General features: G+C 61.4%; 60 protein-coding genes, 1 pseudogene and 1 riboswitch (2 of these 62 only partly in view). Of the genes and pseudogenes, 32 read left to right on the top strand and 29 right to left on the bottom strand.

The window, feature by feature from the left end:
• Nucleotides 1-614, bottom strand: partial view of an aldo/keto reductase family oxidoreductase gene (locus AC1DM5_RS23035; RefSeq protein ID WP_477823255.1) — the 5' portion only. The gene continues 256 nt to the left of window position 1, outside the view; 614 of the gene's 870 nt are visible here — the first part of the coding sequence; the start codon lies at nt 612-614; its stop codon lies off the left edge, out of view.
• A 133-nt stretch (nt 615-747) separates the two neighbouring features.
• On the opposite strand from AC1DM5_RS23035, the gene AC1DM5_RS23030 reads away from it, so the two are divergent.
• A complete protein-coding gene (locus AC1DM5_RS23030; protein WP_477823256.1) occupies nt 748-1,665 on the top strand; it encodes a LysR family transcriptional regulator in 918 nt (305 codons plus the stop codon).
• 87 nt (nt 1,666-1,752) lie between these two features.
• On the top strand, nt 1,753-2,424 hold the full coding sequence (locus AC1DM5_RS23025; RefSeq protein ID WP_477975681.1) for a VOC family protein: 672 nt from the start codon (nt 1,753-1,755) through the stop codon (nt 2,422-2,424).
• Between the two features lie 50 nt (nt 2,425-2,474).
• On the opposite strand, the gene AC1DM5_RS23020 is transcribed toward AC1DM5_RS23025, so the two are convergent.
• Entirely contained in the window at nt 2,475-2,906 is a 432-nt protein-coding gene (locus AC1DM5_RS23020; RefSeq protein ID WP_477823258.1) for a hypothetical protein, read from the bottom strand.
• Nucleotides 2,903-4,516 (bottom strand): hypothetical protein, encoded by a 1,614-nt coding sequence (locus AC1DM5_RS23015; protein WP_477823259.1) that lies wholly within the window; start codon nt 4,514-4,516, stop codon nt 2,903-2,905. Before AC1DM5_RS23015 ends, AC1DM5_RS23020 begins: the two co-directional genes overlap by 4 nt.
• A 168-nt stretch (nt 4,517-4,684) precedes the next feature.
• On the opposite strand from AC1DM5_RS23015, the pseudogene AC1DM5_RS23010 reads away from it, so the two are divergent.
• A pseudogene (locus AC1DM5_RS23010) lies at nt 4,685-4,912 on the top strand (alpha/beta-hydrolase family protein); the annotation flags it as partial.
• A gap of 59 nt (nt 4,913-4,971) precedes the next feature.
• On the opposite strand, the gene AC1DM5_RS23005 reads toward AC1DM5_RS23010, so the two are convergent.
• The 5 genes from AC1DM5_RS23005 to AC1DM5_RS22985 are packed head-to-tail and all read right to left on the bottom strand — an operon-like array spanning nt 4,972 to nt 11,213.
• Nucleotides 4,972-7,515, bottom strand: a complete 2,544-nt coding sequence (locus tag AC1DM5_RS23005) for a hypothetical protein (RefSeq protein WP_477975679.1) — start codon at nt 7,513-7,515, stop codon at nt 4,972-4,974.
• 8 nt (nt 7,516-7,523) lie between these two features.
• Nucleotides 7,524-8,036, bottom strand: a complete 513-nt coding sequence (locus AC1DM5_RS23000) for a virion core protein, T7 gp14 family (protein ID WP_477823261.1) — start codon at nt 8,034-8,036, stop codon at nt 7,524-7,526.
• Nucleotides 8,029-8,505, bottom strand: coding sequence for a hypothetical protein (locus AC1DM5_RS22995; protein ID WP_477823262.1), 477 nt, complete (start codon nt 8,503-8,505; stop codon nt 8,029-8,031). Before AC1DM5_RS22995 ends, AC1DM5_RS23000 begins: the two co-directional genes overlap by 8 nt.
• Nucleotides 8,486-10,585: a phage tail protein gene (locus tag AC1DM5_RS22990; protein ID WP_477823263.1), complete on the bottom strand. Its 2,100-nt coding sequence runs from the start codon at nt 10,583-10,585 to the stop codon at nt 8,486-8,488. The genes AC1DM5_RS22995 and AC1DM5_RS22990 overlap by 20 nt, the downstream gene beginning before the upstream one ends.
• On the bottom strand, nt 10,578-11,213 hold the full coding sequence (locus AC1DM5_RS22985) for a phage connector family protein (RefSeq protein ID WP_477823264.1): 636 nt from the start codon (nt 11,211-11,213) through the stop codon (nt 10,578-10,580). The genes AC1DM5_RS22990 and AC1DM5_RS22985 overlap by 8 nt, the downstream gene beginning before the upstream one ends.
• A 357-nt stretch (nt 11,214-11,570) precedes the next feature.
• On the opposite strand from AC1DM5_RS22985, the gene AC1DM5_RS22980 reads away from it, so the two are divergent.
• A complete protein-coding gene (locus AC1DM5_RS22980) occupies nt 11,571-12,458 on the top strand; it encodes a LysR substrate-binding domain-containing protein (RefSeq protein ID WP_477975677.1) in 888 nt (295 codons plus the stop codon).
• Nucleotides 12,459-12,606: 148 nt separating this feature from the next.
• On the top strand, nt 12,607-13,344 hold the full coding sequence (locus AC1DM5_RS22975; RefSeq protein WP_477823069.1) for an SDR family oxidoreductase: 738 nt from the start codon (nt 12,607-12,609) through the stop codon (nt 13,342-13,344).
• Between the two features lie 208 nt (nt 13,345-13,552).
• On the opposite strand, the gene AC1DM5_RS22970 is transcribed toward AC1DM5_RS22975, so the two are convergent.
• The 3 genes from AC1DM5_RS22970 to AC1DM5_RS22960 form a co-directional block, all read right to left on the bottom strand.
• Nucleotides 13,553-14,116, bottom strand: coding sequence for a hypothetical protein (locus AC1DM5_RS22970; RefSeq protein WP_477823070.1), 564 nt, complete (start codon nt 14,114-14,116; stop codon nt 13,553-13,555).
• Between the two features lie 153 nt (nt 14,117-14,269).
• A complete protein-coding gene (locus AC1DM5_RS22965) occupies nt 14,270-15,067 on the bottom strand; it encodes a class I SAM-dependent methyltransferase (RefSeq protein WP_477823071.1) in 798 nt (265 codons plus the stop codon).
• Between the two features lie 395 nt (nt 15,068-15,462).
• Entirely contained in the window at nt 15,463-16,407 is a 945-nt protein-coding gene (locus AC1DM5_RS22960) for an AEC family transporter (protein ID WP_477823072.1), read from the bottom strand.
• Between the two features lie 115 nt (nt 16,408-16,522).
• On the opposite strand from AC1DM5_RS22960, the gene AC1DM5_RS22955 reads away from it, so the two are divergent.
• Complete coding sequence (locus tag AC1DM5_RS22955) at nt 16,523-17,395, top strand: LysR family transcriptional regulator (RefSeq protein WP_477823073.1); 873 nt, start codon at nt 16,523-16,525, stop codon at nt 17,393-17,395.
• 125 nt (nt 17,396-17,520) lie between these two features.
• Here the strand turns inward: AC1DM5_RS22955 and AC1DM5_RS22950 are convergent, their stop codons facing one another.
• Nucleotides 17,521-18,072 (bottom strand): hypothetical protein, encoded by a 552-nt coding sequence (locus AC1DM5_RS22950; protein WP_477823074.1) that lies wholly within the window; start codon nt 18,070-18,072, stop codon nt 17,521-17,523.
• Between the two features lie 57 nt (nt 18,073-18,129).
• On the bottom strand, nt 18,130-20,763 hold the full coding sequence (locus tag AC1DM5_RS22945) for an ATP-binding protein (protein WP_477823075.1): 2,634 nt from the start codon (nt 20,761-20,763) through the stop codon (nt 18,130-18,132).
• A gap of 153 nt (nt 20,764-20,916) precedes the next feature.
• Here AC1DM5_RS22945 and AC1DM5_RS22940 point away from each other — a divergent pair, with 153 nt between their 5' ends.
• Together AC1DM5_RS22940 and crcB are read left to right on the top strand one after the other, a co-directional pair.
• On the top strand, nt 20,917-21,204 hold the full coding sequence (locus AC1DM5_RS22940; protein ID WP_310386499.1) for a DUF4242 domain-containing protein: 288 nt from the start codon (nt 20,917-20,919) through the stop codon (nt 21,202-21,204).
• A 491-nt stretch (nt 21,205-21,695) separates the two neighbouring features.
• Nucleotides 21,696-21,757, top strand: a riboswitch (Fluoride riboswitch).
• Nucleotides 21,758-21,834: 77 nt separating this feature from the next.
• Entirely contained in the window at nt 21,835-22,266 is a 432-nt protein-coding gene (gene crcB, locus AC1DM5_RS22935) for a fluoride efflux transporter CrcB (RefSeq protein ID WP_477823076.1), read from the top strand.
• Between the two features lie 8 nt (nt 22,267-22,274).
• On the opposite strand, the gene AC1DM5_RS22930 is transcribed toward crcB, so the two are convergent.
• The 3 genes from AC1DM5_RS22930 to AC1DM5_RS22920 all read right to left on the bottom strand — a co-directional run bounded on the left by AC1DM5_RS22930 (nt 22,275) and on the right by AC1DM5_RS22920 (nt 25,969).
• The gene (locus AC1DM5_RS22930) at nt 22,275-23,672 is read right to left on the bottom strand and encodes a DUF1254 domain-containing protein (protein ID WP_477823077.1); all 1,398 of its coding nucleotides are present in this window, start codon (nt 23,670-23,672) and stop codon (nt 22,275-22,277) included.
• Between the two features lie 181 nt (nt 23,673-23,853).
• The gene (locus AC1DM5_RS22925) at nt 23,854-24,936 is read right to left on the bottom strand and encodes a MerR family transcriptional regulator (protein WP_477823078.1); all 1,083 of its coding nucleotides are present in this window, start codon (nt 24,934-24,936) and stop codon (nt 23,854-23,856) included.
• Between the two features lie 316 nt (nt 24,937-25,252).
• A complete protein-coding gene (locus tag AC1DM5_RS22920) occupies nt 25,253-25,969 on the bottom strand; it encodes a hypothetical protein (protein WP_477823079.1) in 717 nt (238 codons plus the stop codon).
• Nucleotides 25,970-26,232: 263 nt separating this feature from the next.
• Between AC1DM5_RS22920 and AC1DM5_RS22915 the strand changes: the two genes are divergently transcribed.
• Together AC1DM5_RS22915 and AC1DM5_RS22910 are read left to right on the top strand one after the other, a co-directional pair.
• Entirely contained in the window at nt 26,233-26,991 is a 759-nt protein-coding gene (locus AC1DM5_RS22915) for an SDR family oxidoreductase (RefSeq protein WP_477823080.1), read from the top strand.
• A 154-nt stretch (nt 26,992-27,145) separates the two neighbouring features.
• On the top strand, nt 27,146-27,472 hold the full coding sequence (locus AC1DM5_RS22910) for a hypothetical protein (protein ID WP_477823081.1): 327 nt from the start codon (nt 27,146-27,148) through the stop codon (nt 27,470-27,472).
• A 113-nt stretch (nt 27,473-27,585) separates the two neighbouring features.
• Here the strand turns inward: AC1DM5_RS22910 and AC1DM5_RS22905 are convergent, their stop codons facing one another.
• Complete coding sequence (locus AC1DM5_RS22905) at nt 27,586-28,830, bottom strand: MFS transporter (protein ID WP_477823082.1); 1,245 nt, start codon at nt 28,828-28,830, stop codon at nt 27,586-27,588.
• Between the two features lie 69 nt (nt 28,831-28,899).
• On the opposite strand from AC1DM5_RS22905, the gene AC1DM5_RS22900 reads away from it, so the two are divergent.
• Entirely contained in the window at nt 28,900-29,343 is a 444-nt protein-coding gene (locus AC1DM5_RS22900) for a helix-turn-helix domain-containing protein (RefSeq protein ID WP_477823083.1), read from the top strand.
• Between the two features lie 23 nt (nt 29,344-29,366).
• Here AC1DM5_RS22900 and AC1DM5_RS22895 read toward each other — a convergent pair whose 3' ends face one another.
• Complete coding sequence (locus AC1DM5_RS22895; RefSeq protein WP_477823084.1) at nt 29,367-29,699, bottom strand: HNH endonuclease family protein; 333 nt, start codon at nt 29,697-29,699, stop codon at nt 29,367-29,369.
• 297 nt (nt 29,700-29,996) lie between these two features.
• On the opposite strand from AC1DM5_RS22895, the gene AC1DM5_RS22890 reads away from it, so the two are divergent.
• The 3 genes from AC1DM5_RS22890 (at nt 29,997) to AC1DM5_RS22880 (ending at nt 31,710) form a co-directional block, all read left to right on the top strand.
• Nucleotides 29,997-30,440, top strand: a complete 444-nt coding sequence (locus AC1DM5_RS22890; RefSeq protein ID WP_477823085.1) for an SRPBCC family protein — start codon at nt 29,997-29,999, stop codon at nt 30,438-30,440.
• A 213-nt stretch (nt 30,441-30,653) separates the two neighbouring features.
• Nucleotides 30,654-31,175, top strand: coding sequence for a cytochrome P460 family protein (locus AC1DM5_RS22885; protein WP_477823086.1), 522 nt, complete (start codon nt 30,654-30,656; stop codon nt 31,173-31,175).
• Between the two features lie 88 nt (nt 31,176-31,263).
• Nucleotides 31,264-31,710: a DUF4952 domain-containing protein gene (locus AC1DM5_RS22880; protein WP_477823087.1), complete on the top strand. Its 447-nt coding sequence runs from the start codon at nt 31,264-31,266 to the stop codon at nt 31,708-31,710.
• A 50-nt stretch (nt 31,711-31,760) separates the two neighbouring features.
• Here AC1DM5_RS22880 and AC1DM5_RS22875 read toward each other — a convergent pair whose 3' ends face one another.
• Nucleotides 31,761-32,267: a hypothetical protein gene (locus tag AC1DM5_RS22875; RefSeq protein WP_477823088.1), complete on the bottom strand. Its 507-nt coding sequence runs from the start codon at nt 32,265-32,267 to the stop codon at nt 31,761-31,763.
• Between the two features lie 232 nt (nt 32,268-32,499).
• On the opposite strand from AC1DM5_RS22875, the gene AC1DM5_RS22870 reads away from it, so the two are divergent.
• Nucleotides 32,500-33,906: a DUF5939 domain-containing protein gene (locus AC1DM5_RS22870; protein ID WP_477823089.1), complete on the top strand. Its 1,407-nt coding sequence runs from the start codon at nt 32,500-32,502 to the stop codon at nt 33,904-33,906.
• Between the two features lie 122 nt (nt 33,907-34,028).
• Complete coding sequence (locus tag AC1DM5_RS22865) at nt 34,029-34,703, top strand: VIT1/CCC1 transporter family protein (protein ID WP_477823090.1); 675 nt, start codon at nt 34,029-34,031, stop codon at nt 34,701-34,703.
• A gap of 7 nt (nt 34,704-34,710) precedes the next feature.
• On the opposite strand, the gene AC1DM5_RS22860 is transcribed toward AC1DM5_RS22865, so the two are convergent.
• Nucleotides 34,711-35,160 carry a MarR family winged helix-turn-helix transcriptional regulator gene (locus AC1DM5_RS22860; protein ID WP_477823091.1) on the bottom strand — a complete coding sequence of 150 codons (450 nt, stop codon included), beginning with the start codon at nt 35,158-35,160 and terminating at the stop codon, nt 34,711-34,713.
• Between the two features lie 138 nt (nt 35,161-35,298).
• On the opposite strand from AC1DM5_RS22860, the gene AC1DM5_RS22855 reads away from it, so the two are divergent.
• The 16 genes from AC1DM5_RS22855 to AC1DM5_RS22780 all read left to right on the top strand — a co-directional run bounded on the left by AC1DM5_RS22855 (nt 35,299) and on the right by AC1DM5_RS22780 (nt 46,797).
• Entirely contained in the window at nt 35,299-35,676 is a 378-nt protein-coding gene (locus AC1DM5_RS22855; RefSeq protein ID WP_477823092.1) for a nuclear transport factor 2 family protein, read from the top strand.
• 200 nt (nt 35,677-35,876) lie between these two features.
• The gene (locus tag AC1DM5_RS22850; RefSeq protein ID WP_477823093.1) at nt 35,877-36,326 is read left to right on the top strand and encodes a DUF805 domain-containing protein; all 450 of its coding nucleotides are present in this window, start codon (nt 35,877-35,879) and stop codon (nt 36,324-36,326) included.
• A 123-nt stretch (nt 36,327-36,449) separates the two neighbouring features.
• Nucleotides 36,450-36,896, top strand: coding sequence for a DUF805 domain-containing protein (locus AC1DM5_RS22845; RefSeq protein ID WP_477823094.1), 447 nt, complete (start codon nt 36,450-36,452; stop codon nt 36,894-36,896).
• 242 nt (nt 36,897-37,138) lie between these two features.
• Complete coding sequence (locus tag AC1DM5_RS22840; RefSeq protein WP_477823121.1) at nt 37,139-37,567, top strand: DUF805 domain-containing protein; 429 nt, start codon at nt 37,139-37,141, stop codon at nt 37,565-37,567.
• A gap of 32 nt (nt 37,568-37,599) precedes the next feature.
• Nucleotides 37,600-38,046, top strand: coding sequence for a DUF805 domain-containing protein (locus AC1DM5_RS22835; protein WP_477823095.1), 447 nt, complete (start codon nt 37,600-37,602; stop codon nt 38,044-38,046).
• A 234-nt stretch (nt 38,047-38,280) separates the two neighbouring features.
• Complete coding sequence (locus AC1DM5_RS22830) at nt 38,281-38,727, top strand: DUF805 domain-containing protein (protein WP_477823096.1); 447 nt, start codon at nt 38,281-38,283, stop codon at nt 38,725-38,727.
• Between the two features lie 5 nt (nt 38,728-38,732).
• Nucleotides 38,733-39,485: a hypothetical protein gene (locus AC1DM5_RS22825; protein ID WP_477823097.1), complete on the top strand. Its 753-nt coding sequence runs from the start codon at nt 38,733-38,735 to the stop codon at nt 39,483-39,485.
• Nucleotides 39,478-40,752 carry a hypothetical protein gene (locus tag AC1DM5_RS22820; protein ID WP_477823098.1) on the top strand — a complete coding sequence of 425 codons (1,275 nt, stop codon included), beginning with the start codon at nt 39,478-39,480 and terminating at the stop codon, nt 40,750-40,752. The genes AC1DM5_RS22825 and AC1DM5_RS22820 overlap by 8 nt, the downstream gene beginning before the upstream one ends.
• Nucleotides 40,739-41,695: an AAA family ATPase gene (locus AC1DM5_RS22815; RefSeq protein WP_477823099.1), complete on the top strand. Its 957-nt coding sequence runs from the start codon at nt 40,739-40,741 to the stop codon at nt 41,693-41,695. Before AC1DM5_RS22820 ends, AC1DM5_RS22815 begins: the two co-directional genes overlap by 14 nt.
• Nucleotides 41,696-43,003 (top strand): DUF58 domain-containing protein, encoded by a 1,308-nt coding sequence (locus AC1DM5_RS22810; RefSeq protein WP_477823100.1) that lies wholly within the window; start codon nt 41,696-41,698, stop codon nt 43,001-43,003.
• On the top strand, nt 43,000-44,079 hold the full coding sequence (locus AC1DM5_RS22805; protein ID WP_477823101.1) for a stage II sporulation protein M: 1,080 nt from the start codon (nt 43,000-43,002) through the stop codon (nt 44,077-44,079). Before AC1DM5_RS22810 ends, AC1DM5_RS22805 begins: the two co-directional genes overlap by 4 nt.
• Entirely contained in the window at nt 44,076-44,984 is a 909-nt protein-coding gene (locus AC1DM5_RS22800) for an RDD family protein (protein ID WP_477823102.1), read from the top strand. The genes AC1DM5_RS22805 and AC1DM5_RS22800 overlap by 4 nt, the downstream gene beginning before the upstream one ends.
• 65 nt (nt 44,985-45,049) lie before the next feature.
• On the top strand, nt 45,050-45,376 hold the full coding sequence (locus AC1DM5_RS22795; RefSeq protein ID WP_477823103.1) for a hypothetical protein: 327 nt from the start codon (nt 45,050-45,052) through the stop codon (nt 45,374-45,376).
• A gap of 12 nt (nt 45,377-45,388) precedes the next feature.
• A complete protein-coding gene (locus AC1DM5_RS22790; protein ID WP_477823104.1) occupies nt 45,389-45,589 on the top strand; it encodes a hypothetical protein in 201 nt (66 codons plus the stop codon).
• A 129-nt stretch (nt 45,590-45,718) separates the two neighbouring features.
• A complete protein-coding gene (locus AC1DM5_RS22785) occupies nt 45,719-46,375 on the top strand; it encodes a YegJ family protein (RefSeq protein WP_477823105.1) in 657 nt (218 codons plus the stop codon).
• Nucleotides 46,376-46,431: 56 nt separating this feature from the next.
• On the top strand, nt 46,432-46,797 hold the full coding sequence (locus AC1DM5_RS22780; protein ID WP_477823106.1) for a hypothetical protein: 366 nt from the start codon (nt 46,432-46,434) through the stop codon (nt 46,795-46,797).
• Here AC1DM5_RS22780 and AC1DM5_RS22775 read toward each other — a convergent pair.
• From AC1DM5_RS22775 to AC1DM5_RS22735, 9 genes are all read right to left on the bottom strand, one after another.
• Nucleotides 46,779-47,501: an imm11 family protein gene (locus tag AC1DM5_RS22775; protein ID WP_477823107.1), complete on the bottom strand. Its 723-nt coding sequence runs from the start codon at nt 47,499-47,501 to the stop codon at nt 46,779-46,781. The genes AC1DM5_RS22780 and AC1DM5_RS22775 overlap by 19 nt on opposite strands.
• Before the next feature lie 163 nt (nt 47,502-47,664).
• The gene (locus tag AC1DM5_RS22770; RefSeq protein WP_477823108.1) at nt 47,665-47,949 is read right to left on the bottom strand and encodes a copper-binding protein; all 285 of its coding nucleotides are present in this window, start codon (nt 47,947-47,949) and stop codon (nt 47,665-47,667) included.
• Between the two features lie 23 nt (nt 47,950-47,972).
• Nucleotides 47,973-48,452, bottom strand: coding sequence for a cupredoxin domain-containing protein (locus tag AC1DM5_RS22765; RefSeq protein ID WP_477823109.1), 480 nt, complete (start codon nt 48,450-48,452; stop codon nt 47,973-47,975).
• A 30-nt stretch (nt 48,453-48,482) separates the two neighbouring features.
• The gene (locus AC1DM5_RS22760) at nt 48,483-49,832 is read right to left on the bottom strand and encodes a multicopper oxidase family protein (protein ID WP_477823110.1); all 1,350 of its coding nucleotides are present in this window, start codon (nt 49,830-49,832) and stop codon (nt 48,483-48,485) included.
• A 14-nt stretch (nt 49,833-49,846) separates the two neighbouring features.
• Entirely contained in the window at nt 49,847-51,310 is a 1,464-nt protein-coding gene (locus AC1DM5_RS22755; RefSeq protein WP_477823111.1) for a TolC family protein, read from the bottom strand.
• Nucleotides 51,307-51,534, bottom strand: a complete 228-nt coding sequence (locus AC1DM5_RS22750) for a hypothetical protein (protein WP_477823112.1) — start codon at nt 51,532-51,534, stop codon at nt 51,307-51,309. Before AC1DM5_RS22750 ends, AC1DM5_RS22755 begins: the two co-directional genes overlap by 4 nt.
• A gap of 89 nt (nt 51,535-51,623) precedes the next feature.
• Nucleotides 51,624-52,058: a hypothetical protein gene (locus AC1DM5_RS22745; RefSeq protein ID WP_477823122.1), complete on the bottom strand. Its 435-nt coding sequence runs from the start codon at nt 52,056-52,058 to the stop codon at nt 51,624-51,626.
• Nucleotides 52,059-52,223: 165 nt separating this feature from the next.
• Nucleotides 52,224-52,736: a cytochrome b gene (locus AC1DM5_RS22740; RefSeq protein ID WP_477823113.1), complete on the bottom strand. Its 513-nt coding sequence runs from the start codon at nt 52,734-52,736 to the stop codon at nt 52,224-52,226.
• Between the two features lie 176 nt (nt 52,737-52,912).
• On the bottom strand, nt 52,913-54,069 hold the 3' portion of the coding sequence (locus AC1DM5_RS22735) for an adenylate/guanylate cyclase domain-containing protein (RefSeq protein ID WP_477823114.1). Its footprint extends 781 nt past the window's final position; 1,157 of the gene's 1,938 nt are visible here — the last part of the coding sequence; the start codon falls outside the window, past its right edge — the gene reads right to left on this strand; it ends in the stop codon at nt 52,913-52,915.

The raw sequence follows: 54,069 nt of genomic DNA, 5'->3' as shown, positions 1-54,069 counted from the left end.
TCGTCTGCGAGCTTGTCGATCAGCGCGTCATCCTCACGGTTGGCGAGATTGTACTGGTTCTGGACACAGACGATGTCGGTGATCTTGCGGCCGTCATCTACCTGCTTTGCGGTTACATTCGATAGGCCGATATGCTTGATCAGGCCTTGCTGCTGCAGTTCGGCGAGAGCCGTCAGCGGTGCCTCGAGCGAGCCTTCGGCCGGACCATGCACATCGAACATGGCGCGCAGATTGACCACTTCGATGACATCGAGGCCGAGATTCCCAAGGTTGCTGTGGATCGCCGCCGTCAGCTCTTCCTTTGAAAAGGCCGGCCTCCAGGAAGCATCGGACCCGCGCAGCGCGCCGACCTTGGTGACGATGACAAGATCGTCTCTATAGGGGTGCAGCGCTTCCTTGATGATCTGGTTGGTGACATAGGGGCCGTAGAAATCGCTGGTGTCGATGTGGTCGACGCCGCTTTCGACGGCTTCGCGCAGCACGGCGATTGCCTCGTTTCGATCCCGCGGCGGGCCGAAGACGCCCTTGCCGGCGAGCTGCATGGCGCCATAGCCGAGGCGCTTGACCGCGCGGTCGCCGAGCTTGAAGGTTCCGGATTTTTCGACAGTAGACATGAAATCTCTTCTCCGATTGAAGGCAGGCCCCGATTGAAGGCACGAGGGAGATAGGTCCGTATCATTGCTGCGACAATTGGCTATAATCCGGACGGGCTGTCCTGTATGGAGGACAATGAATGAGATCAGGATTATGAAGCAGGGTTCGCCAGAAATCAGCGATGTCAGCGCTTTTCTCGCTGTGGCAAGGGCCGGCGGTTTTCGCGAGGCGGAGCGGGCAGGGCATATGAGTTCCTCGGCGCTCAGCGATGCGGTGCGCCGGCTGGAGGCCGAGCTTGGCGTTCGGCTGCTCAATCGCACGACACGCAGCGTGGTGCCGACGGAGGCCGGCCGCGGGCTGATGGAGCGGCTCGGCCCCGCCTTCAGCGAGATCAATGCGGCGCTCGATTTCGTCAAGGATTTTCGCGATCGGCCGGCCGGCACGCTGAAGCTCAATGTACCTGTCAGCGCGGCGCGGCTGGTGCTGCCGTGCATCGTGCCGGCGTTTCTCAGAGCCTATCCGGATATCCGCCTCGAAATCGTCACCGAGGAGAATTTCGTCGATATCATTGCCGCCGGCTGCGATGCCGGGATCCGCTATGACGAGCGGCTGGAACAGGACATGATCGCGGTGCCGATCGGCCCGCGCATCCAGCGTTATGCCGGCGCTGCTTCATCCGCTTATCTCGCAGAATACGGGCGGCCGGAGCATCCGCGGGATCTGCTTCAACATGCCTGCATCCGCGGGCGTTTTGCCGGCCGCGCCATCCCGGTCTGGGAGTTCGAGCGCAATGGCGAGATCGTCAGGGTCGATCCGCCGAGCCCGCTGATCGTCCAGAATGGCGGCGGGACGGATCTCGCCGTCGACGCGGCGGTTGCCGGAACTGGCGTCGTCTTCACCTTCGAGGACTGGCTGAAACCCTATTTTGCAAGCGGCGCGCTGGAACCGGTGCTGGAGTCCTGGTGGGAGAGCTTTTCCGGCCCCTTCCTCTATTATCCCGGCCGGCGGCTGGTGCCGGCGCCGCTGCGCGCCTTCATCGATTTCGTCAAGGCGATGCCGCGGGAGGCGTGAGCAGAGATCATCGGCCCGCAACGTGGTAGAGTGGGTGCGGGCGATGCATTCGCCGCATCGCCATCATTCTCAATGATGGAGAAGATCATGAGCGACGCAAGCATGATGCCCGGCAACGGGACCACTGAGATGAAGCTGGAAATCATCGTCGTGCCCGTGTCGGATGTCGACCGGGCCAAGGCATTTTACAGCGGGCTCGGCTGGCGCCTCGATGCCGATTATTCCTCTGGTGACAATTACCGGGTGATCCAGTTCACCCCGCCGGGCTCGAACGCCTCCGTCATTTTCGGGAAAAACGTGACACCGGCGGCACCCGGCTCCGCGCAGGGGCTCTATCTCATCGTCTCCGACATCGAGGCGACCCGCAAAGAGTTGCGGGAGCGCGGTGTGGAGGTCAGCGAGGCCTTCCATCCTGAAGGCGAGGTCTATGGCGGGCCTGACGTGCCCTATCTCTTCGGCCGGCGCCGGGTCAGCGGCCCCGATCCCGATCGCAGTAGCTATCGTTCCTTCGCTTCCTTCAACGACCCTGACGGCAACGGCTGGCTCTTCCAGGAAATCACCGCCCGGCTGCCGGGGCGGATCACCTCGGACCTTGCCGCCTTCGGCACGGCGAAAGACCTTGCTGCAGGGCTGCGCCGGGCAGCCGAAGCCCATGGCGAGCATGAGAAGCGCAATGGCGGCAAGCATGACGAAAACTGGCCGGACTGGTATGCGGAATACATGATGGCCGAGCAGACGGGCAAGCCGCTGCCGCTGTGAATTGATGGCGAGTGGGGCCGGCCGGATTGGCTTGGTCCCCGCCCGCTATTTTACGACAGCTCACATCGTACAGGTTCGATCTGGGCCGCCCATTTCCAGAGATCGTCCATCTGGTTCGGCGGAATGCCCATGGCCACCGCAAGGAGATCGATGCGGGGATCGTTGCGGGAATATTCCTGGGCGTCCTCGATCATGATGCGCGCGGTTTCCTTGTCCTTCACCGACATGTCGGCCATGCCGTTGACAAGGGAGAGGACATCGGCTTTGAAAACCGGCGGTTCGAGTTCGAGTGCGGCGAGCCAGAGCTGCCATTTCTTGAGGGAAGGGAAGGCGTCTTCGAGGCCGAGGGGGTCGCGGAGGAATTTGGCGATCAGGGGTTCTTGGTCGTCGTGAGCTGTGACATCCGGCATCCCCGGCTGTGGAGCCCCCAGAATTTCGAGGATTTTTCCCTCACTGTCCTGTCTTGCGTAAACCGTGGTCATGCCCAAAACCTCTTGCATTGCCAATCATCCCAGCCTGTCAAGTATGCTGCCACACTCGCTGTACCGTTTATGTCCACCTCGCGCATTACCTGAGCCGAGGCATTCGTCCTGACTGGGGTTAAGGCCCCAAGTTCAGTTCCGCCACCTCCTGAGTTACCCGTGGCGCGGCTGCGAGCAATCATCAGACCAATGAAGAGAGAGGATACAGGGCCTATAGCGGAAATGGCGTCACCGTTCGTCCCTGTGTTTATGTCGATAAATACCAAGGCATCTACCGAGATACCCATCGGACAACTGGCAAGGGTGAGGGGTGTCCATGTCGCGTTGCCCGCTGTGTTGGAATAGAGCAAGGCATTCGCAATAAGTACCCGGTTGCCAGACTGCTGGAACGTGACGATGTTTCCGGAGCTGTTCGTCAGGATTATGCCTACCCGGCTACCAGAGAATAGCTCCCACCCCAAGGGCACCGCGACCCCGCTTTCAGTGGCCGATAACGAGGCGACGAATTTGGTGCTCCCATCCGTCAGGCTTCTGACTGCGTACACGAAGTAGGTCTTACCGGGCTGCACCGTGCCGGTGTCCAAGCAACCCGAGCCCGTCCCGAAAACAGCTGCGAGACTGCAGGCGGTATCCACTGCTGTGGTATGCTTCCTGCCCCCGAAGAAACCGAAGCCGGCCCCAACGGTAAAGGTTGTAGCGGTCGAGTAGGCGGGCACAAAGCCGACCATGAAGTCCAGCCCGAGCGCTGACGCCACATATTTGACTATGCTGCCCGCGAGAACCTTTCTCAGGCCCCAGCCTGTCGCGCTGTCGGCAATGGCGAACTCGTCGCTATCCACGATGTCGGTCTTTGCCGACGCGCCGTGAAGCCAGCCGGCGAGCGTATTGGCGACGGCATTGTAGATCGCCAGGGTCTTCCGATACCAATGAAAGGCGGAAAACAGCCCGCCCGAACCGGCAATCGCGACATCTTCCGGATTCGTTGCATAGGCGGTCGCGAGGCCGGCGCTGGCATTTGCGCTCGTTGCTGACTGAGCGGCTTCTGCGGCCTTCTGCTGGGCGGTTTGCGTCAGGCCGGCAACATCAGGAATGTCATCAGCAATATCAGCCACAGTCTCCAGGTATTGCGAGACTGCGGCAACGGCCTCCAGCGCATCGCCTTTGTCGCTGAGCGTCAGAACGTCTGCAATCAGCTTGTCGATCGTTGCTGAATCGAATGAGGGCGGAATGGTGACTGCGCGGGCCGCTCTTTCCTTGAGCTGCTGGAGCCTCATCACAACGAGGTCAAGCGCCTGCTCGACGGTCTCCGCATAATAGGCCCCCTGGTTTTCCAGGTCTGTTTCCTGGGTAAAGGGTACGTCCAGCAGCAAAGTTATCTTGGTGCCGGCCGCGGGGGCGGGGACGATGACCGCGCTTCCGCCGCCATCGTTGCCAGTGCCGGTCACAGTATAATCGGCGTCGAGCACCAGGATTGAATCTGTGCCCGATGCATCCGTCCGGATCACCTGCAGATGACGGGGCTCCAGGATTTTGAACTTGTATTCGAAAGCCGTGGCGACGCCGTCCCCATTATAGGGGCCGGATCGGTTTATCTCGCTCGAAATGGTCATGTGATTGTACCTCTGGTTTCCTGAACCATAGGCTCAGGAAGGTTGTCGGCCTGACCTGGCCAATCCGCTTCGAGCGCGAGATGGTCTTGCTTCGTCACCGGGCAGACGGGCCTGGTTCGCGGCCGTGACAGCAGGCGCCTTGATCGCTGCGTTTTTCATGTGGGTGAGAGAAGTCCTGATGTCTTGCCAGCTTTCCGTTGGTATCCGATCGTCACGGCCCTTCAGCTCGGCTTCGACGCCATGATCGCCACGACATCACCGATGGGCTACGGCCATGTCTATGCGCCGCAGCACTATGTCGATGCGTGGCTTGCGGTGACGGACCCGCCGGGGTGGTCGCCCGAGGCGGTGGAGCGGCTCAAGGTTCAGTTCGAGAAGGCGTCAGTTGGGAAGTGAGGCGTTGGCCATGCTTTCCTGCGAGGATAAAGACCTTTGGTTTTCACTGATGCAGGGTGTCAGCGATTGAGCATGAATAATTCATACTCGTTTGCAACTTCATCCTGCGTAGGCTTCTTGCCGTTTTTCTTCGTCAGTTCGGCTTCAAACTCCATCCTGAGATCGCGCGGAATATCTTCATACTGCACGGCGATATCGTAGCTCTGATCGTCGGTAAGCGAGTTGACCTGATAGAGGTAGCCGGAGCTCTTTGCGGGAGTTCCGCCGCTGAAAAAAGAGTTCGGCGTGCTGATGACGATCGGGAACAGCAGGCGGTTGATCATTTTCTGTATATCGCTCTGGGTCGGGTTCTGGCCGTCGTTCTTGTCCTTGAATACATCCATCTGATCGAGGAGTGCTGACCGGAACTCGGCAACGCGGCGCGGCACAGTGTAGGAGGTGGCGAAGCCGCCGTCCTGAGTGAGGAGGCCAAGAGCTTCCAGTTGGGGTTTCGCGAGTTCGAAGGCGGTATTGATATCGAGGCTTTCGAGCCGGGCCTTTCGCAGGTCGGTGAGTGCCGTTTGTCGCCAGCCGGTGACTTTTCCCCAATCCTTGTCAGAGAGCTTGGGACGGTATTCGAGGAGATCGATTTGCGAGAAGGCGGCCGGATCCCTGGCGAACTCGGTCTGCAGGTCGTAGAGCGTCTGCGTATCCGTCGCCGGCTGGCCGTAGGCGCGGACCTTTTCCTTGTAGTCGCGCAGCGTAAGCAAGCCGGATGGGCCGATTGCCTGCTGGATGTGGACGGGCAGTTTCGTCGGGTCGAAGGTCGGGTCTGCGATGACCTGGTTGTTTGCCCATTCCTGCACCTGCACGCGCTGGGCGTCGAGCGCCTTCTTCTGCGAGACGGTATAGGCGTTGAGCTGGGCTTCAGTGGCGGCGCGCAGCGCCGGGTCGGTAATGCTGTTCAGGCTCTCTTGGATCCTGCGCAGGCCCTCGGGATTGTAGTTCGGCAGAGTCATGGTCTTTTCATCGACGGTGCCGGATGTGCGGAAGCTGACGACCTCGTTTGCGGCGTGGACGGTTAGCGCCGTATCGCCTGTTCGCCTCGGATCGGGGCCGAGCACGAGGATGTTGCCGTCGGCATCGTAGCCGCGGAAGAAGCCGATCTGGCCATTGTCGGTGCCGTTGTTGCTACCGGCGCCTTTCTTTTGCTGCGGGCCGAGCACGACGATGTCGCCGAGGCGGGGTGTCTGCGTCGGCAGGCCGAAATGGCGGAAGCTTGTGGCGTCGGCAGCAGCGCTGCCGACGAGATTGGCAGGCGCTGCGGCGGTCCCCAGGAGGGCGCCTGTGACATCGCTCAGCCAGCCCCTGAGCGAGGGGTCGACCGTGTTGCCGGCGGCATTTTTCACGAAGCCTGCCAGCGCCAGATCGTCCTTCACTTTGCCGGGGAAGGCGAGCGTGGCGGCGACAGTGCGGAAATCCTCGGGGCCGCTAGGCTGGCGGGGTTTGGGCTGAGGCGTGCCTGGCCGTGGGGTGGTGGTTGGCGAGACAGCGGTTCGATTGCCGGCGGTTTGCGGGGCTGCGGTCTTGCCCGCCGAGGGCTGCGCGCCAAGCGTGCGTGCTCTCCCGGTTGTGCTGCCGGCGCCATCCGTTTCGAGGCCGGTGCTTTTTGCACTTGTGGCGGCCGGCTGACCGGGGCCGCCGGTCTGCTGCTGGCGGACGCCTGCGCCGGCATCGGCGTTTGCAGCCGGTGCGGCGGGCGAGGGGCCGGCACCGGCATCCGGCGCACCCGTATAGGTCGGCATCCGGCCGGCGATAATGTCGGTGGCGTTGTGCCTGGCCTTTTCGTCCTGGACTGCGGGTTCCAGCGATTTCAGCACCGCAGCGCTGTCGGCCGGCAGAATCCTGTCGCCGGCGTCCTTGATATATTGCTCTGCCCCGATGGGGCTGTCATTGGCCATGCGCAGCGCGACGTTCCTCGTCGTGTCGGAGACGTACCGGGCGCGTTCCTGGTCGAGCTTTTCCTTGCTCCAGCCCTGCATGTGGCCCTGATGCTCGATCTCGGTGACGCCTTTGCGGATCTCGGCATCGACCTTGGCCGGATCGCTATAGACGGCGACGGCATTGGCGCTCGCGGATTTGATGCTGTTGGCCGAGGTCTCGGCAAACCACGCCTTGCGCTGGTCGAATGTGTGGCGGATCGTGCTGTCCAGCAACGTGTTCATGCTGGCGCGGCTGGTCTCTTCATAGGTGCGGGCGGCACCCGGCGTCAGGCCCTTGCCGAATTCGGCGCGCTTCTGCTCGGCAAGCTTTTCGAAGGTGGCGCGGCCTTCCACGGCGGCGCGGCCGGTCAGCGTCAGGAAGCCGCTCTTGCCGTAAAGCCCGTCGCGCTGCCAGTCGTTGAGCTTCGTCTGTGCATCCTTGGCGGCATTGGCATTATCAAGCTTCTCCACCTCCACCACGGCTTCGCCGAGCGTGCCCATGCCGGTTGCGAGCCCCTGCATGCCCTTGCCGATGGCGGAGCCGAAAGCCTCGGCATCGGCCTGCACGGTGAATCCCTCGGTATATTCGGGGCGCAGCGGGACGTGCTGTTGCGTATCCTGATAGGTCGGAACTGTCGGCATGCATCACCTCACTTGATATAGCCCAGGGTCTTTGCCTGGGTGTAGACCTTGCCCGTGCCGCCGAGGATCGTGCCGAAGGCATCGAGATAGCCGCCTTTCACAGCGGCGTCGGCGCGCATGCGGTCGAGCTTGGCGCTTGCCAGCTGGTTGGTGCCTTGCACCCTGTAGCCATAGGCTTCGCGATAGGCATTGGTGCGCACGTTCAGCGCATCGATCTCGCCCATCTTGGCGGTATCGACGATCGTATCCAGCGGCGAGCCGAAGGAGAGGTCGACGCCGTTTGCGGCGATCGCGGCTTTCTGGCGGCCTTCGAGCTGGGAGGTCTGCAGGCGCTTCTGCTGCTCTTCCTGCTTGCCGCGCTCGATCGCATCCTTCGCCTGCTTGTCGGCGATCTGCGCGTTCATTTCGGCGACCTGGGCGTTGTATTTGTTCGCCTCGCTGGTCGCCTTTGCCTGCTGCACCTGGCCGGCAGCACCCAGAAGCGTTGAGCCCAATGTCAGCGCCAGACCAAGATCACACATCCGCTTCTCCCATTTCGAACAGCCGGAACGGATGGCCGTTGATCTCCACCGGTTCGAACAGCCGAAAACCCAGCCATTCGAGCCAGCGCAGCGAGATCGTATTGCGCGCATCCACGAAGTTTCGGAGCAAGCGATAGCGGCTCAACAGTTGAGCCGGCCAATCCTTGGATATCCGAAGGAAGCCTCGAAAATTCTTCTCCACCGCATCGGTGCCGAGCAGCCAGGGCGCGCCGATGCCGGTGAGGATGTTGATGTCGCCGACACCCCACATCACCTCCGGCCGTCCGTCGAAAAGCGCGGTCCACGCCTGAGAGGAATGGCGGTAGGAGAAGGTCAGCGCCGAAAGCGGCGAGCGGCCGGAGGCGGCGAAGACCTCGTCGCGGTCGGCGGCGCGCATGCGCGCGGCAATCTGCCTGATATGATCGGGCCGCGCCTCGATAATGCGGATCTCAGCGGCCAAGGGTGACATCCGGCATGATGGAGAGAATGGTCATCGGCAGCGGATCGAACTGCTTCACCCACATGGCGCCGCTGGTGCTCCAGTCCCAATAGGGGGTGATGGTGAGATCGCCGGTATAGAGGCTGATTGCCTCGTTCCAGTTTTCATTGCGGCGCTGCTTGTATTCCACCAGCGTGCCACCGTCGCGCTCGCCGTCTTCAGGGCCGGTGAAGATGCCGCGGGTGTTTTCCACCCGGAAGGTCACTTCGGAGATGGATTTGCTGCGGCCCTGCACGGTGCCGAGGCCCTGCACCTGGCCGACATCGAGATCCAGCGTTTCGATCGCCGCCGTCACCGGCAGGCCGACATGGATTTTCGAGGCGGCGTTCTGGAGCCGCACGCTGCCACCAGCGACGGTGAGATTGCGCACGACATTGCCGTCTGCGAGCGCCACGAGCTCCTGGCCTTCGAGATGGCCGAGTCCGTTCAGCGTGGTGGCTGGCGGGCCGGAATAGGTGAGGCCACAATCGACGAAGAAGGCGTCCTGTACATCCTCGAAGGCGCGGCTATGCAGCCGCTCGATATAGCGTTTCTGTGTGCCATTGATCGTGCGGCGGATGATGAAATAGGGCACGTCCTCGCCATTTTCCTCGATCACCGTCACGTCCTCGAAGAAGGCATCGTTGCCGGGGCCGCTTTCATGGCGCGTCCAGGCCCAGACATCCTGCTCCTTCATGTAGGTGAGGGAGACCAGCGCGCCGTCATCAAGCACCACCCAGACGACGGAATCCGGTGCCTGGGCATAATCCCAGGCTGATATCTCGCGGCCCTTGAAGAGATGGCGGGCAAGGATGGTCAGATCCTTCCCCACATAGCTATCCTGCGTATAGTCATAGGAGAAATCGCGCACCACGCCGCCAAGGCGCTGGGCAAAAAGCACGGTATTGCCGACGACGATCGGCTGCACCTTGGCGGCACCCCGATAGCCCTGGTTATCGAGCTTGATGGCGGAGGGCGAAATCGCATCGGAAGTCGAGCCGCCGGTGACGATCCATTCGGAGCCGGAGGTCAAAAGCAGCAGGCCGCGCACCGAGATCATCGAGCGGATCTCATTCACCTGCCGGGCGCGGATGCGGAAGGTCACGGCGTCGCTTGCCTTGGCGGGCGAGGAGACGCCGAAATTCTCGTAATTGGCGGATTGGCTGAGCCAGACGGCCTGCGGGTCGTTCTGTGTCGAGGCGAAGGCAAGCCGCTGCTCGATGAAGGTCACGCAGCGCGGATAATTGCCCGCCCCATTGAAAGGGTTGCGGCCGCTCTGCGGCGTGTCGGAGAGATCGGGCGTGATGTTCTCGTCATCGAAGCTCAGGCCCGTCGTGCCGCCGACATAGCCGAAAATGCCGTTGTCGTCGCGGTAGACGATGTAGCGTGCCGCACCCGACACCGCCGCCCAGGCCACGCGATTGATGCCGCCCTGGATGGCGAGGTCGTTAACGGTAGCGCCGGCATTGGACGGCAGGCTTTCCTCGCCGCTGTCGGCAACGGCGGAAACGCAGTAACGGTATGTGGTTGCCACATAGCCCGGCTTGCCTGATGTATCTCCTGGCTTGGTGACGACAGGGGTTCCCGCCGGCGGATTGATCAGCGGCTTGAACTGGACCGTCGTCAGCGTCCAGTTGTTGTCGGCCAGCCGCCCGAGTTTGCGCACGGGGTGATTGACGTGGCAGAGGTAGAGCACGTCGGCTTCCTGCACGAAGACGAGGTCCTGCACTTGCGTCGCCGTATAGGCGGTGACGACCTCGTAAGGGGCGGCGCCCGTCAGCACCAGGCCGCCATCGCGGAAGATACGGATGTATTTGTCGCCGAATTCGAGGATGTAGGTCTGCTCGGTATTGAACTGGAAGCGGATCAGCCTGGCCTGTTTCGAGCTGTCCTTGATCTCGTGGATGAATTGCAGCCCGGCCCGGTTCGAGACGCCGCCATGCGGGTGCACGAAGACATTCAGCGCCGTGCGCAGACCACTCTGATATTTGGTGAGATCGACACGTGCGCCGAGGGCGGGCGAGAGTTCACCTGCGGTGAAGGAGGGCTGGTAGGCGCGGAAATCAGCCATGGGCGCGCACCGCGATCAGTTCGCTCACGAAATTCTCGCTCGTGTGCCTCACCTGATTGGCTTCGGCCTGCTCCGCCGCCCGCTGGCTGTTTTGGGCGAGCGCCATCGCATCGGCGCGGATCTTCGGATCGCGCGTCAGCGGCATGGCAAGGCGTACGGCCAGATGCCAGGCGAGCGCCTCGATGAAGAGCGGTGAATATTTCGTCGGGTCGGTGAGCCGGCAGGTATAGCGCAGCAGAGCCGGCGAGAGATCGCAATAGAGCCGGTCGCCCTCCAGCGCATAAGCATATTGCATCTCGCGTCCCGCCTCATCGAGATCGGGCTTCAGTGTTTCGGGCGGGATGGCGGCATCACCGGCATAACGCGGCCTGATCCAGCGGATCTGCAGGCAATCGGCCGGCTGCGCATAGGAGTGGCGCCATACACCCGGCTTGTCATTGTCGAGCGCGCCCAGCGCCACGGTCTTGCCCGCCACAGCCCAAGGGAAGGATTGCAGCAGCACATCGCGGGTCTGCGCATAGAGCTGATTGCAGGCGCGCGCCTCGGCGCTCTTTTCGGTGAGATCGTTGATATTGTCCTTGCCGATATTGGAAAGGGCGAGATTGCAGATAGAGACGACGGTAGCCATGAACCAACCTCTTGAGTTGATGTAGGGGTACGGCTCGGATGGTTGTGAGGGTGAAGTGGGGTGGAGAACTTCCGCTCTGATGTGGTGGATTTAAAAAGGACCCCGCCCCAAACCCCTCCCCACAAGTGGGAGGGGCTTAACCTGCCGCTCCGCTGTGTAAAATCCTCAAGGTTTCGGAAGGAGCGATGCGGGTGCCCCAAGTTAGCCCTTCCCACCTGTGGGGAGGGGTCTTGCGAAACGCTGCGGCCCTCTGAACGCCAATGATCCCCCCCATCATTTCCATTCCCACAGGGAATATCAACTCCCATCCCACCATGCTAAACCACACCCAAGCCCATCCATCCAGGGAGCCCCGCATTGGACAGACTCGCCGCCATGGAAACCTTCATCCGCGTCGTCGAAACCGGCTCCTTCTCGGAAGCCGCCCGGCAGATGCATCTGGGACAGCCGGCCATCTCCAAGACCATCGCCCAACTGGAGGCGCGGCTCGGCATCCAGCTCCTGCTGCGCTCCACCCGCGGTCTCACGCCTACCGAAGCCGGCGAGAGCTATTACGAGCGGGCCAAGCGCGCCATCGAGGAGGCGGACGAGGCGGAGCATGCCGCGCGTGGCGCGGGCGCCAGCCTCTCGGGGCGGCTGCGCGTGAGTGCGGCGCCGACCTTTGCCAGCCTCCATATCATCCCGCATCTGGGCGAATTCCTCGCCCGCCATCCCGGCCTCGATATGGAAATCCTGCTCGATGACGAGCGCATCGATCTGATCGAGGAGGGCATCGATATCTCGCTGCGCATGGGCGATCTGCCGGATTCTGCGCTCACCGTGCGCAAGATCGGCCAGTCGCCGCGCATCGTCGTGGCCGCGCCCGCCTATATCGCCGCGCAAGGCACCCCAACCGGCCCCGCCGAACTCGCCGGCCATCAGAGTGTCGTCTATGCCAAAGGGTTTGGCCGCGATACCTGGATCTTCCGCAAGGATGCCGCCGAAGTGCTTGTCACCATGAAGGGACGTCTGCGCGTCTCGGCGGCCGAGGGCGTGCGCTCGGCGGTGCTTTCCGGCATCGGCCTTGCCGTCGCCTCCGAATGGATGTTCGCGCCCGAGCTTGCCGATGGCCGCGTCCAGATGCTGCTTTCGGACTGGAGCCTTGCGCCGCTCGATCTCTGGGCGGCCTTTCCGGCCGGGCGCGGCGTCAGCGCCAAGGCGCGCGCCTTCGTCGCCTTCGTCGAGGAGAAGCTGGCGAGTGCCTGAAGCTCTCCGATCGGCATAGGCCATTCCTGTGGGGAATAAGTACTAGTCGCGCCGGCTTTCTACTTCGCCTGCGCCAAAGCCCATAATTTCTGCCTCGTGTTCAATCGAGGCGCCGCAAAAACCGGCGCGACGCAGAAGGAATGGAAGCATGAGCAGGAAGCTGGAAAACAAGGTCGCCGTCATCACCGGTGGCAGTGCGGGCATCGGTCTTGGTGCCGCCAAGCGCTTCGTGGAAGAAGGTGCCAAGGTGTTCATCACCGGCCGGCGACAGTCGGAACTCGACAAGGCGGTTGCCGAAATCGGCGGCGATGTCGAGGCCATCCAGGCCGATGCCGCAAGCCTTGCGGATATCGACCGCGTCTACCGGATCGTCAAGGAAAAGGCCGGCCGCATCGACGTGCTCTTTGCCAATGCCGGTTTTTACGAATTCGGCCCGTTCGGCGAGATCACCGAGGAGCATTTCGACAAGACCTTCAACACCAATGTGCGCGGCCTGCTCTTTGCCGTGCAGAAGGCGCTGCCGCTCTTGTCTGCGGGATCGTCGGTCATCCTCACGGGCTCGATCGCCTCGATCAAGGGCTTCCCGGCCTTCTCGGTCTATGATGCCACCAAGGCCGCGATCCGCTCCTTCGCACGCGGCTGGATCGTCGATCTCAAGGGCCGCGACATCCGCATCAACGTGCTGAGCCCCGGCCATACGGAAACGCCCGGCCTCTCGACACTCGCCGACCAGAACATTCGCGACATGATGAAGGCCAATGTGCCGCTCGGGCGCATGGGCACGGCGGATGATCTTGCCAAGGCTGCGGTTTTCCTGGCTTCCGAGGATAGCAGCTATATTACGGGCATCGAGCTGTTTGTGGATGGAGGTGTGGCACAGTTTTGAACTGTGGGGTTGAGAAAAAAGACCCCACCCCAAACTTGTCCGGGGTCGAGCCGCGGGTCTCGACCCGTCCTTCGGACCCCCACAAGGGGGAGGGGCTTAAACTGCCGCCCCGGTTTACAAAAACCTCAACGTTTCGAAAGGAGTGGCGTGGGTGCCACGGGTTAGCCCCGCCCCCTTGTGGGGAGGGGTTTTCAAGGGCTCCCACCTATCAGGATTCGCCAATCATACCGCAGGTGTACTCGCTGTAGGTGCCGTAGTCGGTGATCCAGCCGGCATCCTCGAATTCCAGGTTCGGCCCAAATCCCGAAATGACCTTCAGATCCTTGCCGGTGCGCTGCAGGATATTGTCATGCACCGTCTTTGCCTTTTCCGGGAAGGAGAAGCTGTAATAGAAATCGGACATGCAGCCACCGCCGGCATTCAGGGCGTAGATCGGCAGGCTGAACTGGTTGAACCTGCTTCCGAAATATTCGCCGACCGTATTGACCACCACCGGTGGCCCTTCATTCGAGGTGCAGGTCGCCGATATCCTGCTTTCCATGGCCTTCAGGCTTCGCCTCGTCTCGTCGGGCAGCGCGAGGTTGTTGATGAGCATTTCCTTGTCGTCGGCGTTGTAGGAAAGCCCGCCTTCGGTAAAGGCGCAATTGACAGGGTCGGGAAAGAGTGTTTCCGCCCATTTGTCCGCGGCAATTCTCGATGTCGGAAGAAGAACAGTCGTCGAGAAAAGCATTGCAACTGAAATGCCGTGAAAATTGAAAAGCAATGACAACATCTATATTCGCCCCTAACCCCACATGCAGGTTGCATGGCAGGCGCGAATTTTCAACATGGATTTTCCCGCAAAATGTCAGGAGCTGATTTCCGCTGCGATGGTGCTCCAAACTTGCCGGGTGGCTGACCTGGCAATGAAGGAGAGACAAGCCTCTCACCCCGCCTTGCGGCTGAGAAACAACCCCGTCTCCTTGCCCACCTCCAGCACGCCGCCGCCCGTCTGGAACGCCTCTGATATCGCCGCCCGAAAAGCCGCAAGCTCTTCCTCACTCGCCCTATCCCCCGGCGGATACGATGTCAGCGCCAGAAATACATCCTCCGGCTCCGTTATCAGCATATGGGCCGGGTGCTCGCGCATGGTCACATTGCCGAACTCAGCCAGCATCAGCCGTTCAGCCGTCTCGTAGCCGAAGGCGGCACCGGCGGGATCATAGGGCGGGCTGCCGAAAACTGCGGTCAGCGCATACATTCCGCGCATATTGCCCGCGCCGTTGGTCGTCACCGCAAGGTGGCCGCCCGGTTTCAGCACGCGGTGCATTTCGGCGATCGCCTTTTCCTGATCGGCCACATGGTAAAGCATGTGCATGGCGATGACGGTATCGAAGGAGGCGTCGGCAAAGGGCAGGGCGGCGGCATCGGCCTGCTCCCCGGAGACGGCGGCGAAGCCGAGCGCTTGGCAGCGCTCCAGCCCTTCCTGCAGCATGCCGGGGGAGAGATCGGCAAGCGTGAGGTTCAGGCCCTCCGGCAGCTCGCTTGCCACCGAAGCCCAGAACCAGCCGGGGCCGCAGCCGATGTCGAGAACGGCATCGCCCGGTTTGAGCGGTAGTTGCTGCGCCACCCAGGGAAACCAGCCGGTTTCGGCAATCGTATATTCGCGGTTCAGGCGCCCGCGCGCCGCAAGCTTGCGGCTGTCGCTATATTGCTCGTCATTGCCTGTGGTGATGGATGACATGATCGGCCCCTGCTTCCCTCAATGTCAGATGGAATAATGCGGCGGCTGATCCTGCATCTTTGCGGTGCGAGGGGCAATCGTGAGATATGGCCCGTTGGAGCTTTTCACACTGTTTCGGTTTTCTCGATGGGTGGAAAGAGGCGCGCGGCAACCCGGGAGCAAGGGCTGTCGGGAAGGAATGCGTTTGCGGATCCGTCGCTCCTGAGGCGGTTGCCGCTCTCAACCGCAGCTGCTACTCCACTTCTTCCGTCCGGCCTCGAAGGAGACACAGTGAAGAACCGCATCTTTCTCGTCATCGCGAGTGTCTTCATTCTGGTGGCGATCGCCGGCCTTGCGATCAGCTCGGCGCGGCTGATCGGCCTGCTCGGCTGATCAGAGACAGGCAAGGGCTGCGTCTAGATCTTCCCCGCAACAGCCAGATAGGCAGAGATCGTCAGCACCGAAAGCACCGTGGAGGCCAGCACCACGCGGCCCGTCAGGCTCGCTTCGCGGCCATAGAATTCCGCCAGCATGAAGGGGCCTGTGCCTGTCGGCAGCGCTGCGAGCAGCACGGCGGTATGGGTGGCGGCCGGCGGCAGGTTGAGGAGCGGTGCTGCGATCAGCCAGGTGACGACGGGCTGGGCGATCAGCTTCAGGCCGACGAGAATGCTTGTTGTCGTCGCCCGGGCGCCCGCTTCGCCGACCTTGGTGCCGGCCAGAAACAGGCCGAGCGCGATCAGCGCGCAAGGTGAGGCTGCCCCGCCCAGGAGTTTCAGGAAGGCATGCACGGGGGCGGGGAGCGATGCACCCGAGAGCATCACCAGCGCGCCGAGGACGGGTGCGACCAGCAGCGGGTTTTTCGCCAGCGAGCGGGTCGTCTTCAGCGCGATATCGCGTCGCCGAGTCGCAGATTGCAGCCCGCCTTCGATGAGGATGATGGCGAGGGCAAAGAGCACGCAGACGGTGAGGATGGTCGAGATCAGGGTCGGCGCTATGCCGGTGTCGCCGATCAGTGACAGGACGAGCGGAAAGCCGATGAAGCCGGTATTGGCGTAGCTTGCATTCAGTCCGTCGATCGCAGCATCCGCCAGATGCCGGCCCCTGGCGACGCGCCAGAGGAGCGTGGCGCCGAAGATGACGGCGCAGCCGGCGGTAAACGCCAGGATGAAGCCCGGCTGCCAGATCTCGGCGGGTTTGGCATTGGCCATGATATCGAAGAGCAGGGCGGGCAAAGCGAGATAGACGACCAGTCGGTTGACCTCGCGCGGGGCATTTTCACTGAGCGCCCCGGTCTTGCGGGCGATCCAGCCGGCAAGGATGAGGGCGAAGATCGGCAGGACAATCGAAAGGTTCGTCAGCATTGGCAACTCGGGCAATTCGGCGCAGCTCCGTATCTGGAGCGATGATTGCCTAGCGCCTGAGATCGAGATAATCCAATGTCATCTGCAATGCTGATTGATACTTCTGAGGTATCGAATGGACACACGCCATATGCGCTATTTCGTGGCGCTGGCCGAAACGCTGCATTTCGGCCATGCGGCTGCGCGCATGAACATGAGCCAGCCGCCCTTCAGCCGGCAGATATCAGCCATCGAAAAGACGCTTGGTGTGCGGCTCTTCGAGCGCAATTCGCGCAATGTTGCGCTGACGCCGGCCGGCCGGCATTTCTTGGCCGATTGCCGCGCGGTGCTCGAACGCTTCGATGCCGCCTGCCGGGACGTGCAACTAGTCGCCAGCGGTATGAAGGGTGAGTTGAAGCTCGGCTTCATGATGCATGCCGCTCATAGCGTCATCCCGGCACTGGTGCGGCTTTATTCGCAGGCGCGTCCGGATGTGCGGCTGATCCTGGAGGAGCGCATACCCACCGATATCGAGGAGATGCTCACCGAAGGCAAACTCGATGCCGCCGTCACCTTCGGCGGCGGTCCCGCACCGCATCTGCGCACGCTGCTGCTTGCCCGTGACCGGCTCTGCCTGATCGTGCCATCGGGCCATCCGCTGGCCGAGGCCAAAACCATCGGGCCGCAATCGCTTGCGGGCGAAAAACTGATCGCCGCGCCCGCGACCGTGGCGCCAACGCTGCGCTCGGCGATCGGCCTCTATTGCGCGTCCGGCGGCGTCATCCCGCATTTTGCCTTCGAGCCGCGCCTGCAGCACACGATCATCCGGCTGGTGCAGGAGGGGCTGGGCGTGGCGCTGATCCCGCAATCGCTTTGCAGCGATCTGGCGGAGGGCGTGGTGTCCCGGCAGCTCGACGATGCGCCGGAATTCGATGTCGTGCTCTGCGCCTCGCGTGCGGCGAAGAACCCGGCTGTGCCGCAGTTGTTCGAGGTGGCGGGGCGGGCGTGATTGGCGCAAGATCTTGGCCGCACTGGATTCCTGTGACGAGCACAGGAATGAGGGAGGAAAGGGACGTCGCCACTTCGCCGCGACGGGGATCGGTAGTGGATGCCGCAGGCTGATCCGACCTGTGCCTACTCCATGTCTTGTGCCTGCCGCACAAGTGCTTCAGCGAATGACGATCCACCGTAAGACGCGGTGCCGAACTCGAAGCCCAGTCCGTCAGCGCATCGGATGAGGCCTGCCATCAGCAGAAATCCAGCGCGGTATTCATCGACGGATGATCGGAAAGTTATGCTCACGACATAATCGCCATAACCAAAGTCGGGCGCATCCATGCCGATTTTCTTGAGCTCTTCGTTGAGATCAAGCGGCACGAAATCCTCCATTCCGGTGGGGCGGGTGATCGCGCCTTCCGCGATCTTGGCCCTGTCGATTTTCAGGCCATAGGCGAAAGGCTCTCCGGGGCGCAGCTGCTTGATCGAAGCCTCCAGCTCGATCTGCCTGCCGTCGAAGGCCACCGTCAGGCCGGAAGAGGCTGGATTGTCCTGAAGCGGCTTGCTCATATCCGAGGGCAGAGCCGGAATGACCTGCACCGGATATTTGAGATCCGTAAGACAGGCATTGAGTTTTTCCGGCGAAAGCCAGTGGGCCTCGTGCACGGCGACATAATATTCGGTGCCCATAACGTATCCTTGGCTCGGGCAGATCCCGGTGGCGACGGGCATGGTTTTACGCAAGGATTATCCATTTGTCAGCAGCCCCAGCCTCCGTCCCTCGGCAGCCGCCTGTCCCCTCGATTTCGCGCTCAGCTTGGCGAGGATCGAGGAAATATGATGATCCACCGTCTTGGCAGATACGAACAGGCGCGCGCCGATCTCGGCATTCGAGCGACCCTCGTCGATCAGGCGCAGCACGTCCATTTCCCGTGTCGTGAGGCCGGCAGCGTTGGCCTGGGTGCTGGCCCTCGGGCCGCGCGTCGCAAGCCGGCCGCTGCGTTTGCGGATCAGGTCCTTCACATGGGTGACGACGGCAGTAGCGCCGAGGGCTTCCAGCGTCGTCAGGGCGCGGTAGAGCGCGTCATTATCGCCGTCGAGCAGGGCAAGGGCGGCGAGATAGGGCGCGCGGCGGTCGGTCCAGATATCGGCGGCTTCCTGCCATCGGCCGTTGAGCATGGCGATCACGGCAGCGTCGCCGCTGGAGTCCTCGGGCGCAAGGCCGGTTTCGCCCAGAATATGCGCCCAGAAGCCGATCATCGAGCCGGCGGCATCGTCGCTGCAGAGGGAAGCGGCCTGCCGCAGGCCGGCGAGCGCTTCCTCCCGGTCGCAGAGGCCGAGCCAGGCGCGTTCGGCCACCAGCGCGGCATGCGCGGACAGGCGCTGGAATTCGAAGGTGTTTTCGAGGAATTTCGCCATTTCCTGCAGCAACTCGCCTGATGTCTCGCCGCGGCGCGTTCTGAGCGTCGCCAGCGCCACGAGCGAGGGATAGCGGGAGAGCGCAGGGGCATTCTGGTTGTCGACCACGGCTTGCGCTGCTGCGGCTGCCTCCTCCCATCGGCCGAGGAAGGTCAGCAGTTCCGCGAGCTCGCCGCGCATATAGTCGCGCCAGGTATCGAGGTCATGCTCGATGCAATAGGCAATGCCGCGCGCCAGCACATTCTCGGCGGCATCGACTGCGTGGAGCTGGATTTCCACCCAGGCGCGGTTGGTGAAGGCGCGGGCCGCATGCTCCTGGAAGCCATGCTCGAGGGCGATTGCCAGCGCCTGATCGAGTGTTTGGCGGGCGCGCTCCGGCTCCCGCCAGCAGATGGCGGTGCCGACATTGTTCAGCGCATGGCAGAGGACTTCGGGCCTGGCGATATCGTCCGATGTCATGAGCGCAATGGCGCGCTCGCCGTAGAGGGTTGCGGTCTCGGCATCGCCCGCCAGCATGCCGAGCTGCGACAGGTTGGAATAGCCCATGGCGAGCTCGGCCGGGCTTGCTGCCTGCTCCAGCACGTCCACAGCCTCGCGGCCGAAGGCATCGGCGCCCTTGCGGTCTCCGGCGAGATAGCTCAGCCGCGACAGCCAGCGCAGGTTATCGCCGACATGCCTTATATCGCCGAGCGCCCGGTAGAGCGCAAGCGCGCTGGTCTGGGCGGCAATGGCCCGTTCCATCTGGCCGGTCAGGTGGCATTCGAAGGCATAGCCCTCGTAGAGACAGGCGCGCCTGGCATCGCTCAAGTCTCCGGCATGGGCGAGCGCCAGCTCGTAATGGCGCATCGCCTGCCGGTGGGCGCCGAGCCTGCCGGCCTCGGCTGCGGCCTTCGGGGCAAGCTCCGAAATCGCGCTCATGTCCTGCGCCTCATTGGCATGGTGGACCATGCGCGCGACCGAGGCCTCGGCCCGGTTACGGAAATAGGCGAGCGCCTTTTCATGCAGCGCCCGGCGGCGCAGCGGCGGCAGCGATTGTTCGACGGCCTGCCTGGCAATTTCATGGCGGAACATGAAGAGGTTGCCCCCCGGGCCACTACTTGCGGGCACCAGAAGCCCGCAGGCCGTGCAGGCTTCAAGCGAGGCGCGGGCATCGCTACCGCAGATCGCCTCGATCAATTCAGGCGCAAAGGCATCGGGCGAGGTGGAGGCGGCCCAGAGCGCCTCCCTGTCAGCCTCGTCAAGGATATCGGCCCGCGCCAGCACGGCATCGCGGATGGTTGTCGGCAGATGGTCGCGGCTGAGTGGCGGCAAGCAATCGCTGCCGGCGCAATCCACGAGCTCGCTGACGAAATAGGCATTGCCGCCGGTGGCGCTGAAGATCGCCTCGCCATCGAGGCCCTTGCGGTCCGCAAGCTCCAGCACGGCGGCTTTCGACAGCGGCGGGACAGTGATGCGCAGCCAATGGGCGGGCGGAATATCGGCGAGCAGCCGCCTGAGCCGCGTCTGGCCCGGCGTATCGTCATTGCGCGCGGTTGCGACCAGCAGCAGGCACGTGTGGCGGATGCGCCGGCCGATATAGCGGATGAGGTTCAGCGTGGCGTCATCGGCCCAGTGAATATCCTCGATGACGAGCAATGTCGGCTGGCGCCCCTCAGTCAGGAGATCGAGCACTTCGGAGAAGAGGGTGATCCAGTTGCCGCTGGAAGCCCTGGTCAGCGTCCAGCGGGCGTGCCGGGCAATATCGCGCCAGGGCCCGAGCGGCTCGGCCGTGCCGAAATTCTCGCAGGCGCCCGAGAGGATGCGGGTACCCTCAGGCACGGCGCCGGCGAAGGCTGCGGCGAGGGAGGATTTCCCCGCACCTGCTTCCCCTTCGAGAAGTACGACCCTGCCATTGCCGTTGGCGGCCTCGCGCAACAACGACTGAAGGTGATCGAGATTGGGGGCGCGCTCGATTAGTCGCATGGCGGATTATTGCCAGCATCATCGCCGGCTGGGAATAGGAACGTGCCAAAATAGGGCGGCGAGCGCCAGAAAATGGGGAGATATCCCGATGCGTCGGCCCTGGCATCGGCCTAGCGTCCGTCTCGTCAACAAGGATGCGAACAGGAGGTCGCCATGCCCAGATATCTTATCGAACGCAACATTCCCGGCGCAAGCAAGCTCACCTCGGAAGACCTGTGCAACATTTCCGCAAAGTCGAACCAGGTCGTGGCCGGCCTCGACCGGCCCTATACATGGATCACCAGCTATGTCGCCGGCGACAAGATCTACTGCGTGCATGAGGCCGACAGCGCCGAAACCGTCTACCGCCACGCCCGCGAAGGCGGCTTCCCGGCCGACCTGGTGAGCGAGATCGCCTCGGAGTTCGGACCCCAAACTGCTCGGCAGACCGCCCGCGCATAAGTTACCACGCCGGCCGCAACGCGAGGGGCGGCGGCCGGCGCTCACCTCGTTCCCTCCTCGGGTAAGGCTGGGGAGGGAATGGGGGGACATAATGCAGATCGCCTGTGCCACGGTTTCTTAGTCAGCGGGTCGTGCTTTGGACGAGGGCGTCACCTCATTCTCCCTCATTCCCGTTTCCTCGTGCTGACACGAGGGATGTCACAGGAATCCAGTCTGCCCAAATTCTTGGGCAGGAAAGATTTTTTCCACTCCCATGGCAAATGAGTCTCTCGCCGCGAGGCACGCTGCTACTGGATCCCTGTGACGTCCTTCGTGTCAGCACGAGGAAACAGGGATGAGGGAGGTTGGGCGCGCGTCAGCACAACTGCACTGCGCGTCACTACAAAGGGGCATCGCCACATAGGTGCCCAACGCTCAGCCGCATTGTCATGCCCTGACATAGAGCCGCACCGCCAACCCCTTGCCACCCCACCGCAGCCCACGCTATACGTCCCGCCGATGGGGATGGAGTACCCCCGAAACCGCCCACAAGGCTGATGACTCCTACCGTGTTTAACCGCGGTGGGAATCTGTCCGGAGCCCGCCGCAAGGCGGGTTTTTTATTGCCCGTCCGAGAGTTTTGGAGCGAGCATGTCCTTCTATACCTGCCTTATCGTCATGGCCGGCGGTGCGCTCGGCACCTTCGCCCGCTATGCCGTATCGATCATCGCCATGCCCATCAGCCGGGATCTGCCCTGGGGCACTGTTATCATCAATGTCACGGGCTCGCTCATCATCGGCCTGTTCAGCACGCTGACGCTCGCCAATGGCCGTTTTCCGGTGTCGGACAATATGCGCCTCTTCGTGATGGTCGGCCTCTGCGGCGGCTACACGACCTTCTCCTCCTTCAGCCTGCAGACACTCGACCTGCTGCGCTCGGGCGCAACGGTCAGGGCCTGCATCAATGTCGCGGCCTCCGTCGTGCTCTGCATCGGGGCGGTGGCACTCGGGCATCTGATTGCGACGCGGATCAATGGCGGGGTGGCGCAAGTGGCGCAGGCGGCGATCGAGGAGCAGGGGTGAACCGTCTCTCAGCGCACATGCTTGATCGCCGGCGGAACCCAGCCTCCTTCCAGTGCCTCCGCACGCGGGCCGTAAATCCGCATCGTTGGGCCGATCGGGTTGGCGGCGGGCGAGGGGAGCCAGTTTGCCTCCTTGTCCTTGCCCGGTGACTTCGGCTGGATGTAGATGTCCAGCGAGCCGTCTTTGTTGAAGGTCAGCTTGTCGCGGTCGCCGATGGCGAAGCGGTCGATCGGGTTCGGCACCTGGAAGCCCTGGTCGTCATACATGGTGATGGACCAGAAGGCGTCGGCCGGCGGCGTTTGCCCCTTCTTGAAATGCAGCACATACTTCTGCCCTCCCATCAGCGGCTTGCCGTCGCCGTCGAGAAAGGCGGCGGGATAGATTGCGTCCTGCGGCAGGTTAGCGCCGAGGCCGCCGAGTGCGACTGCGGCGCGCTGGCGATAGGAGGTGCCGTAGGTGCCGATATTGTTCAGCGTGATATTCCAGCCGTTGACATGGGTGCCGAGCGTCTTGATGGCGATGACCATATCCTTGCCCGCATCCTCGGCGCCGGCATTGATGGCATCGACGGTCGCCTTGTCGAGCGACTTGCCGTCCCAGTCCTTTCCAGGCTCCAGCCCTAGCGCCCGCATGCGGAAGAGTATCGGATAATCATTCGGGTGAGGCGGGTATTTCTTCAGGAGCTCGGCAAAGCGGGTGAAGAATGCGATACCGCCCATCTGTTCCACCTGGACCAGGGGCGGGGTTTTCTGGTCGATGCCGGCAGAGACTTCGGATTTTGCCGGCGGACTGTAGTTCTTGCCCCACCGGTCAAGCGGCGTCAGCTTCAGGCCGTCCTGCACCTTGTGGACATTGTCGTAGTCCGAGGGGCCATTGGTCTGCACCCGCCCGAGGATCCAGATCATCGATGTCGGTGCGTCGATCCTCTCGATACCGTCAGGCAGCGTGCCCGACCATCCCGGCGGCACATAGGCGAAGTTGCCGGTCCCGGTGCCTGTCGTGCGCGAGCCGAGCGAGGAGAAGACGTCCGACCACATGTCGAGCGTCGGCACCAGATAGTAGCGCCCTCCGGTATCGGGCACGGAGAGGATGATCGGTCCTCTGGAAAGATCGAGCCAGGCGGCGGAGTAGAGCGTATCGAAATTGAAGCGTACGACATCGCGGGCATCGGCTGCGGGATAGGTGCGGAAATAGGCGAACTGGTTGACCGGTGCGCGGCCCACCACCGAATTGGCGTCGGCGACCTCCGTCATCTGGCGCATCGTCACATCCATGAGCACCATCGGATAGGCATATTGATAGACCTCCCGCGCCAGCAGGCGCGTGTCCTCCGGCGAGGCGGCAAGAAGCGTGGTCGGGACGACGGCAAGGCTGAATGCAGGCGCGACGAGACAATACCGGTTCATGCGCAATCTCCCCCAGATGTTGCTGGGGCAAAGTCTATCGCCGGGGCAGGGCGGGATAAGTACGTTACGGTAAATCCGTACGTAAATGACGGTTGCCGAGTGCCGGTGTCGCGATCCAATATCTAATTACGACGCGGATCAGCGTTGCGAGATGCAGGCGGCAACCGAAGACCCCATCCCGTCACAGCACCGGCCGAATAAACATCCCGCCGAATCTTCCATCTGCCGCCAGTGCGAAGCTCCATTCGAGATGGCCGTTATCGAAGGTCACGTCGTAGACATCCCAGCCTTCCGCCGTCACGCCCTTGAAGGATATGTCCCTGAGCGGCCCCATTCGATCGAGATCGGCCTTGATCATGGCGGATTGTTCGCGCGCGGCGGCGGCGAGCGGCGGGCTCATCCGCTCATAGTCGGGTTCGCCGCGCTGGTGCTGTTCGATGACCTGTTCCAGCAGCGCCTTGCTGTTTTCCACCGGTCGCTTGTCGCGGATGCGCGCAGCTAGCGCCTCTTCCAGATCGGTCGCGGCGCGTTCGTCCATGCGGGATGCTTCCAGTTCATAGCCGTTCTGGTGCAGCACGAGGCCGGTGACAGCGCCGCTTTCGTTGCGGGTAAAGGTGATCTGCGCCTGAACCGCCTTGTAGAAGAAGCGGTCGGCATCTTCGGCGAATATCTCGAGTTCCGGCTGGCCGGTCAGCCGCGTGAAGAGCCGCCCGTCGCGCAGGCTCACCACATAGGCCGACGTACCCAGATGATAGTGTCCAGCATAATCGGCATAGAGCGCAGGATCGATCTTCTGTTCGGTGCGCGGCCGTGCCTGCTCATAGCGGCGCCAGGCCATGGCATCGGCTGAGGTGTCGGTCATGTTCGTCTCCTTTGCGAGCTTCAGCAGTTCATCGATCGAAAGAATGTCGCCTGCGGCCATCTTCGCCCGCAGCGCGTCGATGACGGCGAGGCTGCGCTGCGTGCGGGTCAGCTGGTCCTGCAAAGCGAGGTTCTGCATGGCGAGCATGCGGTCGAGATCGGTCGCGTGGCCGGCGAGCAGCCGGGCGATGTCCTGCAGGCTGAGCCCCAGCCGCTTCAGAGCCAGGATCTCGGTGAGCCGTGCAATTTCCCTGGTGCCGTAGAGCCGCCAGTTCTTTCCCGTGCGCGGCGGCCGGATAAGGCCGGTCTCTTCATAGAGCCTCAGCGCACGCACAGTCATGCCGATCCGCTCGGCACATTGCGCCGCCGTCAGCCAACTCTGTTTTCCTGTTTCGGCGTCCATCAAGCCTCCCGCGATGTCTCGGAACCCTTCTAAGCTATGACGCTGGGTCCGGCTCAAGAGGGTTTTCGCGGATTTTTTCGGTTTCGGCTTGATGCCTGTTGCAGGGCGGGTGGGATGTCGCTCGGAGCCGGGCTACAGCATCGGCCCGAAAATCGGAATCGATCTTCGGAAAGCCTGATGCGTCGATTCAAAGAGTTGGAGCGTCGGTGCGGCGAATGGCGCAATGCAGGGGGAAAGAGATTATTCTGCCCATGGGAAAACCCATGACAGGTGCAATCGATCCGCCGGGTATGCCGCCCGGCGGATCGAGCGGCCGTTAATTCCCTGTCGAGGTCGGGGCGGAGTAAGACAGGGATTCACGGATCTGGTCGATTTTGCCGTCGGCCTCTCCGACGCCGAGGATGGTTTTGGCCTCGGCGAGGACTTCCGGGCTCACTTCGCCGCTGCGCGTTGCGGAAGCCAGCGCATCCTCCAATGCCTCGTCGCCGAGGACCGGATCGTCGACGGAAGGCTCGATGCCATTGTCGAGTTCAAACTGGGCATAGGCCACGGCGTAGGCGGCGATCGCGGTCATCTTCGGATCGGACGTGTGCAGATAGGCCTTGTAGCTGCGGTTGAGAGAATTCAGGCCCTTGAGCTCGGAGGCCAGGTTCTTCTGCTTGATATCGGCTGCGGCGTTTTTTGCATTGAGCGATTTCGTCTTCGCCTCGCCGGATTTGCCCTTGGCTCCGTTCTCGGATTTCGAACCGCCGTGCAATGAACTGCCCGTCGAACTGCCCGTCTGGGAATTGCCGGACTGGTGGCCGCGGTTCTCGTGACTGCCGCTTTGTCCGCCGCCATTGCCGCCACCATTGCTGCTGCCGTGTCCGCCGCCATTGCCTCCGCCGTTACCACCGCCGTTGCCGCCACCATTGCCGCCGCCGTTTCCACCGTCCTTTGCCATGGCGGCAATATCGGCGCCGGTGATCGTCAGCGGGCTCGAAGCCATGATCATCGAAAGTGCGGCTATGGACGCAAGAGTTGCGATACGCATCCGGGTCTCCCTCGCAGGATAATTCATCAAAAATCGTGAGATAGCCGACTCGGGAAGGCGGCTATCGAATGAAGACGATGTTAGGCGCGAAATGCGGGGCGTGCATCGGACCGAGGTCCGGCATCCGCCGGACTATGGTCTTAGAGAGCGGGAGATGGTTAACGGGGTCAGCGTCGGCCGGCGGGTCGCCGATCCGGAATCGGGTGGCTGCCGCTTCTCATATTTCCTACCCCTCCATGACCATCAAAACAGCAGGTTTGGACATGGAACTGGAAGACAAGGCGATTATCATTTCCGGCGCAAGCAGCGGCATCGGAGCGGCAGCCGCCCGGCTGTTTGCGGCCAGGGGCGCGAAGCTCGTGCTCGGTGCACGGCGGGCGCAAAACCTCGATGCGCTGGTTTCCGAGATCACTGAAAGCGGCGGCATGGCCGTGTCTCTGGCCGGTGATGTACGCGAGGGAGCCTACGCGCAGGGCCTCGTCGACCGGGCGCTCGATGCCTATGGCCGGCTCGACGGCGCTTTCAACAATGCAGGCATCGTCGGCGAGATGGGCGCCTTTGCCGAGATGAGTGCGGCCAATTGGGAGGCTGTGATTTCCACCAACCTGACGAGCGCGTTCCTTGCGCTGAAGGCGCAGCTGCCGGTGATGAAAGCGCAACGCAGCGGCTCGATCGTCTTCACCTCATCCTTCGTCGGATACAGCAATGGCGGCTTGCCCGGCATGGGGGCTTATGCGGCCTCCAAGGCGGGCCTGATCGGCCTCGTGCAATCGGTCGCCGCCGATTACGCGGCCGATGGCATCAGGATCAACAGCCTGCTTCCGGGTGGCACCATCACACCCGCAGGCGGCGAGAATAATCCTGAATTCCTCGACTATATCTCGAGCCTGCATCCGATGAAGCGGATGGCCGCGGCGCAAGAAATTGCGCAGGCGGCGCTCTTCCTGCTGTCGGACCAATCGAGCTTCATGACCGGCAGCCCGATGATCGTCGACGGCGGCATGTCGGTTCGGCTGCTTTAGCAGAAGTGGCCTCGGGCGGTGTTGCGCCGCCCGAGGCGGGGAATTTCGCGGCCGTCCCGGAGGGTCACGTCCCAGAGGGTCACCGGCGCTTCACGCCGCACTCGATTCCTGACATATTTGCAGAGAGACAGCCAACCGTCGTGGATATTGCGTCATGAACTCGCAGACACGTGAAAAAAGCACCATGCGCGCACCTACCGGGTCCGTTACAGGGCTTTGCTCTGCGTCCGCCACCATGTTTGCAGTCGGAATGGCCTTTCTGGGTTACTGGGGGGTCTATGAACAGGGGAGCTGGCGTGCAATCGATTATCTCGTGATGATTGTCGCTGTCATCGGATTTGCGGCACTCGGCTGCGTGCCCTGGATTGTGACCACACCTGTCGCGGAGGATGAGGCAGACAAAGTCGTCGTCGCCAGGCGAGCGATGGCACTGGGGACGGCGTTAATCTGGATGGCCGTCTGTATTACCGTATTTGTCTGAGTTGCCCCGCGTGACCCCGGCGGCGAGAACAAGCCCGAATTCCTCGACTATATCTCCGGCCTGCGAGCTGGCCTCTGGCGGTGGTCGCTCCGCCCGAGACAGATCGGGGATTATCATGCCCTGGCCGATGCCCGTTCGAAGGCGCCGGCGAAGACAAGGGCCGTGGCGCCAATCATCAGCCCGCCCGCCAGCAGGAAGGTCAGCTGCATGCCGGCTGAAATCGCTGCCGGCGTCGCATGAATGAAATCCTCGGTGCCGGCGCCATAGGCGAAGACGGCGCCCATCAGGGAGGCGCCGGAGATCAGGCCGATATTGCGCGACAGGCCGAGCAGGCCGGAGGCTGTGCCGCGCCGGTCCTTCGGCACATCGGCAAGGGCCGCGGTATTGTTGGCGGCCTGGAAAAGCTGGTAGCCGGGCGTCAGCACAATGATGGCGGCAATATAGCCGACGACGCCTGAAAGCTCAGGCAGGATAGCCAGCAGGAAGGCGCCGGCGGCGAGCATGGCAAGGCCGATCGAAAGCACGGGGCGTGCGCCCCAGGCATCGACCAGCCGGCCGGAGGGTACACCGCTGACGATGGAAACCACCGGACCGACGGACATGACGAGGCCCACGACAGCAGCTTTCAGCCCCAGCGCCAGACCGAGATAGAAGGGGCCGACCACCAGCGTCGTCATCATCACGGCCGCCACCACGATATTGACGATGAGATTGGGGACGAGGCGCCTTTCCAGCATGGCAAGCAGGCCCGCCGGGCGCGTCTTGCCCCTGGCCTTGTCAGCCGGCAGTGTCGCGATCGCCAGGATCAGCGCAAGTCCGGCCAGCGGCACCTGCACCCAGAAGATGCCGCGCCAGCCGGCAAGCGGGAGCAACGCGCCGCCGAGCGAGGGGCCGAGTGCCGTGCCGAGAGCGGAGACCGTGCCGAGCAGGCCCATGGCGCGGCCGATGCGCGCCTCGCTTGCGGTCTCGCGCATCAGCGCCATCGAGATCGTCATCAGGAAGGCAGCACCGACGCCTTGAACGGCGCGCGCCGCCATCAGCAGCGGCAGATCGGGTGCCGTGGCCGAAAGCAGCGAAGCGACGGCAAAGAGACCGAGGCCCATAAGCTGCATGCGCTTCAGCCCGTAGAGATCGCCGAGCCGGCCGACGATGACGACCGAGACCGTCAGGGTTGCGAGATAGGCGACGACGACGCCCTGCACCTGGGCGAAGGGCGCTGAAAAATCCTCTGCGAGCTTGGGCAGGGCGATGTTGGCGATGCTGGTGCCGAGCGAGGCGAGCAGCATCGAAAGGGAGAGCGTCAGCGTCACGCCCCGTCTTTCCATTCGCTCCGATCCGGTCTTTTCCGCCTGTTCCATATCGATGTCCTCTTGCTTGAAATGTCATTCAAGCGCAGGCTACGAATTCAAGCCGACTTGAGGTCAAGCATGAAATTTCTGGATATCGGAGAGGTCTCCGTACGAAGCGGAATCAAGCCCTCGGCGCTGCGCTATTACGAGGAGATCGGGCTCATCACCTCGATCTTCCGCCACGGGCTGCGCCGCCAGTTTCCGCCGGAGGTGCTGCTGCAGCTCAAGCTGATCGCCATGGGTAAGACGGCCGGTTTCTCGCTGGAGGAAATATCGGGCATGTTCGGCAAGACCGGTGCTCCGGAACTGCCGCGCGCCGCGCTGCATCAGAAGGCCGATGAGATCGACCGGCAGATCCGGGAGCTGACAGCGCTCAGCGACACGTTGCGTCATGTCGCCGAATGTTCCGCACCCTCCCACATGGAATGCCCGACCTTTCGGCGGCTGCTCGATGTCGCGGGCAAGCGGGCGGGCGCGGGCAAGGGCAAGGGCAAGGGTGCGCGGGCAGTCAAGGGCAGGTAGGGCCGGCAGGCAGCTTGTGTGGTTCACTCTCGCCGGCGCTTGCCTCGCCGCGTACCATCATAAAACTCCGGCGGCTTCTTTCGCACCCAGGCGACGAAGGTCTGGATGGCGGGATGAGCAAGCAGAGCCTCGACGGTCGGATAGGCATGTTCCAGCTCCGCCTCGCTGAACTGCGCATGGATCTGGCGATGGCAGATGCGGTGCAGGACCTGCGTCTCCCGTCCGCCGCGGCTCTTGGGCACGAGATGGTGCTCGTCCCGCTGCTCTTTCGGAACGACCCGGCCGCAGAGCGGGCAGATATCAGGCGCCGGCGCCTCATACCAGGAGGTGACGTCTCGGTTTCTCTTTCGCGCCATCAGACAAGGTTAGCCGCAAGCCGGACCGGCAGGCAACCGGCACCGCCTCCCAGATCTTCAATCTTTTGGCAGGGGCGGTGGAAGGTCGGGGCCGCTATATTCCTGCGTCGGGCGCCAGGCGGTGTTGAAACAAAAAATCGATTTACAAAATAAGACACCTTTACTGTCGGTCCGCAGCGGGGAGCGGGGAATGACCGACACCAGGCCGGGACCGAAATTCTCGATCACAATGTCGGATCGGGAAGATCAGGCCCGTCCTAGAGGCATTGCCAAAGTTCAATCCAAAGGAGGATCATCATGCCGAGCACAATCAAACTTCACCGCGTTCTGGCGACCAGCCCGGACAAGGTCTATCGCGCCTTCCTGGAGGCGGACGCCGTGGCCAAGTGGCTTCCACCAAACGGCTTTACCTGCACGGTCCATCATCTGGAGCCTGTTGTCGGCGGCACACACAGGATGTCTTTCCGCAACTTCACGACCGGCCACAGCCATTCCTTCGGCGGCGAATATCTGGAACTCGTTCCCGGCCAGAAGCTTCGCTACACCGACACGTTCGACGACGCCAACCTGCCCGGCGAAATGGACGTGACCGTGACCCTGACGAAGGTCTCGGTCGGCACCGAACTCCATGTGGTGCAGGCCGGCATCCCCGATCTCATCCCGCCGGAGGCCTGCTACCTCGGCTGGCAGGAATCGCTGCGCAATCTCGCACGTCTGGTCGAGCCCGATATCCAGCAATAAGCGTCAGAACCCAAGGGGAGGCCGGGTCTGGAAACTGCTTTTAGACCCGGCCTTTTCTGTGTTCGTGCATCCGGGTTGTCTCGGGAAATGGCCTGTTCCGGCCGAAATCCAGCTGAACTATCCGGAACCGTTTCTACCATATCAAAGTATGATTTCGCCCGTCGGAATATCTGCCAGGATCGCCGCGTGAACCTGATGGCGGAGAGTATTTCGATGAAGAAGATTATCGTGGTGTCGTTGACGGTTGGTTTGGTTACCGGCTTGATCGGTTACAATGCCAGTGCGTCCGGAGAGACCGATAACGCGCGCACCCCGGTCCTGACCGAAATGCCTGGCGGCTACCGCGACTGGCCGCTCATCACCGTGGCGCACGAAGAGGGCAAGCTCAACGATCTCAGAGCCATCCTGGGTAACGATATTGCGATCAAAGCCTTCCGGGAAGGGGCCGCTACCTATCCTGACGGCACCATCATTGCCCGCCTGTCTTGGGACTATCACCCGTTGGAAGAAAGCAAGGAAGCCTTCGGCGCGCCCCAGTCATTCGTCGCCGGGTCGCCCAAGAACGGCGTGCAGTTCATGATCAAGGACGCAAAGAAATATGCTTCGACCGGCGGCTGGGGATATGTCGAATTTGACGACGGTAAACCCTCGAGCACGGCAATGCCCGAAGCATGCTTTTCCTGCCACTCGATCGTCAAGGACCGCGACTTCGTGTTCAGCCGGTACGCACCCTGACAGGTGTATCTGTTCTGGAATTGATTATTCGCTATAAGGCATCCATGCCGCGCATAAGGGCGTCCGGGTGGCGCAGTCGAGGTTGGATATGAAGTTCGCCGCTTGTCTTTTTGCCATATGGTCGTTGTGTTGCGCCGCCGCGCCGCCGCTGATGGCAGCGTCCGCTCCCATCCCGGTGACGGCGCAGGGTTGTGGCGATTTCCTGGCACAGATGCAGAGGAAGCCCGATCATGTAGAATTTGCCGGGTGCAGCTACGCCCCGGATCGGCAGGGCAAACCGCTTGAAGCGACATACCGCGTATCCGGCCGGTACGCGGCTGCCACCGAAGCCTATCTCATCAAGACCGTGGGTTTGAACCGCCTCAAGCGCTCCTGTTGCCTATGGGATTCGCCCGCCAGCCAGTTCCGTGATTCAACGGGCCGTGACTTTTTGATCTCCATGGTCTCGGAGGAAACCATGGTTTCCAGCCGCAGCGAGTGGCACCAGATCGCCGTGTTCGGGATCACGGTGGAGACGTTTACGGAAGACATGTGAAAAAGCGGCGCGACGCGGATCTCAATCCGCAGAACCGCCGTATCGGACCGTCATTCGATCTGCATATCCAGTTGCTGCGCGATGGTTTCGTAGTGGCGGGAGGAGGCGGCATTCCCCTGTCTGGCGAATAGCCCGCTGACCTCCCGCGCGGCCTTTGCTGCTGCGCGGAACGCGTCGAGCCTGACCTGAGGTTCCAGTTCCGCATCGCCGCCGATATCGCCGTCCTTGAAGCGGCCGACGCGATAGCCTTCGTTGTCGATCACGCCAATGACAGGCACTCCGGCCTGCATTTCCCCGTAAAAGGCAGGGCCGGCGTGATCGCCATCGCGGCGACGCAGCATTCCCGGTCCGGAAGCCTTATTTCCCGGACATGCGCCGGTCCAGTATGTCGGACCTGCCGTAAGGGAAACAGGAGACACGAATTCGCAATGGCTGGCCGGATCCTTGGACCACGTCAGGCCGCCCGCAGGCTCCTGCGCTTGCAGAGGCAGCGCGCACCACAGGGATGCGACGACCGCCAAGGTGGCTACGACGTCAAGTGATTTTCGCTGCTGCAACTTTGATGTCCCTTTTCTCTGACCTTGCGTGACCCAGTCCAACGGCTCCAGCCAAGCTTCTTAGAACATTTCCTTTTTTCTTCAAATCACGGAAATGCTCCAGAAGCTTGGCCAGCGCCGTTTGCAGCAAGTGCTTCGAGCATCCAGATTTCTATCAGGAAATTCCGTGGTATAATTCCGCTCTGCCGACGGCACTATCAGCCGTGGCGTTGCGTGCACGGAGACCTGTCCCATGAGCGAAGTGGACGTTCTTTTTACCGCTTTGCGACAGGCGGCCGACCCGCGGACGGTCGAGTGCATCGAGGATGTCGTCAGGCGTGGCTCGGATCGCGAGCTCAACCGCATCAATGCGCTCGCCTTCGCCAAGGCGCATCATCTGGACGAAGAGAAGGTGATCGCAGCGTTTCTGCATGCAGCCCGCATCGGCGCCTTCGAGATGACCTGGAATGTGCTCTGCCCGGGATGCGGCGGCGTGCTCGACACGGGTGCCACCCTGAAAGCCGTCGACCGGGAGGCCTATCATTGTGCGCTATGTGCGGCCGGCTACGAGCCGACGCTCGACGAGATGGTCGAGGTTACCTTCACTGTCAGCCCGCGCGTGCGCAGGATCGCCGCCCACGAGCCCGATCTGTTGCCGCCGCTGGAATATTACCGGCAGATCTTCTTCTCGTCCGGGGTCGACCTGCCTGATGACCTCGAAGCGCGGTTCTCACGCATTCTCCTGGAGATGGTCGAGCTCGATCCCGGCGAGAGGGCTTTCGTCTCGCTGCAGCTGCCGGCGCAATTCATCATCATCTTCGATGCGGTGACGCATTCGGCGCAGTTCATCGACGTGCAAGGTGAGCCGACCAACGAACGCCAGGCCCTCTCGATGGTCATCAGTCAGGGCCATTCGCCGAATGAAACGCTGACGTTGCGCCCCGGCCTGCTGCGGCTGACATTGGAGAACCACACTGATCGACGGGCGCTGCCGAATGTCTGCATTGCGGGCGATGAGCTGCACGACATACTGGGCCACAGGCGGCCTTTCCTGACAGCCAAGCGCCTTCTGACGAACCAGAGCTTCCGCGACATCTACCGGACCGACACGCTCGATGTCGACCAGCGCCTCAAGATCACCAGCCTGACCTTCCTCTTCACCGACTTGCGCGGCTCGACCGCTCTTTACGAGCGCGTCGGCGATCTCGCTGCGTTCGATCTGGTACGCACGCATTTCCGGGTTCTGCACGAGATCGTCGCCACCGAGGCCGGGGCAGTCGTCAAGACCATCGGCGATGCCGTGATGGCGACCTTCCCGAGCCCGGACCGCGCGGTGGCGGCGGCCCTCAGGATGCGCGAAGCGATGCTGCGGCTGAATGCCGAACGCGGCAGCGAGGATCTTCTCCTGAAGATCGGCATCCACGAGGGCCCATGCCTTGCCGTCAGCATGAACGACCGGCAGGACTATTTCGGCCAGACCGTCAACATCGCCTCGCGCGTGCAGGGGCTGGCCGAGCCGCAGGTGATCCTGACGACGGAGGCGGTCGTCGGTAACGAGCAGGTTTCGCGGATGCTGCGGGAAGGCGGCATCAACTCGGTTTCGCGGATGCGGGAGCTGCAGGGGATCGAGCGAGAAGTGCGGATTTTTGCGTTGTCGTGAGAGCGCGGGCGAGCCCTGTCATCTCGACCTTGATCCTACGCAATGAAGAAATCCGCTACTTCCAGCATAATTCTCCGGTTGCGTAGATTGCAAAAGCTGCAGCGCTCGAGCGGATCGGAACCATGGCATTGAGGAGGCTCTTTTCCATCTTCGAAGATCTCGATCCCGGGGATGCGCTCGGCGAGGTGCTTTTCGGGCTGATCATGGCGCTGACATGGACAGTCGGGTCGCGACTCGTGCTGCGCGAGGAGGGGCTTGATGTTCGTAACCTCATCGCTTCGACGATCGGATGCAACGTCGCTTGGGGCATTATCGACGCCGTGCTGTTCATGCTCGGCACGACATTTTACAGGAACAGGCGTCTCAGGCTGTTTCGGCACATCAGGGCGGCCAGGGACGAAGCCGCCGCGCTCGCCGTCATCGCGAGGGAGTTTCCGGTCGAGGAGGCGCCGCTGTCAGCAAAGGCAGCCGATACCGAGGCGCTTTATCGCTCGCTGCTTGCGCTCACAATCCACGCCGAGCCGGTAAAACCGTCCTTGACGAAAGCTGATCTGCGGGCTGCGGCCGCAATCTTCCTGCTGGTCTCGGCAACAGCGCTTCCCGCCGTCATCCCTTTCTTTCTGATCGACGATGGCGAGCGCGCCTTGAGGGCGAGCAACCTGTTTCTGATCGCGCTGCTGTTCGTGACCGGTTACGCATGGGCGGTTTTTTCAGGTGGCCGGCCGTTCCATGCGGGCATCACGATGACTTGCCTCGGGCTGTTTCTGGTTGCAATCGCGGTTGCTCTCGGCGGCTGAATGCGGCTTACGACGGATCGGCGCCGGCCATCTTATCGAGATTTGCGATCACTCGCGTCAGCATGAGCGCGAATTGCTCGGCCTCCGCCTCGGTAAAACCATCCAGTGCTTCACTGTTGCCTTGAAACAGGGTCGCGATTGCCTCGGGCATGCGCGTCCGGGCGGCGTCCGTCAGCACGATGCGGCTGCTTCGGCCGTCGGCTGGGTCGGGGGTCCGTTCGATCAGGCCATCGCGTTCCATGCGGACGAGCATCTGCGCCATCGGCGGCTGTTCCACCTTGGCGAAGCGGGCGAGATCGCGCTGGGTGCTGGCCTTGCCATTTTCCAGCGCCACCAGAACCGGCAATTGCCCGACGCCGAAGCCGAGCGGTTTGAGCCTGTTCTCGCTGAGGCGGGCAAAGCCGCGGGCAGCAAGGCTTATCAGGTGCCCCGGGGTGGAAAGCACGTCCTGGCTCATTCCGTTTCGCTCCATATCCGTCTTCGAATTTACTGTTGACCGCAAACTACATATGCACGTATGTATCTCTGTATGTGGCGCTGGTCAATGCCGGCCAGGGCCTGCAAACGGTCTTTCAAAGCAGAGAGAGGAAGCATCATGTCGGAAGAACAGACGCAGCTTATCAGGCACATCTACAAGCGCTTTAACGCAAGGGATATCGACGGGGTGCTGGCTGCGCTCACCGATGACGTCGCCTGGGCAAATGGCATGGAAGGCGGCCGCGTGCACGGGAAGGAGGCGGTTCGGGACTACTGGACACGCCAATGGGCAATCGTCAGCCCGCATGTCGAGCCGGTGGCATTCCGGCAGGCAGGAGAGGGCAGCATAGAGGTCGAGGTGATCCAGAGAGTCTTCGATCTCGATGGCCGGCCGTTGGAGGGCCAAGATCACGGCCTGGTGGACAAGACCGTGATGCATATCTTCCGCATGCAGGGCGACAGGATCGTGCGCTTCGATATCGGCGATGCGGGCTAGTCGATCCCTATCCCGTCTGTGCCAATGAAGTAAAACTCAACGTAAAAGCGTTATTTTTCGTCAATCATCAGTCATCGTGGCTGGTTTGTTACAACGAATGCGCTTGAATTGCGGCTGTTTCTTATTCGATATTACCCTCATTGGAAGGCGATGGTTGAGTCGTCACCACGCTTGCGGCAAACGAAATGGGGGCATTTCAAATGGGGTTTACTGAAGCTGTTCGGAGCGTTCTGAGAGAGAAATATGCAACCTTCTCCGGCCGGGCCTCCCGGTCGGAATATTGGTGGTTTTATCTGTTCTATATTCTGGCCGCGCTTGCGTTTGTGGTTGTCGGCATCGGGGTCGCCGCCGCTTCCGGCAGGGTCGAGGGTGGGGTTCCATCAACGGTTATTGCTGTCGGCGTCATCGGCGGATTGTGTGTGCTTGCTACGATCATTCCTGTTCTCGGCGTTCAGATCCGCCGCTTCCATGATCGCAACATTTCCGGCTGGTGGTATCTCGCGCTGATTATCCTGGGCCTGGTTCCCTATATCGGCTTCATCGCAAGCATCTCCATTTGGGTGATCAGCGTGCTTCCAGGCACTGTCGGCCCGAACAAGTTCGGCGCGGATCCGCTGCGTCCGGAAGTGCGGGCCGAAGTCTTCGCGTAAGGCAATCCCCGCCACATTGGAGCTTTTTCCTTCGCGGGACCGATTTGATCTTGGTCGCCACGCATCGCGGAGCGCGACTTTTCGATGCGTGGCAGGCCGTGTCGATCTTTGTCATAAGAAGAGATGAGGGCAATTTCGGTGGGGCCAGTCGAGTCTCTTCGGACGGTTTTGATACGGAAATATGCCACCATCGACGGCCGCGCTTCCCGCTCGGAATTGTGGTGGTACCATCTGTTTCTCTGCTTGATCGTTGCCTTGTATCTGGCTGCCATGCGCTGGGCGCGAGCGCACGGCGTCTCGGTGGTGATCGACAACCTGCCGGTTGCCGCCATATGGACTGGACATGTATTGATCCCGCCGACATCAGGTCTTCATGTTCGCCGTCTTCATGACTGCAACAGTTCGGGCTGGCCGTATCTCCTGCTGATTGGCGTGTGTTTTATTTGCTTTCCCTATTTCGCCTTGATGCTGCTACTTGTTTTTCCTTTCGCACATCGAGGGACCGTGGGCCCCAACAGATTTGGCCCTGACCCCTCGCGTTACGAATCAAAAGCGGGGGTTTTTGACTGAGCAGCGTGCGACTGGAGGCCTGAGCCTGGATCGCGTGGTCGATCGCTGCGATCGGGACGGCATTCGGGACTTGAGGTCGGGTGCGACAAAAAATCAACGCAGGATCGTCATTTCCTTGAATGGGCGGGCGGATACAACTGCATTGTTGCAATCCCCGCGTTTGAATTGTAGCTCTTTTTTCGAGCCGGTGGGTGGCTGAGTTGTGGGCGCGCTTGCAGCAAGCAGAAATGGGGGCATTTCGAATGGGGTTTACTGAAGCTGTCAGGACCGTTCTGACGCAGAAATATATTACCTTCTCCGGCCGGGCCTCCCGCTCGGAATTCTGGTGGTTTCAGCTGTTCAACTGGCTGGTCGGCGGTGTGTTCGGAATTTTGGGCGCATTGACCGATGGCGGCGTTGTGTCGCTGACCAACATCTTCGCGATCATTGGAGCGTTATACGGAATCGCGACGATCTTGCCGATGATAGCTCTGCAGGTTCGCCGCTTCCACGACCGCAATTTGTCCGGCTGGTGGTTGCTGGGGCTGATCGTTTTGTGTTTGATTCCATTCGTCGGGTTCATTTCAGCCATCTCCCTTTTCGTGATCAGCGTACTTCGCGGCACGGAAGGTCCGAACAAATTCGGTCCCGATCCGCTTCGTCCGGAAGCCAGAGCCGAGGTCTTCGCCTAGGGCGGGCGGATTGCTGGGATCGGGGCATTTCGATGGGGTTTGCTGAATCTGTCCGCACAGTTCTGACACGGAAATACGCGACCTTCTCCGGTCGCGCCTCGCGCTCGGAATATTGGTGGTTTCAGCTGCTTTACTGGGGCCTGATGATTGCGTATGTGCCGCCGCTCATTATGGTCGGCGACACGACGGGTGGGCCTGACGGATCTTCGCAGATCACAAAGGTCATGATGGCCATCCTGGCATTATTCGTATTGGCGACCTTGCTGCCGCAGACAGCCCTCCATGTGCGACGTTTCCAGGATCGCGGTATTTCAAGCTCTCATTATGGCGTGCTGGTTCTGCTATGCCTCCTTCCTGGTGTGTCGATCCTCGCGGGCCTTGCGATGATCGTGGTCTGTATGCTTCCGGGCAAGGAGGGGCCGAACGAGTACGGGCCGGATTCGCTGATTTCGGAACCAAGGGAAGAGATTTTCAGCTAACGGCATCGAGACTGCTCATGCAGGCTGCCGGGGGCTTTGCTTGCAGCAGGTCGGCGACGTGATGCAAATAAATCAACGCAGGATCGTCGTTTCCTTGAAACTGCAAACCGATACAACTGCATTGTTGCAATCCCCGCGTTTGAATTGTAGCTCTTTTAATCCGAAACGACTGCCATTCCAGCGGGATGGCGAGTCGTGGCCGCGCTTGGGGTAAGCGGAAGTGGGGGCATTTCGATGGGGTTTACTGAATCTGTACGCACGGTTCTGAGGAAGAAATATGTGACCTTTTCCGGTCGCGCCTCTCGTTCGGAATATTGGTGGTTTCAGCTGCTCTACTGTGCGGTGCTGATCGTTCTTTCTGCGCTATTCTTTGGGACCGTCGAGCCGGAGGACAGACCTGACGGACCCGTGTCAACCAACCTTGTCGTGCTTGTCATCATGGCATTGTTTTTTCTCGCAACACTCTTGCCGCAGACAGCGCTTCATGTTCGCCGCTTCCATGATCGCAACATCTCCGGTTGGTGGTATCTCGCGGCAGTAATTCTAGGCTTTATTCCCTACATCGATCGCGGTGTAGGCATAGGAATTCTTGTTTTTGCGTCGCTGAAGGGGACCGAGGGGCCGAACAAATACGGGTCGGATCCGCTGCGTCCGGAAGCGATAGCGGAGGTTTTTGCCTGAGCCGCATGGTCATCCGTCACGCTGGCTTGCTGGTGGCTCTATCGGTCGCCGCCTCGGCCCAATTTTCCCCTGCGCTGGCGCAGGACAGCAACAGTCAACAGGGCGGGAAGGGCGACCGGCCTGTGAGCTCCGTCGGCAGCGAATATGCCACGCAATGCGCGCTGAACGGCGTGCGGTGCAAGCTCATCTATGGTGATGGTGCCGAAAAGCCCAAACCTGTGCCGGATGCAACGCTTTCGCGTGAAACCAGGTCGTTCTCCGCGCAGGAGCCCGAGATGAGCGGCCCCGTGGCGGTCGTGCTGGTGCTTGTCGCCCTTGTCGTCATCATCGGCCTGGTGATGTTTTTCGGTAGTGGCGGCGTGCTTTTGTCGTCGGCGCCGCGCGATTTGAAGAAGCGGCAGGGAGAGGCGCCGGAGAGCTGGCGCACATCCGATGCTACGGCCGAAGAGAGGCCTAATGATTTCCTGCAGAAGATTGCAGCGATGGCCGATCGGCGGCAGGCGCTCGTGCTCTTGCTCCGGCATTGCCTGCTGCACGCCGCCGATGTAACGGGGACGCGGCTTTTCCGCTCGGATACGGAACGGGCGGTTTTTGCCCGTCTTCCCGAGACCATGCCCGAGCGCGAGCGGCTGGAATATCTGCTGGCCGAGGCGGAACTCGTGCATTATGGCGGCCGCGCGCTCGCCGAAAGCCAATTCGCGGCATTGCTGGCCTCGGCGCGCAACCTGCTGTCGGCAGGGAGGCTCGCCCATGCGTAATGCCGGTCCCATTCTCATCCTACTGGTTTTGATCGGGCTTGCGGCGCTGGCGCTGTTCGGGTCGTCGCGGGAGAACGATTTCGATCACTCGCCGCTCGGCAGCAAGGGTTTGCAGATGTGGCTGGAAGGCAAGGGCATTCCCGTTGTCCGCTCCGATCCGCATTTCGTCAGGGCGCGCTCGGAAATTTCGTTGCGCATCCTTTCCTTGCCGATAACTGAAGACAAGGCTGTGCTGCCCGCAGGAGACGAGCAGAAAACCCAAGTGGATCTGCAAAACTGGTCTTATGAGGCAACCAACCACGAACTTCCAACGCTGATAGTAATGCCGAAATGGCTCGGAAGTGTACTGAAGGATGGGATTGCTCGGCAATCGGCACTGCTCTCTCTCTCTGCTATCAATGACGAGGTCGGCCGGATCAATTCCATTGGGCTTCGTCTCGAGCGGTATGGGCCGGGTTTCGAAGAAGCGCGACCGGATCTGGGATCGAGCGGACAAACCAGAATTGCGTTGTATCAGGCTCAGGTCTTCGACCGGTCGAACTTGCCGGACTCCTGCCGGGAACTTGCGGGCACGCAATCGGGTGCGCTGGTCATCAACTGTCAGTACGAGCCCTTCATTTACCTGCTGTCGGATCCCGACCTGCTGAACAATCACGGGCTTGCACTGGCCGACAATGCCGCGTTTGCCGTATCGCTCATCAGGCAATTACGCGGCCCCATCGAGACGCGGCCTGTCTACCTCGATGCGACTGGCGCGCCGCTAGATGACAAGAAACCCGTGGATGAAGGGCGCACCTACGAGCGCTCCGGCTCCGATCTCACCCGCTTCTTCGCCTATCCGCTCTCCGTCATCTGGGGCACGCTCTTCTTCGTCGTGGCGATCTGCTTCTGGCGTGGGTTCTGGCGTTTCGGGCCGCCGCTCAGGGATGCGTCCGGAAATATCGAGCTGTCGAAGAGTGCGGCGATAGAAGCCACCGCACGGCTGCTGCGCCTGTCCGGCAATGACGGGCGGATGGTGGCGCAGTTCGTCCAAAATCTTCTGGCCGACAAGGCGCAGCTGGTCTTCGGCCCGGGTTTTGCCAATCAGGCGGGCATCGATCGGTTGTTTCAGCGGCTTGCGCGGCGCGATCAGGTGCAGGCCGAGGCTTTGAAAACCGCATCGCAGGCGCTGATCGAGCAGGGCCATGTCATGCGGCGGTCAGATCTGCATCGCAATCTCGAAATATTCAGGACATTGCTGGGGAGTATTGAGTTTGGATCTAGGTGAATTTCGCACTCTCATCGCCACTATCAGGGGCGAAATCGGCAGGATCGTGCAGGGGCAGGAGAGGATCATCGATCTCGTGCTGATCTCGATCTTCGCCGGCGGGCACTGCCTTGTCGAGGGACCGCCCGGCACGGCAAAGACGCTGCTTGCCCGCTCGGTTTCGGCCGCCATGGCACTCGATTACCGGCGCATACAGTTCACGCCGGATCTGATGCCGGGCGATGTGCTCGGCGTCAATCTCTTCAACTTCCAGACCAACCAGTTTCACCTGACCAAGGGGCCGGTCTTTACCGATATCCTGCTCGCCGACGAAATCAACCGCGCGCCGCCGAAGACGCAATCGGCGCTGCTGCAGGCAATGAACGAGCGGATGGTGACACTTGACGGGGTCGATTATGCGCTGGGGCCGGATTTCTTCGTGCTGGCCACGCAGAACCCGATCGAGCAGCAGGGCACCTATCCGCTTCCCGAGGCACAGCTCGATCGCTTCCTGTTCAAGCTCGTCGTCGATTTTCCTGACCGCGATACGGAAATCTCGATCCTGTCGCGCCATGCCGATCAGGCGCTGAAGGCCGATATCAGCAAAGCCGGTATCCGGCCGCTGGTGACCAGCGAGGCGCTTGCTGCGGGCCGGGCGCTGATCGATGCGATCCATCTCGACAAGTCGATCCTCACCTATATCGTCGATCTCGTGCGCGCCACGCGCTCCGATCCCGATATTCTCTATGGCGCTTCCACGCGCGCTGCCGATGCGCTGGCCGCGGCCGTGCGCGTGCGGGCTGCCTTCGAGGGGCGCGATTACGGCCTGCCTGATGACGTGCAGGCGCTGCTGACGCCGGCTTTGCGCCACCGCATCGTGCTGTCGCCTTCAGCGGAGATCGACGGGCGCACGCCGGACGATGTGCTGCGCAGTCTCAGGAACCGCGTGGATGCGCCCCGGTAGATGCGGCCGTCTTCGCTCCTGATCGCGCTTGTTCTTGCCATGGCGGCGCTGACGGTCATCGTCAGCGTGTGGTGGCGCGACATGAGCATGCCGCTCGTCTTCCTGTGGGTGGCGCTGGCGGTCGGCACGGCGTGCGATCTCGTCTTCTCGGCGCTGTCGGGCCGGATGGCTGTCGATGTCGATCTGCCGCCGCAGGGTTTTGTCGGCCACGCGGCCCCTTTCACTGTTGTCATCAACAGGCAGAAGGGCAGGTTGCCCGAGGGGATCGATATCCGGCTTGATGCCGCGCCGGAGCTCGTCATCGGCGAGCGTCGCATGGAGCGCGCCGATTCCGGGCCGGTGAAGGCATCCTTCGATCTGCAACTGACGCGGCGCGGGCAGTTTTCGGTGGGTGCGCTCTGGCTGAAATGGCCGTCGCGCCTGAGACTGATCGACAGGATCGTGCGCCTGCCGGTGGCGCGCCAGATCGCCGTCATTCCCGATATCTCACCGGTGCTGTCAGGCGCGATCAAGACGCAGATCCTGCCGCTGGAGGCCGGCCAGAAGGATTTGCGGCTGCGCGGCGAGGGATCGGAATTCCATCAGCTGCGGGAATTTGCCGCCGGCATGGATCCGCGCAGCATCGACTGGAAGCGCTCGGCGCGCATGCGCAATCTCGTGGTGCGCGAGATGCGGGCGGAGCGAAACCACCAGATCATTCTCTGCGTCGATTCCGGTCGGCTGATGGCCGAACAGCTCGGCGGCTTCACCAAGCTCGACCGCGCCATCAATGCGGCGCTCGCAATGTGCTGGGCGGGAGGGCTCGCGGGTGATCTCGTCGGTTTCTACAGTTTCGACAGCCGGCCGCGCCTCTTCCAGCCTGCTTTGCCGGGGCGTACTGCCTTTGCGCGCCTGCAGACGATCTGTGCTGATCTCAACTACGAGACCCAGGAGACCAACCATACGCTGGGGCTGACGCATCTTTCGGGCCGTCTCAAGCGGCGCTCGCTGATCGTGATATTCTCCGATTTCGTCGACAGTATCACGGCGGAGCTGATGATCGAGAATATGCAGGTGCTCGCGCGGCATCATTTCATCGTTTACGTCGCCTTGCGCGATCCGATGCTGGCAAAGCTGGTGGAGCCTGAAGAGACGACGCTCGATGCCATCGCCCGCTCGGTCGCGGCGCGGCAGGTCGTGCAGGAGCGGCGGGCCGTGATGGAGAAGCTCGCGCGTCTCGGCGTGCTCTGCCTCGACAGCACGCCCGAGGCGCTGACATCGGATCTCATTGCCCGCTACATCGAAATCAAATCCCGCGAGATGATATGACGGATCTGCGCATCGACCCCAGGATGGATAGTGGCGCGACGCTCCATGCCGGCGGGATGCAGAACGACCTCCTGCGCTCGGCCCGCTTCCGGCTGGAGCGCGAGGCGCACTGGCGCCAGCTGGACCAACTGGTGAGCCGGGCGGAGGAGGGCGGGGCTGCTGCACTCAGCTATAACGAGGTGCGCGATCTGGCGGCCGGCTACCGGCAGGCGATGAATTCGCTCAGCGTCGCGCGCGATATTTCGCTTGATCGGGCGCTGGTCGCCTATCTGGAAAGCCTCTGCGCGCGCGCCTATCTCGTCGTTTATGCGCCGCAGGAAAGCCTCGGCGGGCTGATCTCCCGCCTGCTGCTCAAGGGCATTCCGCAGGCGGTGCGCCGCTCGGCCCTGCCTCTCTTCATCGGCTTCCTGGCGCTCGTTCTCGGCGCGCTTGCCGGATACAGGCTCTGCAGCAGCGATCCGAGCTGGTTCTATACGTTCGTGCCGTCGGAGCTCGCCGATCAGCGCACGCCGGATGCGTCGGCCGATTACCTGCGCTCGACGATCTACGGCAATGAACGGCATGAGAGCGATGGGCTCGCCGCCTTTTCGGCCTACCTCTTTTCCCACAATACGGGGATCGCCGTAATGATCTTTGCGCTCGGCGTCTTCGCATCGGTGCCGAGCTTCATTCTGACCTTCTACAATGGCCTGATGCTCGGCGCCTTCTTCGCGATGTTCCGGCAGAAGGGGCTCGGCTACGATGCCTTCGCCTGGCTTTCCATCCACGGCGTCACCGAGCTTGCGGCGATCTCCATTGCCTGCGCCGGCGGAGCGGGGCTCGGGCTTGCCGTTCTTCTTCCGGGCGCGCGAACCCGCAAAGAGGCTCTGCGCCACCAGGGGCATGATGCCGTCAAGCTCGCGATCCTCGCGGCCCTGATGCTGGTCGCGGCAGCCTTTATCGAAGGCTTCCTGCGCCAGCTCGTGCAGGAGCCGGTCTGGCGGATCGCCATCGGCTGGGGCATGGGTGTCTTCTGGGTCGCATGGCTCTCGCTTGCGGGGCGCGAAGGCAAGGCTTCGCATGGGGCCGCCAGATGAAGCAACCGGACCAGACGATGACAGACGGCAAGCGCGTCATGCAGTTCGTCCCGCCGGAGGGCGTGCCGATCAGTTTCGCGATCGCCTCGATCGGAGCCCGTTTGGGCGCGCAGATCCTCGATATCATCTTCACGACCCTCCTTTTCGTCATTATCGCGCTTGCCGTCGTCTTCACGGGGGCCTTGCCCTTGAGCGCCATGACGGTCCTGATCACCCTGATGGGCTTTCTGCTGCGGACACCCTATTACGTGCTCTCGGAGTTGATCTGGAACGGGCGCACGCTCGGAAAACGGATAACGGGCATCCGCGTCATCAATGTCGATGGCCGACGCCTGACGCCGCATCAGGTGACCGCGCGCAACCTGATGAAAGAGGTGGAGATCTTCGCTCCGATGGGCCTTCTGGGCACGATCGGCACACAGTCGGGGCTGGAAGGTGGATTGACGGCCGTTTGGCTCCTGGTGGTGGTAATCGTTCCGCTCGCCAACCGCCGCCGGCAACGCATCGGCGACATGATCGCCGGCACACTGGTGGTCGACAATCCGCGCTCCGTGCTGCTGTCAGACCTCGCGCTGTCGTCTCCTGCCAAGGCTTCGTCGCAGCCGGCATTCGAATTCCTGCCCGAGCATCTCGATATCTACGGCAAATACGAGCTGCAGACGCTGGAGGATGTGCTGCGCGACACGACGAAGAAGCCGAACACCGAAGAGATCATCAAGATCGTGCGCACGATTACGAAAAGGATCCGCTATGAGGATGCGGTGAAGCCCGGCCAGGAGATGCTGTTCCTCAATGATTTCTACCGCGCCCAGCGCGAGCATCTGGAGAGCCTGAAGCTGTTCGGAAAGGCGCGGGAGAACAAGTACCACGAGCATGCGAAAACAGAGGCGAAGAGGCTTGTTTGACGGCGGGGTGAGTGGGGGTTCGCCGCCTTGTCGCGCCAGAGATCATATTGGAGGGATATAGACCAATGAAATTGCGTATTCTAGGCGCTTTTGCGCTTGTTCTTTCTGCGGCGAGCCACGTCCAGGCTGACGATCGCACAGCCGGAGCGGCCATCTACTTTCACAATATTACGAAATCAGCATGCCGCTTCAACATGACGGCAGAGTCGGCAGAAAAAGCAGTGGCCACTCTTGGAATGGTGGGTGTTCGCGAGCCATTTTTTTCGGTGGTGTTCGCGGTGTGTGCAGAGATGAAAAAAGGAAACAAAGACAAGGTCATCCAGATCCAGGTTCGCGACAGCCACAATGTGCTGCGCAAGGTCACTCTTGAAAAGGCCAAGTGGTGGCAGTGAAGGGCCGCTGGGATGGATAAGTCGGCATCAGATCAAGACAAAGACGGCTCGAAGGCCGGGATTGACAAAAAGCCGCCGCTTGAACAGCCCGTCTATTATGGCAAATGGGACATGCTTGTTGTGCGTGCCCTGGAAGAAGGTTTCAGGCTTGTCGTGAATGATTTCAAAGCGTGGCGCGCCGTCACGAAAAACAAGCGTAAGACTCCGCGTTAGGCCGTCACGACAGCGCCGAAAGCTGCCGGTGGCGAAACGCGTTGAAAGTTCAGGACGCTGCGCGGAAGCAAGTCTCGTCGCGTCCGTCAAACAGAAGTGAAGAAGCTTGTTTGAAGGCGGGGTAGATATGTGAGCTTCCGGGCCGCGCCTGCGAAGGCCGTCCTCAAGATTTTGATATTCGAAATGGGAGATTGGCAATTGAAGTCGGAAAGCTATGTTTCCTCCATTAAACAACAATTGTGGGTTTATCGGATGTTGCGCAGCGTTCTTTTATCTTCGCTGGTGTTTGGCCTAGCCATACCAGTAATCCCCACCGAATTGGCTTTGGCTCAGGACAACTCAAACGTCCAGATAATCGCGCGTGGCCATCCGGCCATGGCCAGAGCTCATGAGAAATCCGAGAAGGGCCTGGACGCCTTCCTTGAGAAATTGAGCAATCCACCGCCGGGAACGGAAAATTACAACGTCAAACTGGGCTTTACGGATAAGGGCAAGGACGTGGCAATAACCACGGATCAGATGGCGCAGGGGGTGGAATTCATGTGGGTCCATCAAATACAGGCGTCAGGTGACCATTTCACCGCTCTGCTCGGCGACACGCCGGAATATATCCACAACATCAAGCCTGGTGATCGCGTCGAGTTTGAGAAATCCGATATTTTTGACTGGCTCTATGTGGAGAACGGGAAGATAAAAGGAAATTACACCGTCTGCCCGTTGCTGTTGGCCGGTCCGAAAGAGCAGTTGGAAGAATATCGCGTCAAATACGGCATCGTTTGCGACTGATCGTGACACTGCTCAGTTAATGATTTTTCCGGCTCGGCGGAGGTGGGTGAAGCTCTATGGACTATGACCCTTACTACCCCACAATATTGCCTCCACTTATCGCGCTGCCGATTTTTCTCGCTTTGAATATCCTGGTGCCCCTCACGGCTCACTTTATTGGCCGTTCATTAAAGCGGTATAAGTGGGCGCCGCACATGTTGGCATTTCTATGGGTGCTGGCGTCCGTATTAATATTCGGTCTCGTTGCATCGCCGCACCTGGAACCCGATGAGCAGGAGGGGGACAACTCGGGATTCCTGTTCCTGCCGTTAGGTCTGGAAACAGCAGCCGTGTTGGTTGTCTATCTTCTGGCTTTGGTGGGGCTGCTCATCGGCCAGCTTATCGGGCAAAACGCTCCCCGATCTCAAGGCGACCGCTCTTGAGGCAGGTAACCAACCTGTCGAAATGACGTTCCTTTTATACCTCTTTCTCGGCATAGGTCCTTAAATCTCTGATCGCAAAGTGTCTCGTTCGCAAATTCAACCAAGCGGAACAGGTACGTGCCGTTGACGGCAGGCAAAAAATGCCAGTTGGCTCCGCCGGATATCATGTACGTTCCGTATCTAGAGACGCGGATTTCGGACCTCTCCAGGTCCACGGTATTGCGATATGACGTGATAGTGCTGCACTGCCAGATCCGGGGTCCAGGTTTTCCATTTTTGAACTCTGTTTCACACAGAGCGTACTCACATGAATTTGGAGCAACCTCTTCGAGCAAGTCCTTCATCTTATCGGATATGATATAGAAATATTCGACCGCGTAAATATCCTTCAGCTTTCGCTTCGGATCGAAAACAAGTTTCGGAGTTTCATCATAGTCGGGTATTCGCCAAGGCCCTCTTGGCAGGTGGAGCATATCATCCGGCCAGGATTCCGGACCATAATGGATGCCGATACCGGTGTATTTGCCATTTGTCTGAAGCCTCTCCCAGTTTGCAAAGTCCCAGCCGTGCGTTCCGCTTGATTCAAGTAGATAGATTCCTTGAGCTTTCGCTTTTGTCACGCTCATGCGGCTCTCAATTCCATTCTTGAAAATATAAACTGAACACTGGCTCTCGGGATCAGCGATTTCATTCGGTGATACCATAAATCGGCATTCGGCTGACCGATGATAGAAGCGAAAGCATCGTGTAATGCGATAGTATATTTTTACTTAAATCCAAAGTTGTTAAAGCGAACCAGCCGCCTCTCTCTCCCACATGCACGAAAAGAGACGGCCCGAGTCCGCGACGGACCCGGGCCTGATCGGCCTACTTGACCTCAGTCACGGTCAGCTTGCCTTCGACGCGTTCGGCGACGAACTCGATATTCTGGCCTGCCTTCAGCTTCCCGAGCATCGCGGCATCCTTGACGCGGAACACCATCGTCATGGCGGGCATGTCGAGGTTCTTCAGGTCTTCGTGCTTGATGGTGACCTTCTGCGCCTTGGTGTCGACCTTGTCGACGACACCCCTGGTGTATTCCTGTGCGATTGCGCCAGCGGCTGCGCCAACGGACAGCATGAAGGCGAGGGTGATCTTGATTGCGGTCTTCACTTTCGGTCTCCTTTCCGGGTCTATCATTCGGCAGCGACGCTGACGTCGCCGTGCATGCCGGCCTCGTAGTGGCCGGGGATCAGGCAGGCGAACTTGAATTCGCCGCCGGTGGTGAACTTCCAGACGATCTCGCCGGACTGGCCGGCCGTCAGGCGGAGCGAGTTCGCATCGGCATGTTCCATCTCGGGGAATTTCTCCATGACCTTCTTGTGCTCCAGGATCTTGTCTTCCTGGTCGAGCACGAATTCGTGGTCGCTTTGCCCTGCATTCTTGATGGAGATCTTGACCGTCTGGTCCTTGCGGACCTTGATCACGGCGGGCTGGAACAGCATCTTGCCGTCCTCGGTTTCCTTCATGCTGACGCGGATGGTCTGGGTGACCTTCGACTTGTCGCCGGGCTCGCCGACCGCCATTTTTTCACCATGTCCCCCGGCGTGGTTGCCGGAAGCGAGCGCTGGGCTGGCGATGGCCGCAAGAGCCAGTGCGAGAGTGTGGATTTTCATATCAGGTCCTTTGGTTGCTGAGGATTTGCGTCAGCCGTGTTGCATCGGCTTCGGCGTGATGGTGGTGTTTGCGTCTTTGGCCTTGGTCGCGTCCGGCAGTTCGCCGGTCCACTCCCAGGCCTGGGTTCCGGGCGGGTTTTCGTACCAGCCCGGATCGGCGTAATCGTCCGCCGAGATACCCTCGCGGACTTTCACGACGGAGAACATGCCGCCCATTTCGATGGGGCCGTGCGGGCCCCAGCCGGTCATCATGGGGACGGTGTTCTCGGGAATGGGCATTTCCATTTCGCCCATATCGGCCATGCCTTTGGTTCCCATCGGCATGTAATCAGGTTGAAGCTTGCGGATTTTTTCGGCGAGTTTCGACTTGTCCGCCCCGATGAAGGTCGGGATGTCATGGCCCATCGCGTTCATCGTGTGGTGCGACTTGTGGCAGTGGATCGCCCAGTCACCGAGATATTTCGCGTCGAACTCGTAGGCCCGCATGGCGCCGACGGGAATGTCGATGCTGACTTCCGGCCAGCGTGCTTCCGGCCGCACCCATCCGCCATCCGTGCAGGTGACTTCGAAATCGTAGCCATGCATATGGACCGGGTGGTTGGTCATGGTGAGGTTGCCGACCCGCACCCGGACGCGATCGTTCTTCGAGACCACCAGCGGGCTGATGCCGGGAAAGACCCGGCTGTTCCAGCACCACATGTTGAAGTCGGTCATTTCCATGATGCGCGGCACGTATGAGCCGGGATCGATGTCATAGGCGTTGAGCAGGAAGACGAAGTCGCGGTCGACGCGCATGAACTTCGGGTCTTTGGGATGAATGACGAAGAAGCCCATCATGCCCATCGCCATCTGCACCATCTCGTCGGAATGCGGGTGGTACATGAAGGTGCCTGACTTCACGAGATCGAACTCGTAGACGAAGGTCTTGCCGACGGGGATGTGAGGCTGCGTCAGGCCGCCGACGCCATCCATGCCTGAAGGCAGGATCATGCCGTGCCAGTGGATGGTCGTATGTTCCGGCAGCTTGTTGGTGACGAAGATGCGAACGCGGTCACCTTCGACAGCCTCGATCGTCGGCCCCGGCGACTGCCCGTTATAGCCCCAGAGGTAGGCGGTCATGCCGTCCGCCATCTCGCGCTCCACCGGCTCGGCGACGAGGTGGAATTCCTTGACGCCATTGTTCATCCGATGCGGAAGCGTCCAGCCGTTCAGCGTCACGACCGGCTGGTAGTCCGGCCCGGAGGTCGGGTGCAGCGGCGGCTGCATGTCGGCCGAGCCCATGGCCGGGGCATCCGGCAGGCCCATTGCTGATGTCTTCGTCCAGGCTCCGGCCGCCATCAGGGCGGCGCCGGCACCGAAGAGTTGTCTTCTGTTGAACATGTGAAAATCCTTTCTCAATGACCGCCGCCGCTCTCGGACGACGAAGCGACCTCGGTCCCGGCCGATGCCGCCGAGGTGCCGCCGCCATAGACGGCGGGCGCGAGGTTGGCGTCCGCGAGCCAGAAGTCTCGCTTGGCGTTGACGGAGAGCAGGATGGAGTTGATCTTATCCCGCGTGTCGGTGAGCAGCTCGAAGGTGTTGGTGATCATCCCGTTGTAGGAGAGGAGGGATTCCTCCTCGACCTTGGTGCGGAGCGGGACGACGCTGTTGCGGTAGTGGCGGGCGATGTCATAATTCGACCGATAGGCCTCATAGGCCGATCTCGCTTCCGAGCGGACGTTCACGGCCTTCTCCGCCAGCTGATTGGCCGCACGCATGTAGCCAAGCTCGGCCTTGCGCATGCGGGCCTTGCCGGTGTCGAAGATCGGGATCGCGAATTCCAGCTCTCCGGCCGCCGTCGTCTCCCACTTTTTCCTGCCGTCCTCGCCGACCTCCCTCTCGGACTCGGCTCCTGTCAGGATTGCGAGATCGGTTACGTACCGGGTCGCTTCGGTGAGGCCGTATGAACGCGCAGTGGCTTCCAGTTCGAGCCTGGCGACCTGAAGATCGATACGGTTGCCGAGCGCTTCCGCCTCGATCGTATCGCGTTTCATTGTTGTCTTCGGCAGGGGCGGCAGGCTGTTCGGCACCTGGAATTCGGCATCCGAGCCCCACAGGCCCATCTGCCTTGTCAGCTCTTCCTTCGCCAGGCGGGCAGCCAGGCGGGCCTTGGCGGTTTCACCGGCGAGTTCGGCTGCGAAGACATGCTCGCGCGCCTGCGCTCCCTTGCCCATCGCCCCGGTCTCGCCAAGCTTCTGGGCAAGCTCGGAGGCTGCATCGGCGGCCGCCTGGGCACGCTGGAGTTGGGTCACATTCTCCCATGCGGCGACCGCGTTGATCCAGGCGCGGCGCGTGTCGGCTGCGAGCTGCAGCGTGCGCACCGCAGCGTTCAGCTGCGCCTGGCGGAAACGCGTATCGGCAATCTCGATGTCGCGTTTCCTTGTTATCAGCGCCAGGAGGTTGGTGGTGATCGCGCCTTCGATTGTCTTGAACGCTTCCAGTTCCGGCGTCCCGATGCCGGAGAAGCCGATGGAGACTGTCGGGTTCAGGAGCATCGTCGATTGCCATGCGTCGGCAGCACTCTCGCCAAGATCGGCGTAGGCGGCCTGCAGGCCCTTGTTGTTGATGAGGGCGATCTGGACGGCCGTTTCCGCGTCCAGCGTCTTCCTGCCGGCAAGGAGCGCTTTTACCTTGGCGGAGGCCACTTCGGCCTCCTGCCGGTTTTGAACCCAGACGGTCTGTTTGGAGACAACCCCGCCGACCTTGGCGGAGACTGTGGCGAAACCGGCCTCTTTCGCCGCATAGTCGGCACTGCTCACGCAGCCTCCGAGCACGAGGGGCAGGGCGGTGAGAGCAAGAAGCTTTCTGATGACGGTCATGAAGCGTCTCCCTTTTTCGGAGACTGCTCTTCGTTCTGTTGTCGCCAGGGCTTGGGATCGATCGGCTGTCTGGCAACAAATCCCGAGATGGGCGAACGATACTGGAGCGGCCGAACGGAATAGGCCTGCCCGACATCCACGGGTGCAATGACATCGGTAGGAAGCGTGGATGCGCAGCCGCCCGCAATAAGCGGCAGCCCCACCACCAATATGGAAGGTTTCATCTTAAAAATCCGAATAATAGAGTCTCACGGGCAGGCGCGGTTTCACCACGGCATGCCTTCGGACCCGCAGACGCGGGGACGACAGCTATTCAGATCTTGGGCGGACGATGAAGAGGCGGCACTTCGCCCAGAATGCTTTGATCGTCGACGAACTGGCGGATTGAAGACAGGACGGGTCCGCCGACCTCGTGAGCTTCGCCGACGATAGCGAAGCCACCGCAAAAATCCTTGCAGCATTGCTGCTTGGAAAGTTGCTCGTCATCGCTCGCGGACGAGCCGTGATCATGCTGGTCGGCAACATCCTGGACCGCGGCGTCTTCGCTCGAAGCGGCATGATCGTCGCCTGACATGGCATGATGGTCATGCGTGCCAGCCACTATCGCCGGCGGCTGCACGTCGGAGAAAGCCGAACCGTGCATGGCGGCATTCGCATTGGACAGCGAGTATCCTGCCAGCGATACGATGATCACCAGCCGCACGAAAAGGAGCAGTCTGCCCAGTGCGCTCAGATACATTTTGCCCATAACCCCGGAGCTGCGATCAAGGCAGCTCCGCTTCACTATCCTCGACAGGCCTTCCAATGATTCGCGATCCTTGAGAGGCTGTTCGGGTGTGCGTCTAAGGCTTCCCCCTGCTGGAAGGTCAACATCTTTATCGCGCTCGACTGCGATTTTATCGGCGTCGGCGATTCAGGTCCCCGGCACTTCAGTCGCGGTCTGGTCGTCACGCGGGAGGATCATCCGGTCGAGCGTTGCGTCCCGCCTGATCAGCGTGTGCCAGGCAGCAGCGGCGAAGTGGAGGGCGACCATCGCCAGGATGAGATTGGAACCGATGACATGGAGTGGTGCTACGGAGAAGGTCAGATAGCTGGCGACGAAGCCAAGTGCGGCCTGGGCGATGATGACGGCATAGAAGCCAAAGTGGAGAGCCTTTGCCAGCCGATCCGCACCCGTCGGCGATATCGCCGGTGAGGGCGGCCGCCTGATCCTCAGCAGGAGCCGCAGGACCATAAGCGCCCCGATGGCCATTCCCGTATAGTTGTGAATCAGGTGCTGAAAGACATCGAAAGACGATGGCTGCATGCCCATGTGCACCGCATGATGGATCCGCTCAATGCTGCCTCCCGTCAGGTATTGCACGGGCAGCAGCCCGGCGATGACCCAGTGCAGGGCGATCTGATAAATCCTGTAACCGTCGCGCATCCGATCCTCCAAGTGTGATGGAGCATGGCGCGTCCGCGTAAAAATTGGGTATCAAATCCCGTAATAGTTGCCTGTTTTCCAAAAGCCCCTGTGCCATCAGGAACAAGATCCTGCTTTCACTGCCAAGAAGCGGTGATCAAATACCGCAGCAAAATGCCTGTGATCTCATGGCGCCGTTACGCACTTCTGCCGGAATTGTCCTGGTCGCCACTCTCCCCAACCAGCTCCCACAAATCCACCTTCTCCGCGCGCCCCTTCACCTGCACCAGCCCCAGCGGGCGAAACTCAAATCTCTCGCCGACCGCGTCGTGAATGGCCGCACTCACCAGGATCGATGTACCAAAATCCTTGTTCAACCCTTCCAGCCGCGAGGCGACATTGATCGTATCGCCCATGGCCGTGTATTGCTGCCGCGAAATGGCGCCGAAGCTGCCGACGACGGCCGGGCCGGTGTGCAGGCCGAAGCGCGTGAACAGGGCGGGGTGGCCGTTTCTGGCGTTCTCCTCGTTCAGGCAGTCGACCGCCGCTTTCATCGCGAGCGCGCATCGGCAGCCGTGTTCGGCATGTCTCACATCTTCAACGGGGGCGTTCCACATGACGAAGATGGAGTCGCCGAGATATTGCACGACGGTGCCGCCATTTTGCTCGGCGATGGTGTTCAGGAGTTCGAAATAGGCCGAGAGCGTATCGACCACGTTTTCGGGCGAATGCTGCTCGGATATGGCGGTGAAATCCCTGATATCGGTGAAGAGCACCGTCACATCCTGGCGCGTCGCCTTGACGACCGTTCGCCCCTCGGGGCTGACGATCCGTCGGACGACCTCGCGCGGCACATAGAGGGCAAACTGGCCGATGGCGTGGCGGCTCGCCGCAAGCGCAGTCGCCAGCGTATTGATCTCCGTTATCCAGGAATGCGACACGGCTTTCTCGCCGACATCGAGATCGCCGATCCTGCGCGCCTCATCGGCCAGCCGGTTGAGAGAGCGGCTGACCATGCGCGAGAGCAGCACCGATGCGGCGACGCCTGAAATGACGAAGGCGCTGGCAATCAGCAGATTTTGTCGGAGCAGCCGGTTGGCCTCCGCCACCAGATCCTCCATCGGCACGATGATTGCGGCGGCACTTCCCTCAAACAGGCCGGAGACGCTGACGGGGGCGATCTGCACCAGCTGGCTTTCGCCATCGAGCTCGATGCGCGCCAGGCCGCCATTGGCAAAGGCGGGATCGCGCCTGAGCCTTGCCACGGTTTCGAGGCTCGTGTCGAAACTGTTGGCCGTCGCTTGAACAGCGCCAGCAGTTCTCGACCATGTTGCGATGATCCTGCTCATGATGT

Source organism: Rhizobium sp. 01T437, from assembly GCF_056398505.1.
Note: the sequence above shows the minus strand (reverse complement) of the source record. Positions and strands in the feature narration are given on the sequence as shown.

Excerpts from the sequence above, each read along its gene's own strand:
- AC1DM5_RS22820 (WP_477823098.1), top strand. The coding sequence starts at position 39,478 with ATGCGTAATGCCGGTCCCATTCTCATCCTACTGGTTTTGATCGGGCTT.
- AC1DM5_RS23000 (WP_477823261.1), bottom strand. The coding sequence starts at position 8,036 with ATGTGTGATCTTGGTCTGGCGCTGACATTGGGCTCAACGCTTCTGGGT.
- AC1DM5_RS22860 (WP_477823091.1), bottom strand. The coding sequence starts at position 35,160 with ATGAGCCAGGACGTGCTTTCCACCCCGGGGCACCTGATAAGCCTTGCT.
- AC1DM5_RS22930 (WP_477823077.1), bottom strand. The coding sequence starts at position 23,672 with ATGAACCGGTATTGTCTCGTCGCGCCTGCATTCAGCCTTGCCGTCGTC.
- AC1DM5_RS22790 (WP_477823104.1), top strand. The coding sequence starts at position 45,389 with ATGGATAAGTCGGCATCAGATCAAGACAAAGACGGCTCGAAGGCCGGG.
- AC1DM5_RS22940 (WP_310386499.1), top strand. The coding sequence starts at position 20,917 with ATGCCCAGATATCTTATCGAACGCAACATTCCCGGCGCAAGCAAGCTC.
- AC1DM5_RS22920 (WP_477823079.1), bottom strand. The coding sequence starts at position 25,969 with ATGCGTATCGCAACTCTTGCGTCCATAGCCGCACTTTCGATGATCATG.
- AC1DM5_RS22765 (WP_477823109.1), bottom strand. The coding sequence starts at position 48,452 with ATGAAAATCCACACTCTCGCACTGGCTCTTGCGGCCATCGCCAGCCCA.
- AC1DM5_RS22755 (WP_477823111.1), bottom strand. The coding sequence starts at position 51,310 with ATGACCGTCATCAGAAAGCTTCTTGCTCTCACCGCCCTGCCCCTCGTG.
- AC1DM5_RS23020 (WP_477823258.1), bottom strand. The coding sequence starts at position 2,906 with ATGACCACGGTTTACGCAAGACAGGACAGTGAGGGAAAAATCCTCGAA.
- AC1DM5_RS22880 (WP_477823087.1), top strand. The coding sequence starts at position 31,264 with ATGAAGTTCGCCGCTTGTCTTTTTGCCATATGGTCGTTGTGTTGCGCC.
- AC1DM5_RS22960 (WP_477823072.1), bottom strand. The coding sequence starts at position 16,407 with ATGCTGACGAACCTTTCGATTGTCCTGCCGATCTTCGCCCTCATCCTT.
- AC1DM5_RS22895 (WP_477823084.1), bottom strand. The coding sequence starts at position 29,699 with ATGGCGCGAAAGAGAAACCGAGACGTCACCTCCTGGTATGAGGCGCCG.
- AC1DM5_RS22890 (WP_477823085.1), top strand. The coding sequence starts at position 29,997 with ATGCCGAGCACAATCAAACTTCACCGCGTTCTGGCGACCAGCCCGGAC.
- AC1DM5_RS22975 (WP_477823069.1), top strand. The coding sequence starts at position 12,607 with ATGAGCAGGAAGCTGGAAAACAAGGTCGCCGTCATCACCGGTGGCAGT.
- AC1DM5_RS22965 (WP_477823071.1), bottom strand. The coding sequence starts at position 15,067 with ATGTCATCCATCACCACAGGCAATGACGAGCAATATAGCGACAGCCGC.
- AC1DM5_RS22740 (WP_477823113.1), bottom strand. The coding sequence starts at position 52,736 with ATGCGCGACGGTTACAGGATTTATCAGATCGCCCTGCACTGGGTCATC.
- AC1DM5_RS22870 (WP_477823089.1), top strand. The coding sequence starts at position 32,500 with ATGAGCGAAGTGGACGTTCTTTTTACCGCTTTGCGACAGGCGGCCGAC.
- AC1DM5_RS22800 (WP_477823102.1), top strand. The coding sequence starts at position 44,076 with ATGAAGCAACCGGACCAGACGATGACAGACGGCAAGCGCGTCATGCAG.
- AC1DM5_RS22915 (WP_477823080.1), top strand. The coding sequence starts at position 26,233 with ATGGAACTGGAAGACAAGGCGATTATCATTTCCGGCGCAAGCAGCGGC.
- AC1DM5_RS22990 (WP_477823263.1), bottom strand. The coding sequence starts at position 10,585 with ATGGCTGATTTCCGCGCCTACCAGCCCTCCTTCACCGCAGGTGAACTC.
- AC1DM5_RS22805 (WP_477823101.1), top strand. The coding sequence starts at position 43,000 with ATGACGGATCTGCGCATCGACCCCAGGATGGATAGTGGCGCGACGCTC.
- AC1DM5_RS22885 (WP_477823086.1), top strand. The coding sequence starts at position 30,654 with ATGAAGAAGATTATCGTGGTGTCGTTGACGGTTGGTTTGGTTACCGGC.
- AC1DM5_RS22945 (WP_477823075.1), bottom strand. The coding sequence starts at position 20,763 with ATGCGACTAATCGAGCGCGCCCCCAATCTCGATCACCTTCAGTCGTTG.
- AC1DM5_RS23005 (WP_477975679.1), bottom strand. The coding sequence starts at position 7,515 with ATGCCGACAGTTCCGACCTATCAGGATACGCAACAGCACGTCCCGCTG.
- AC1DM5_RS22955 (WP_477823073.1), top strand. The coding sequence starts at position 16,523 with ATGGACACACGCCATATGCGCTATTTCGTGGCGCTGGCCGAAACGCTG.
- AC1DM5_RS22950 (WP_477823074.1), bottom strand. The coding sequence starts at position 18,072 with ATGGGCACCGAATATTATGTCGCCGTGCACGAGGCCCACTGGCTTTCG.
- AC1DM5_RS22745 (WP_477823122.1), bottom strand. The coding sequence starts at position 52,058 with ATGGGCAAAATGTATCTGAGCGCACTGGGCAGACTGCTCCTTTTCGTG.
- AC1DM5_RS22780 (WP_477823106.1), top strand. The coding sequence starts at position 46,432 with ATGGACTATGACCCTTACTACCCCACAATATTGCCTCCACTTATCGCG.
- AC1DM5_RS23015 (WP_477823259.1), bottom strand. The coding sequence starts at position 4,516 with ATGACCATTTCGAGCGAGATAAACCGATCCGGCCCCTATAATGGGGAC.
- AC1DM5_RS22825 (WP_477823097.1), top strand. The coding sequence starts at position 38,733 with ATGGTCATCCGTCACGCTGGCTTGCTGGTGGCTCTATCGGTCGCCGCC.
- AC1DM5_RS22850 (WP_477823093.1), top strand. The coding sequence starts at position 35,877 with ATGGGGTTTACTGAAGCTGTTCGGAGCGTTCTGAGAGAGAAATATGCA.
- AC1DM5_RS23030 (WP_477823256.1), top strand. The coding sequence starts at position 748 with ATGAAGCAGGGTTCGCCAGAAATCAGCGATGTCAGCGCTTTTCTCGCT.
- AC1DM5_RS22995 (WP_477823262.1), bottom strand. The coding sequence starts at position 8,505 with ATGTCACCCTTGGCCGCTGAGATCCGCATTATCGAGGCGCGGCCCGAT.
- AC1DM5_RS22900 (WP_477823083.1), top strand. The coding sequence starts at position 28,900 with ATGAAATTTCTGGATATCGGAGAGGTCTCCGTACGAAGCGGAATCAAG.
- AC1DM5_RS22795 (WP_477823103.1), top strand. The coding sequence starts at position 45,050 with ATGAAATTGCGTATTCTAGGCGCTTTTGCGCTTGTTCTTTCTGCGGCG.
- AC1DM5_RS22810 (WP_477823100.1), top strand. The coding sequence starts at position 41,696 with ATGCGGCCGTCTTCGCTCCTGATCGCGCTTGTTCTTGCCATGGCGGCG.
- crcB (WP_477823076.1), top strand. The coding sequence starts at position 21,835 with ATGTCCTTCTATACCTGCCTTATCGTCATGGCCGGCGGTGCGCTCGGC.
- AC1DM5_RS22750 (WP_477823112.1), bottom strand. The coding sequence starts at position 51,534 with ATGAAACCTTCCATATTGGTGGTGGGGCTGCCGCTTATTGCGGGCGGC.
- AC1DM5_RS22985 (WP_477823264.1), bottom strand. The coding sequence starts at position 11,213 with ATGGCTACCGTCGTCTCTATCTGCAATCTCGCCCTTTCCAATATCGGC.
- AC1DM5_RS22830 (WP_477823096.1), top strand. The coding sequence starts at position 38,281 with ATGGGGTTTACTGAATCTGTACGCACGGTTCTGAGGAAGAAATATGTG.
- AC1DM5_RS22760 (WP_477823110.1), bottom strand. The coding sequence starts at position 49,832 with ATGTTCAACAGAAGACAACTCTTCGGTGCCGGCGCCGCCCTGATGGCG.
- AC1DM5_RS22970 (WP_477823070.1), bottom strand. The coding sequence starts at position 14,116 with ATGTTGTCATTGCTTTTCAATTTTCACGGCATTTCAGTTGCAATGCTT.
- AC1DM5_RS22910 (WP_477823081.1), top strand. The coding sequence starts at position 27,146 with ATGAACTCGCAGACACGTGAAAAAAGCACCATGCGCGCACCTACCGGG.
- AC1DM5_RS22925 (WP_477823078.1), bottom strand. The coding sequence starts at position 24,936 with ATGGACGCCGAAACAGGAAAACAGAGTTGGCTGACGGCGGCGCAATGT.
- AC1DM5_RS22775 (WP_477823107.1), bottom strand. The coding sequence starts at position 47,501 with ATGGTATCACCGAATGAAATCGCTGATCCCGAGAGCCAGTGTTCAGTT.
- AC1DM5_RS22835 (WP_477823095.1), top strand. The coding sequence starts at position 37,600 with ATGGGGTTTGCTGAATCTGTCCGCACAGTTCTGACACGGAAATACGCG.
- AC1DM5_RS22845 (WP_477823094.1), top strand. The coding sequence starts at position 36,450 with ATGAGGGCAATTTCGGTGGGGCCAGTCGAGTCTCTTCGGACGGTTTTG.
- AC1DM5_RS22855 (WP_477823092.1), top strand. The coding sequence starts at position 35,299 with ATGTCGGAAGAACAGACGCAGCTTATCAGGCACATCTACAAGCGCTTT.
- AC1DM5_RS22905 (WP_477823082.1), bottom strand. The coding sequence starts at position 28,830 with ATGGAACAGGCGGAAAAGACCGGATCGGAGCGAATGGAAAGACGGGGC.
- AC1DM5_RS23025 (WP_477975681.1), top strand. The coding sequence starts at position 1,753 with ATGAGCGACGCAAGCATGATGCCCGGCAACGGGACCACTGAGATGAAG.
- AC1DM5_RS22865 (WP_477823090.1), top strand. The coding sequence starts at position 34,029 with ATGGCATTGAGGAGGCTCTTTTCCATCTTCGAAGATCTCGATCCCGGG.
- AC1DM5_RS22840 (WP_477823121.1), top strand. The coding sequence starts at position 37,139 with ATGGGGTTTACTGAAGCTGTCAGGACCGTTCTGACGCAGAAATATATT.